The sequence below is a fragment of the Rhizobium sp. P32RR-XVIII genome (genome assembly GCF_012641395.1).
Taxonomy (GTDB): Bacteria; Pseudomonadota; Alphaproteobacteria; order Rhizobiales; family Rhizobiaceae; genus Rhizobium.
On the sequence record NZ_JABAIH010000021.1, the window covers coordinates 1 to 55084 of the forward strand.

At 58.4% G+C, this 55084-nt stretch carries 59 protein-coding genes, 1 tRNA gene and 5 pseudogenes (1 of these 65 cut by a window edge); 15 read left to right on the top strand and 50 right to left on the bottom strand.

Going from position 1 to position 55084, the window contains the following annotated elements:
- From HGP14_RS30520 to HGP14_RS30545, 6 genes and pseudogenes are all read right to left on the bottom strand, one after another.
- Nucleotides 1-1177: pseudogene (locus tag HGP14_RS30520) on the bottom strand (phage tail protein); the annotation flags it as partial.
- A 9-nt stretch (nt 1178-1186) separates the two neighbouring features.
- The gene (locus HGP14_RS30525; protein ID WP_168833591.1) at nt 1187-1576 is read right to left on the bottom strand and encodes a C40 family peptidase; all 390 of its coding nucleotides are present in this window, start codon (nt 1574-1576) and stop codon (nt 1187-1189) included.
- Nucleotides 1577-1844: 268 nt separating this feature from the next.
- Complete coding sequence (locus tag HGP14_RS30530) at nt 1845-2219, bottom strand: hypothetical protein (protein ID WP_168833592.1); 375 nt, start codon at nt 2217-2219, stop codon at nt 1845-1847.
- Between the two features lie 10 nt (nt 2220-2229).
- Complete coding sequence (locus tag HGP14_RS30535) at nt 2230-2733, bottom strand: DUF1833 family protein (RefSeq protein WP_168833593.1); 504 nt, start codon at nt 2731-2733, stop codon at nt 2230-2232.
- Nucleotides 2730-2921, bottom strand: coding sequence for a hypothetical protein (locus tag HGP14_RS30540; RefSeq protein ID WP_168833594.1), 192 nt, complete (start codon nt 2919-2921; stop codon nt 2730-2732). Before HGP14_RS30540 ends, HGP14_RS30535 begins: the two co-directional genes overlap by 4 nt.
- A 158-nt stretch (nt 2922-3079) precedes the next feature.
- Nucleotides 3080-5389 (bottom strand): tape measure protein, encoded by a 2310-nt coding sequence (locus HGP14_RS30545; RefSeq protein WP_168833595.1) that lies wholly within the window; start codon nt 5387-5389, stop codon nt 3080-3082.
- Between the two features lie 53 nt (nt 5390-5442).
- Between HGP14_RS30545 and HGP14_RS30550 the strand changes: the two genes are divergently transcribed.
- Nucleotides 5443-5676 carry a hypothetical protein gene (locus tag HGP14_RS30550; protein ID WP_168833596.1) on the top strand — a complete coding sequence of 78 codons (234 nt, stop codon included), beginning with the start codon at nt 5443-5445 and terminating at the stop codon, nt 5674-5676.
- Nucleotides 5677-5856: 180 nt separating this feature from the next.
- Here the strand turns inward: HGP14_RS30550 and HGP14_RS30555 are convergent, their stop codons facing one another.
- The 17 genes from HGP14_RS30555 to HGP14_RS30635 all read right to left on the bottom strand — a co-directional run bounded on the left by HGP14_RS30555 (nt 5857) and on the right by HGP14_RS30635 (nt 16334).
- Nucleotides 5857-6216: a gene transfer agent family protein gene (locus HGP14_RS30555; protein ID WP_168833597.1), complete on the bottom strand. Its 360-nt coding sequence runs from the start codon at nt 6214-6216 to the stop codon at nt 5857-5859.
- Nucleotides 6213-6662 carry a phage tail tube protein gene (locus HGP14_RS30560; protein ID WP_168833598.1) on the bottom strand — a complete coding sequence of 150 codons (450 nt, stop codon included), beginning with the start codon at nt 6660-6662 and terminating at the stop codon, nt 6213-6215. The genes HGP14_RS30555 and HGP14_RS30560 overlap by 4 nt, the downstream gene beginning before the upstream one ends.
- Nucleotides 6663-6691: 29 nt before the next feature.
- Entirely contained in the window at nt 6692-7156 is a 465-nt protein-coding gene (locus tag HGP14_RS30565) for an HK97-gp10 family putative phage morphogenesis protein (protein ID WP_168833599.1), read from the bottom strand.
- On the bottom strand, nt 7156-7566 hold the full coding sequence (locus HGP14_RS30570) for a DUF3168 domain-containing protein (RefSeq protein WP_168833600.1): 411 nt from the start codon (nt 7564-7566) through the stop codon (nt 7156-7158). The genes HGP14_RS30565 and HGP14_RS30570 overlap by 1 nt, the downstream gene beginning before the upstream one ends.
- A 10-nt stretch (nt 7567-7576) precedes the next feature.
- Nucleotides 7577-7927 carry a head-tail adaptor protein gene (locus tag HGP14_RS30575; RefSeq protein ID WP_168833601.1) on the bottom strand — a complete coding sequence of 117 codons (351 nt, stop codon included), beginning with the start codon at nt 7925-7927 and terminating at the stop codon, nt 7577-7579.
- On the bottom strand, nt 7914-8090 hold the full coding sequence (locus HGP14_RS30580) for a hypothetical protein (RefSeq protein WP_168833602.1): 177 nt from the start codon (nt 8088-8090) through the stop codon (nt 7914-7916). Before HGP14_RS30580 ends, HGP14_RS30575 begins: the two co-directional genes overlap by 14 nt.
- 12 nt (nt 8091-8102) lie before the next feature.
- A complete protein-coding gene (locus HGP14_RS30585) occupies nt 8103-8417 on the bottom strand; it encodes a head-tail connector protein (RefSeq protein WP_168833603.1) in 315 nt (104 codons plus the stop codon).
- A gap of 2 nt (nt 8418-8419) precedes the next feature.
- Nucleotides 8420-9163, bottom strand: coding sequence for a hypothetical protein (locus tag HGP14_RS30590; RefSeq protein ID WP_168833604.1), 744 nt, complete (start codon nt 9161-9163; stop codon nt 8420-8422).
- On the bottom strand, nt 9160-10527 hold the full coding sequence (locus HGP14_RS30595; protein ID WP_168833605.1) for a phage portal protein: 1368 nt from the start codon (nt 10525-10527) through the stop codon (nt 9160-9162). Before HGP14_RS30595 ends, HGP14_RS30590 begins: the two co-directional genes overlap by 4 nt.
- On the bottom strand, nt 10527-10850 hold the full coding sequence (locus HGP14_RS30600) for a hypothetical protein (RefSeq protein ID WP_168833590.1): 324 nt from the start codon (nt 10848-10850) through the stop codon (nt 10527-10529). The genes HGP14_RS30595 and HGP14_RS30600 overlap by 1 nt, the downstream gene beginning before the upstream one ends.
- Nucleotides 10851-10905: 55 nt before the next feature.
- Nucleotides 10906-12864: a phage major capsid protein gene (locus HGP14_RS30605; protein WP_168833606.1), complete on the bottom strand. Its 1959-nt coding sequence runs from the start codon at nt 12862-12864 to the stop codon at nt 10906-10908.
- 10 nt (nt 12865-12874) lie between these two features.
- A complete protein-coding gene (locus HGP14_RS30610; protein ID WP_168833607.1) occupies nt 12875-14593 on the bottom strand; it encodes a terminase large subunit in 1719 nt (572 codons plus the stop codon).
- The gene (locus HGP14_RS30615; protein WP_168833608.1) at nt 14593-15024 is read right to left on the bottom strand and encodes a hypothetical protein; all 432 of its coding nucleotides are present in this window, start codon (nt 15022-15024) and stop codon (nt 14593-14595) included. Before HGP14_RS30615 ends, HGP14_RS30610 begins: the two co-directional genes overlap by 1 nt.
- 142 nt (nt 15025-15166) lie before the next feature.
- Nucleotides 15167-15418 carry a hypothetical protein gene (locus HGP14_RS30620; protein ID WP_168833609.1) on the bottom strand — a complete coding sequence of 84 codons (252 nt, stop codon included), beginning with the start codon at nt 15416-15418 and terminating at the stop codon, nt 15167-15169.
- 26 nt (nt 15419-15444) lie between these two features.
- Complete coding sequence (locus HGP14_RS30625; RefSeq protein WP_168833610.1) at nt 15445-15657, bottom strand: phage portal protein; 213 nt, start codon at nt 15655-15657, stop codon at nt 15445-15447.
- A 4-nt stretch (nt 15658-15661) separates the two neighbouring features.
- Nucleotides 15662-15961, bottom strand: coding sequence for a hypothetical protein (locus HGP14_RS30630; protein ID WP_168833611.1), 300 nt, complete (start codon nt 15959-15961; stop codon nt 15662-15664).
- A 4-nt stretch (nt 15962-15965) separates the two neighbouring features.
- Nucleotides 15966-16334: an HNH endonuclease gene (locus HGP14_RS30635; protein WP_168833612.1), complete on the bottom strand. Its 369-nt coding sequence runs from the start codon at nt 16332-16334 to the stop codon at nt 15966-15968.
- 64 nt (nt 16335-16398) lie between these two features.
- On the opposite strand from HGP14_RS30635, the gene HGP14_RS30640 reads away from it, so the two are divergent.
- Together HGP14_RS30640 and HGP14_RS30645 are read left to right on the top strand one after the other, a co-directional pair.
- Nucleotides 16399-16659, top strand: coding sequence for a hypothetical protein (locus tag HGP14_RS30640; protein WP_168833613.1), 261 nt, complete (start codon nt 16399-16401; stop codon nt 16657-16659).
- Between the two features lie 138 nt (nt 16660-16797).
- Entirely contained in the window at nt 16798-17058 is a 261-nt protein-coding gene (locus HGP14_RS30645; protein ID WP_168833614.1) for a hypothetical protein, read from the top strand.
- 350 nt (nt 17059-17408) lie between these two features.
- On the opposite strand, the gene HGP14_RS30650 is transcribed toward HGP14_RS30645, so the two are convergent.
- From HGP14_RS30650 to HGP14_RS30705, 12 genes are all read right to left on the bottom strand, one after another.
- Nucleotides 17409-18017, bottom strand: coding sequence for a DUF6362 family protein (locus tag HGP14_RS30650; RefSeq protein ID WP_168833615.1), 609 nt, complete (start codon nt 18015-18017; stop codon nt 17409-17411).
- 2 nt (nt 18018-18019) lie between these two features.
- Nucleotides 18020-18448, bottom strand: coding sequence for a hypothetical protein (locus tag HGP14_RS30655; RefSeq protein WP_168833616.1), 429 nt, complete (start codon nt 18446-18448; stop codon nt 18020-18022).
- Entirely contained in the window at nt 18445-18888 is a 444-nt protein-coding gene (locus HGP14_RS30660) for a hypothetical protein (protein WP_168833617.1), read from the bottom strand. The genes HGP14_RS30655 and HGP14_RS30660 overlap by 4 nt, the downstream gene beginning before the upstream one ends.
- Before the next feature lie 61 nt (nt 18889-18949).
- Nucleotides 18950-19735, bottom strand: a complete 786-nt coding sequence (locus HGP14_RS30665) for a DUF3102 domain-containing protein (protein ID WP_168833618.1) — start codon at nt 19733-19735, stop codon at nt 18950-18952.
- Nucleotides 19732-20820 carry a winged helix-turn-helix domain-containing protein gene (locus HGP14_RS30670; protein WP_168833619.1) on the bottom strand — a complete coding sequence of 363 codons (1089 nt, stop codon included), beginning with the start codon at nt 20818-20820 and terminating at the stop codon, nt 19732-19734. The genes HGP14_RS30665 and HGP14_RS30670 overlap by 4 nt, the downstream gene beginning before the upstream one ends.
- Nucleotides 20817-20993 (bottom strand): hypothetical protein, encoded by a 177-nt coding sequence (locus HGP14_RS30675; protein WP_168833620.1) that lies wholly within the window; start codon nt 20991-20993, stop codon nt 20817-20819. The genes HGP14_RS30670 and HGP14_RS30675 overlap by 4 nt, the downstream gene beginning before the upstream one ends.
- Nucleotides 20990-21817, bottom strand: coding sequence for a helix-turn-helix domain-containing protein (locus HGP14_RS30680; RefSeq protein WP_168833621.1), 828 nt, complete (start codon nt 21815-21817; stop codon nt 20990-20992). Before HGP14_RS30680 ends, HGP14_RS30675 begins: the two co-directional genes overlap by 4 nt.
- Nucleotides 21814-23421 carry a DEAD/DEAH box helicase gene (locus HGP14_RS30685; protein WP_168833622.1) on the bottom strand — a complete coding sequence of 536 codons (1608 nt, stop codon included), beginning with the start codon at nt 23419-23421 and terminating at the stop codon, nt 21814-21816. Before HGP14_RS30685 ends, HGP14_RS30680 begins: the two co-directional genes overlap by 4 nt.
- On the bottom strand, nt 23418-23696 hold the full coding sequence (locus HGP14_RS30690) for a hypothetical protein (RefSeq protein ID WP_168833623.1): 279 nt from the start codon (nt 23694-23696) through the stop codon (nt 23418-23420). Before HGP14_RS30690 ends, HGP14_RS30685 begins: the two co-directional genes overlap by 4 nt.
- A complete protein-coding gene (locus HGP14_RS30695; protein WP_168833624.1) occupies nt 23693-23905 on the bottom strand; it encodes a hypothetical protein in 213 nt (70 codons plus the stop codon). Before HGP14_RS30695 ends, HGP14_RS30690 begins: the two co-directional genes overlap by 4 nt.
- On the bottom strand, nt 23902-24381 hold the full coding sequence (locus tag HGP14_RS30700; protein ID WP_168833625.1) for a hypothetical protein: 480 nt from the start codon (nt 24379-24381) through the stop codon (nt 23902-23904). The genes HGP14_RS30695 and HGP14_RS30700 overlap by 4 nt, the downstream gene beginning before the upstream one ends.
- Nucleotides 24378-24590 (bottom strand): hypothetical protein, encoded by a 213-nt coding sequence (locus HGP14_RS30705; protein WP_168833626.1) that lies wholly within the window; start codon nt 24588-24590, stop codon nt 24378-24380. The genes HGP14_RS30700 and HGP14_RS30705 overlap by 4 nt, the downstream gene beginning before the upstream one ends.
- A gap of 114 nt (nt 24591-24704) precedes the next feature.
- Here HGP14_RS30705 and HGP14_RS30710 point away from each other — a divergent pair, with 114 nt between their 5' ends.
- From HGP14_RS30710 to HGP14_RS30720, 3 genes are all read left to right on the top strand, one after another.
- Nucleotides 24705-25283 (top strand): hypothetical protein, encoded by a 579-nt coding sequence (locus tag HGP14_RS30710; protein ID WP_168833627.1) that lies wholly within the window; start codon nt 24705-24707, stop codon nt 25281-25283.
- Complete coding sequence (locus tag HGP14_RS30715; protein ID WP_168833628.1) at nt 25280-26452, top strand: tyrosine-type recombinase/integrase; 1173 nt, start codon at nt 25280-25282, stop codon at nt 26450-26452. The genes HGP14_RS30710 and HGP14_RS30715 overlap by 4 nt, the downstream gene beginning before the upstream one ends.
- Nucleotides 26453-26525: 73 nt before the next feature.
- A tRNA-Ser gene (locus HGP14_RS30720) sits at nt 26526-26615 on the top strand.
- Between the two features lie 522 nt (nt 26616-27137).
- Here HGP14_RS30720 and HGP14_RS36850 read toward each other — a convergent pair.
- From HGP14_RS36850 to HGP14_RS36855, 3 genes and pseudogenes are all read right to left on the bottom strand, one after another.
- A pseudogene (locus tag HGP14_RS36850) lies at nt 27138-28322 on the bottom strand (recombinase family protein); the annotation flags it as partial.
- Nucleotides 28323-28406: 84 nt separating this feature from the next.
- Complete coding sequence (locus HGP14_RS30735; RefSeq protein WP_168833629.1) at nt 28407-29093, bottom strand: recombinase family protein; 687 nt, start codon at nt 29091-29093, stop codon at nt 28407-28409.
- Between the two features lie 1915 nt (nt 29094-31008).
- A complete protein-coding gene (locus HGP14_RS36855) occupies nt 31009-31398 on the bottom strand; it encodes a recombinase family protein (protein WP_409527116.1) in 390 nt (129 codons plus the stop codon).
- Between HGP14_RS36855 and HGP14_RS35900 the strand changes: the two genes are divergently transcribed.
- Complete coding sequence (locus HGP14_RS35900) at nt 31282-31911, top strand: hypothetical protein (RefSeq protein WP_246704687.1); 630 nt, start codon at nt 31282-31284, stop codon at nt 31909-31911. The two genes, HGP14_RS36855 and HGP14_RS35900, sit on opposite strands and share 117 nt — an antisense overlap.
- Nucleotides 31912-31999: 88 nt before the next feature.
- On the opposite strand, the pseudogene HGP14_RS30745 reads toward HGP14_RS35900, so the two are convergent.
- The 4 genes and pseudogenes from HGP14_RS30745 to HGP14_RS30760 form a co-directional block, all read right to left on the bottom strand.
- Nucleotides 32000-32389: pseudogene (locus HGP14_RS30745) on the bottom strand (ATP-binding protein); the annotation flags it as partial.
- A gap of 457 nt (nt 32390-32846) precedes the next feature.
- Complete coding sequence (locus HGP14_RS30750) at nt 32847-36107, bottom strand: error-prone DNA polymerase (RefSeq protein ID WP_168833631.1); 3261 nt, start codon at nt 36105-36107, stop codon at nt 32847-32849.
- Nucleotides 36104-37615, bottom strand: coding sequence for a Y-family DNA polymerase (locus HGP14_RS30755; RefSeq protein WP_168833632.1), 1512 nt, complete (start codon nt 37613-37615; stop codon nt 36104-36106). The genes HGP14_RS30750 and HGP14_RS30755 overlap by 4 nt, the downstream gene beginning before the upstream one ends.
- Entirely contained in the window at nt 37536-38291 is a 756-nt protein-coding gene (locus HGP14_RS30760; RefSeq protein ID WP_168833633.1) for an ImuA family protein, read from the bottom strand. The genes HGP14_RS30755 and HGP14_RS30760 overlap by 80 nt, the downstream gene beginning before the upstream one ends.
- Nucleotides 38292-38749: 458 nt before the next feature.
- On the opposite strand from HGP14_RS30760, the gene dinB reads away from it, so the two are divergent.
- Nucleotides 38750-39850 (top strand): DNA polymerase IV, encoded by a 1101-nt coding sequence (gene dinB, locus HGP14_RS30765; RefSeq protein WP_168833634.1) that lies wholly within the window; start codon nt 38750-38752, stop codon nt 39848-39850.
- 133 nt (nt 39851-39983) lie between these two features.
- Here dinB and HGP14_RS30770 read toward each other — a convergent pair whose 3' ends face one another.
- The 7 genes and pseudogenes from HGP14_RS30770 to HGP14_RS30795 all read right to left on the bottom strand — a co-directional run bounded on the left by HGP14_RS30770 (nt 39984) and on the right by HGP14_RS30795 (nt 45822).
- A complete protein-coding gene (locus tag HGP14_RS30770; RefSeq protein WP_168833635.1) occupies nt 39984-40262 on the bottom strand; it encodes a CopG family ribbon-helix-helix protein in 279 nt (92 codons plus the stop codon).
- Nucleotides 40263-40472: 210 nt separating this feature from the next.
- Nucleotides 40473-41252: a thermonuclease family protein gene (locus HGP14_RS30775; RefSeq protein ID WP_168833636.1), complete on the bottom strand. Its 780-nt coding sequence runs from the start codon at nt 41250-41252 to the stop codon at nt 40473-40475.
- A 223-nt stretch (nt 41253-41475) separates the two neighbouring features.
- Nucleotides 41476-41712, bottom strand: a pseudogene (locus tag HGP14_RS35905) (sulfite exporter TauE/SafE family protein); the annotation flags it as partial.
- A 29-nt stretch (nt 41713-41741) separates the two neighbouring features.
- Nucleotides 41742-41954, bottom strand: a pseudogene (locus tag HGP14_RS35910) (FRG domain-containing protein); the annotation flags it as partial.
- Nucleotides 41955-42214: 260 nt separating this feature from the next.
- Nucleotides 42215-44179 (bottom strand): DUF3732 domain-containing protein, encoded by a 1965-nt coding sequence (locus tag HGP14_RS30785; RefSeq protein ID WP_168833637.1) that lies wholly within the window; start codon nt 44177-44179, stop codon nt 42215-42217.
- The gene (locus HGP14_RS30790) at nt 44180-44662 is read right to left on the bottom strand and encodes a three component ABC system middle component (RefSeq protein ID WP_168833638.1); all 483 of its coding nucleotides are present in this window, start codon (nt 44660-44662) and stop codon (nt 44180-44182) included.
- On the bottom strand, nt 44659-45822 hold the full coding sequence (locus HGP14_RS30795) for an ABC-three component system protein (protein WP_168833639.1): 1164 nt from the start codon (nt 45820-45822) through the stop codon (nt 44659-44661). The genes HGP14_RS30790 and HGP14_RS30795 overlap by 4 nt, the downstream gene beginning before the upstream one ends.
- Nucleotides 45823-46124: 302 nt before the next feature.
- Between HGP14_RS30795 and HGP14_RS35915 the strand changes: the two genes are divergently transcribed.
- Together HGP14_RS35915 and HGP14_RS30805 are read left to right on the top strand one after the other, a co-directional pair.
- The gene (locus HGP14_RS35915; RefSeq protein ID WP_168833640.1) at nt 46125-47042 is read left to right on the top strand and encodes a hypothetical protein; all 918 of its coding nucleotides are present in this window, start codon (nt 46125-46127) and stop codon (nt 47040-47042) included.
- A 64-nt stretch (nt 47043-47106) separates the two neighbouring features.
- Nucleotides 47107-47841 carry a hypothetical protein gene (locus tag HGP14_RS30805; RefSeq protein ID WP_168833641.1) on the top strand — a complete coding sequence of 245 codons (735 nt, stop codon included), beginning with the start codon at nt 47107-47109 and terminating at the stop codon, nt 47839-47841.
- A 41-nt stretch (nt 47842-47882) separates the two neighbouring features.
- On the opposite strand, the gene HGP14_RS36550 is transcribed toward HGP14_RS30805, so the two are convergent.
- Nucleotides 47883-48056, bottom strand: coding sequence for a hypothetical protein (locus HGP14_RS36550; protein WP_168833642.1), 174 nt, complete (start codon nt 48054-48056; stop codon nt 47883-47885).
- A 315-nt stretch (nt 48057-48371) separates the two neighbouring features.
- Here HGP14_RS36550 and hsdR point away from each other — a divergent pair, with 315 nt between their 5' ends.
- From hsdR to HGP14_RS30835, 5 genes are all read left to right on the top strand, one after another.
- Nucleotides 48372-50816 carry an EcoAI/FtnUII family type I restriction enzme subunit R gene (gene hsdR / locus HGP14_RS30815; protein WP_168833643.1) on the top strand — a complete coding sequence of 815 codons (2445 nt, stop codon included), beginning with the start codon at nt 48372-48374 and terminating at the stop codon, nt 50814-50816.
- Between the two features lies 1 nt (nt 50817).
- Nucleotides 50818-51417 carry a hypothetical protein gene (locus HGP14_RS30820; RefSeq protein WP_168833644.1) on the top strand — a complete coding sequence of 200 codons (600 nt, stop codon included), beginning with the start codon at nt 50818-50820 and terminating at the stop codon, nt 51415-51417.
- Nucleotides 51404-52858, top strand: coding sequence for a type I restriction-modification system subunit M (locus HGP14_RS30825; RefSeq protein WP_168833645.1), 1455 nt, complete (start codon nt 51404-51406; stop codon nt 52856-52858). Before HGP14_RS30820 ends, HGP14_RS30825 begins: the two co-directional genes overlap by 14 nt.
- A complete protein-coding gene (locus HGP14_RS30830; RefSeq protein WP_168833646.1) occupies nt 52855-54588 on the top strand; it encodes a restriction endonuclease subunit S in 1734 nt (577 codons plus the stop codon). The genes HGP14_RS30825 and HGP14_RS30830 overlap by 4 nt, the downstream gene beginning before the upstream one ends.
- A 264-nt stretch (nt 54589-54852) precedes the next feature.
- Nucleotides 54853-55084, top strand: partial view of an HAD family hydrolase gene (locus tag HGP14_RS30835; RefSeq protein WP_168833647.1) — the 5' portion only. It continues 605 nt past the right edge of the window; the window shows 232 of its 837 coding nt (coding positions 1-232); it begins with the start codon at nt 54853-54855; its stop codon lies beyond the right edge, outside the window.

Below are 55084 nucleotides of genomic sequence, written 5' to 3' on the forward strand. Positions count from 1 at the left end.
GCTTGTTGAAGCTGACAACCGATGCATTGCGCCGACCCCGAAGAGCTGTCCAGTATGTCGTCTCGGATACGGTATCTCCGCCGTTGTAGTCCGGGGACGCTTTGCGGACACGGATGTCATATTGGCCGCGCGCAACTGCCCTTATGACGGAACGTCGAATGGCTTGAGATGACGACGCCGTGATGCCAATCGCTGGCAGGCTGACCCACGCCCCGGAACCAGCAACAGCATATTCAACCTCCACGACGACCTGATAGTTAACTCGTTTCCCGTCCTTTTTCTGATAGCGGTACACGCCGTTCGGGAAGCTGATATCTACCGAGATCTCATCTACATCATCCGCAGTTGTGCGCTGTGTCCAGCTGCTTAAGCTCCATCCGATTTTGTTTTCGAGAAGGATTTGAACCGATTCCTCGAACACCGGCTTGGTGTAGAGAGTCGGAGCTTCGGTTAGATGGTTCTCGATGATTTCATAGCTGACGTCGGCAAACCGATCGATCGGCGTTTCCCCGATGCGAAGATCCGAGATGGACACGGGGCCATAGCCGACGACGAACAACATGCGCAAATACTGGTCGTCGCCTGAAAGTTCCGTGTATGCCCCCGCCGCATAGGGCGGCGATATTCTGTGGTGGCCAAAGACAACCGGAATCGCCCCATACTGGTTCGCAGAGTTCTTGCCGCCGCCGATGGAATAGAGCGTCTTGGTCTTGTCGATTGCCGGCGCTTCCGGCTTGGCCGGCGGGAACAGCGCGTTGATGGCCAGCGAGCCGACAATGGTAATGCCGGCTGCGATCACGCTGGTTGCGCCCGCAACACCCGCCAAGCCGAGAGCACCAGCAATCGGAACTGCAAAGAACAGCGCAGCGACTGCAACCACGAGGCTCAGGATCGAGCGCAAAGCGCCCTTGCCGGGCACCTTCACGATGGATAGGACGGCGCCGGGTTTGACGCGGACGCGTGACCAGTTCTTCGCCTCGATCGCGTGGCCGTTGATCGTGACGTAGAGCCGGCTTGGCTCTATGCCGCAATACTCCAGAATCTCGGCTACCGACAGCCCTGCCGGGACGCGCGCATGTTCACGCTCCTGTCTAAGAGGTGAGCGGCGCAGGTAAACGTCCACGCCTTCGCCAGGCGCAATGATCTCAACTGGCGCCGTCGCCGAAACTAGCTGCATAGGTCTGCCTTACTGATTGAGACGGTAGAAACCAGAAATTCGGTTTCGCCAGCGCATGTCGCCAATGCGATCGATGACGGATGGATGCGGGCCTTCGCTGTGGAGCATGCGGCCTTGGCCGAGGAAGACGCCGACGTGGCTGTCGTGCCGCCCTGCCCGCATGAGCACGCCGTCGCCTGGCTGCGGCGTGTCCACCTGCTGCCAGTGCCGTTCGCGTTCCTCGTCGATCAGAGGTGCGATAGCGCCGTGTTTGAACTCGCGCGCATCCATCTCTGCGGAATAAGCGGGTACGGGAGTGCCGAGCACATCGCGATAGTAGAGAAACAGGATGCCCCAGCAGTCCGCGCCGGTATATTCGCGCCCATGGGGCACGTATGGAATGCCAACGAATTGCTGCATCAGAACAGTCCCGACCAAAGCCATTGCGCTTGCGGCTGACGCCGGTCTAAGCGGTTCAACATCACATACCTGTGCTTGTGAGAGAGTGAGACTCAGGCCATGGTTGCGGTGCGGGAGGGGCCAACACTCCTCCCGCACCTTCACCCACATGCTCAAGGAGTTGACATGAGCGATGCAGAGCGAATTGAAGCACTCGAACGACGAGTGGAAGAGCTGGAAAAGGTCGTTGCCGTCCTGAAGACGAGCGGCGCGAACACCGCGACTTCCCTCAAGCAAGCGGTTGCGGCGCTGCCGGTGCAGGCGCCTCTGAAGCGGAGGTAGGTGCCGCGACGAGGATGCAAAGTTCCGGCTGCAAATATCTCGTCATCCACTTGAAGGCGGCGGCGGCAACGTAGTCGGAAACGCGCTCGGAGACCTGCAATCCTAGCCGTTCAAGCCCGCATTTGCCGGCGGCGACTTCCAGCGCCGCGGCATCATCGGTGGTGACGCCACATTGTTCTTTGAGCCAGATTTCCAGAGCTTCCGCTATGATTACGTCGGCATCGGGTTCGTGTGCGAAACCGCTCGATATCGCTTTGGCGGCTTCATCCTTGAAGAGGACATTGGCGGCCAACAGAAGGCGGCGTGGATCAGTCTTCGTCATTTTGGGCTCCTTAAAACAGTCCAGGGAATGCGCCGGGCGTAAACTGCCCCGCCGGATACGGCTCGTTGATCAGCGCGTCGGCAACCAAGTCTGCGGTAATCTGCTCCTCGCCGATCGTGACATCCGACAGCTGCAGCGCAGGCATCTCGATTTCCACGTCATCCAGGCTCGAGGCCAGAACTATCTCCAGCTTGATGCTTGCCGGCGTCGTGAACGACCGCAACATGGCAACGAGAGATCTGTCTGTGTTGTCGATCGAAAGCTGGATTCGCGGCGGGCTGTCGCTCTTGTCGTCCGGAAGTGTGAACTCGAACGGCAGGAACAGGTATTCGTTGCCACGGCTCGTCGTCGCGTAGACCAGCGGTGAATCCGAAATCCGCGTCGTGGGATCCGAGGAAAGATAGATCGGCTCGTCCAAGTCCTCATGCGTCACTGTAAGGAGACAAATGACGACTTCATCCGTCTCTTGCGAGTTTATGGCATTGAGGAAGGCCAGCGAGACTGTACGGCTCATGGCAATACCTCAAGCGACAGCGATACAGTCCACTTGCTGGCGCCCAGACGCTTGACGCTATAGGGCGGGACATAGCGGACAAGAATGGTGTCCGTGCCGTATGGATTCCTAAACGTGAACGGCGCCGCGCCGTCGGCAATCGTGTCTCTGACGAAGTCGACAAAGGTCTCCCTCTGCGCACTCGTCATCAAGAGCTCACCGCTGAGCCGCGAAACGCCTGAGGTGGACCGGCGACGTGTTTTCGCCGGCCCTATCGATGTTTGGCTGCGCAGCAGATTGTCGGGAGCCTCTTCTTGAAGAGATGACGACGTGAACCGGCATGGAAGCGTTTCTGGCCAATCTGCAATCATCGGCGCGCCAAGCCTCCCTTAAGCCCGAATGCCCCCTGCATGGCACCTCGCGAGCGAGAGCCAGGCGTGTTTATCTTGTCCGCAACGGCCTCATCGATCATGACATCGAGTTGCGGGCCGGACGAAGTCTGGTGGGTTTGCTGCTTCACCTGAGACGACGTGTTGTTCGTGATGTTCACGACAACTCCGGGGTTGCCAGGTGATGGCTTCTTGCCGAGCGTCGGCAGCCGTGGCGCACCGACTAGGCCGCCGGTTGCATACCCCTGCAGGCGGCGAAGATTGTTGACGCCGATCCGCTTGGTGGTTTCGGCGTCCATGACGTATTCGCCCTTGTGGACGATGCCGGCCGGCTGATACTTGCCGCCTTGGCCGGTATAGCCGCCATCACTGAAGAGCCCCGGCAAAAGCTGGCCGGCAGACGCCGCGGCGAACTGCGAACTACCACCGCCGAACAGGCTGGAAAGGAATCCGCCACCGCCCTTACCGAAGATGCCGTCGAACGCCGTATTAAGGGCCATATCGAGCAATTTGTCGGCAATCCTATCAAGGGCGTTCGTCAGTGCGTCAGCCTCAGACGTACCGTTTCTGAGGTCAGAAATGAATCCCCCTAGCGCATCCTGCGCAAGGCCACGGAAGTCGTCTGCTGCGCGACGTGCATTCTCCTGCTGTTGCGCCAGCTTCTCGGCTTCGGCACTTGCTCCGGCGTAGCCAGTCGCCAGTTGATCGATCGACGCCTTCAAAGCTGGCGTGATCGTCAATCCAGCCTTCTGGGCTGCCGTCAGCAAGTCGCTCTCGGCGCGTGCCTTCTCGATTGCAAAACCGTAGTCATCGATCAGCGGATTGACCGCCGACTGCGCAGCGCTTTCGGTCTGAATGGCAGCCGTGCGCTCCTTGATCTGTTCGATCTCGCGCTGGTAGTCATCCTGGCCACGTCCCCCGCCTCGCCCTTTGCGTCCGCCGCCACCGCCTCCGCCTGGCTTACCAGGAGGCGGGAAGTCGCCAAGCGACACCGGCTTTACGCCCGTCGGCTTGAATGGCCCAAACTGCTCGAAAGGACCGAATTGCTCTGGTGGCTTGGCGGGCTGCGAGCCGGACGTTATGCCATTGAGCGTTGCCGGCACCGTGGCGGGAAGGTTCGCCGCTGATGCGCGGAGGTTGGCAAGCGCCTGCTGCACCTCGTTCAGGCGTGCGATCGCCTCTGTATTATCAAAACCGAGCGATGTATTTAGCGCAATACGATCCTGAAGTGTCTTGACCTCCTTCTCGAGGCTAGCCGTCTCATCCTTGGCCTTCTCAGCATCAAGATTGATGACATTGCCGTCGCCGTCCGTAATCCCAAGAGATTGGTTCAGATCTTTGAAGATCTGCGCATTGCCAAGGTCGCCGAGGAAGCCGTCGAGCTCACTCTTTGCGTCCTGGATCTTCTGAATTAGCCCGGAGACATCGAAGTCGTTGATCGCACTCGCCGCGGTGTTGATGCCGCCGGCAAAGTTCTGGCTGGCCCCGGTGGAATCGTTGAACTCCTTTGCGACATTCGTCAGCGCCGTTTTCAGGTTTGTGGTCGCCTGATCTAGCGTGAATACGGACCCAGCAACCTTATCTTGCAGTGTCGGGGCCCCAGCTTCGAACGCTCGGAAAAACGCCTCCGATGACACCTTGCCGTCGACCACCAACTGCTTAAGCGCAGCGACGGAACCGCCAGCCTCCTTCAGTCCAGCCGCGGCGGCCTGCGCGATAGTTGGGGCGCCTTCGAGGATAGAGTTGAATTCTTCCGCGTGTACTGTACCAGAGCCAAGCGCCTGACCCAGCTGCAAAAGAGCGCCGCTGGCTGATTGTGAATCAGTGCCAGCAACCCGTAGCGCCAAGGCGACGTTGTTCGTGAACCCGAGCAGATCTTCCGTCGATACGCCGAGTTCCCTTTGCGCCTGCGCAGCCTTGCCGTAGAGCGTAGCCAATGTCTCAATTGGCGCGCCATTTGCTAGTGCCGCCTTATTGAGACGTTGATAGACCTTCTCCAGATCATCTCCGGAGAGGCCGGCTACTTTTAGGGCGTTGGTGATGCGGGTCGCCGAATCGGAAAGTTCAGCTAAGCCCTTGACGGCTGCCGATGTCAGGAAGGCGGCACCAATCTGGACGCCTGCACGAGCGAACGATGCAGCGATGGCTTTGCTGCTGCCCTCGGCGCGTTTTTGAATGGCGCCGAGGCGCTGGTTTGTCACTCCCTGCGCTCTGCTGAGAGCATTTTCGTATTTCTTGATATCGGCAGAAAGCTGGACGACGAGACGCTCAAGGTCAGTTGCGGCCATGGGCACCTCCTGTTATCGTGCAACCTATGGATGGATTTTTAAAGATTATCGGAATGGCGATCTTCGTGATCGCATTGGGTGCCGTCGTCATACTGGCTGCATCGACTCGGGGCGCCGGCATGGCAGCTATCGTCTATGCTTTGCCGGTGATGGTCGGCGGAGCTGCTATCTATGCCCTTGGGGCGATCCTCACGAACCTCATTGCGATCCGCGAGGCGTCCGATCGTCAGGCTGCCGCGTTGACCGAACTGGTAGCGCAACGGCGAACAGCTACCCTTTCGACTTGAGCCACTCGAAAAGTTCGTCTGCTTCCTTGTCGCTCATCTTCCCGTCATCGCGCTCATGAGCCTCGCATGCGGCAAAGAATTGCCACATCGACATCGCGTTTACTTGCTGTGGCGTGAACCCCATCAGCGATCCAGTGCCGTAAATCGCGCCAAATCTAAGCTTGCCGTTCGGCAGATCGTCTATTTGACTTCCGCTTGATTTGGCGCTTCTGCCTCCCCCAGCTTCTCATCCTCCGCGCCGATTAGACCCGCAGACAGAATAGCTACGGCGTACGGATGGCTCTCCACCGGCGGGCGCGCCTCGACATAGGTGCGGACCAGCCTGAGGGCCTTCACCGGCTCCATACCGCCGCCGATGAGGCCTAGGCGAATGACGTTCGAGATATCCTCGATGCGCCACTGATGCATGTGCAGGCGGTTGAGGACGACATACGGGCCGGCGTCCGTCTTCTCCTGCAGCTCGGCCAATTCGCCCCACCCGAGGCGGAAGACGTAATCGCCATCCGCCCAGGAGAGTTCAATCTTGGCGTCACGGCTCATGGCGTGGCCGGCGTAGTGACGCGGACGAGCTCTCCGTCGGACTGCATTTCGATGTTCGCCGTGACGCGGCCGCCCTGCTCAGCTCCAGCGGTGAAAGTGGCGACCTGCATCAACCCGGTCCAAGTGATCGTCTTGGCAGGGAACTCGATCTCGATCTTCACGGGAACGCTTTCCACGTTTTCCCACGCATCGAGCCAAGTATCGACAGATTCAGCGGCAAGGACACCTTCGCCCGAAACAGAGGCCGAAAGCGAGCTGGCATCGCGACCGACCCATGCGACTGCATCAGGATCCAGGCAGTCCGGCAGGTTAACGTCGGTGAGGTCCTTGGTGAGCGTCAAGCTCTTCGAGGTAAAGCCGCAAGGCGCGGAATAGACGATCGGCGTCGCATCGTCACCGAGGAGAACTCGGAACTTGCCGAAGCGGGCAGTGGATGGAGGTGCCATGGAGTGTCTCCTTCAGATGGCGTTTGCAGTTAGCTTCCAGCAGCGACTTCCTTCGCCGCCTTGTTGATTGCTCGTGTGACGCGCCCTTTGACGCGCTTCCGGTTGGCCCGAAAACTGACGTAGAAGAACGGCCGGGCAGGCTGTTCTTTGATCTTCGCGCCGGCGAACTTGCCGCCAGCGACGTGTTCTTTTGTCCCGAATTCGACCCACCGGGCGTAGAAGGCTTCGCTGTTGCCGGCGTAGATCGTGATCGTCAGGTCGCCGCCGGTCGTTTCAACCTTGCCGATGGTCATGGCGCCCTTTGGCGCGCGGCCGTATGTCCAACCGATGCTGTCTCTCAGTGCGCCGGTGTCAGATGGAACCAGAGATTTCGCCAATGCGACGATCTCGTCAGCGCCTGCCTCCATCGCATCGCGGATGCGCTGCTTGACCTTGGCCGGCAGTCGATCAAGCTTCGCCTGCAGTTTCTTGAGGCCTTCGATCCGGGAAGCCATCAGGCGGGCTCTTCGAGCAGCGCCACGACCTGGACAATGCCATGCTGAGTCGTTGGTTCCGGATCATCGATGACGCGCCATAGCCGAACCTCGATTGTCGCGAGCGCCATCTCGTCGAGAGGGAATTCCTGCTCGTGCAAAGACTGCCGAACCTCGGCAATGATGTCGTCAACTGCCCACCGGCTCGGTTTGCGAGACCAGATGTCGATCTGTGCGGTGATCTCCTGCCCGTAGATGCATTCAGCGTCGTCAGATGAGCCGTAGAACGGGCCGCGGCTCACGTACGTGTTCTGGGCTCCCCACGGCTGCTCTGGCGCCTTGTCGTGGATGCCGTCGACCATTGCGACCAGCGCAGCATTTGCCTTGAGCGCGCCATAGATGGCGGCCCACAGTTCTTTCCCGGCACTCATGGCTTTTCCTTTAAGGCGCGACGCCCGTCTGGGCTTCGAGATAGACCCAGTAGCGATCGGAGACGGCATCAACGATTTTCACCGCGTACACGTCGCCGGTGCGAACATCCCTCATTCGCCAGTCCGCTTGGATCTGCTTTGTCTCTGCGGTCGAACGAAGGTAGACGCCCAATAGGTTCCGGCCTTCCAGCCGCGCGGCGACGACTGCCTCAGAGCCGCCACGGGGGCGAAATGCTGCCCATGCCTTGAACCGCTCTGCGAACCCGCCCTCGGTATTCCCGAGGCCATCGTCGATAATCGCTCGCTCATCGAAGGCAACGCGGTGCTGCAGCTCGCCGGCAGTCGGCTTAATCGGCGCCATCGGCGGGCTTCCCTGCTGACGGGATCTCGACTGCCTTGCCTGCCGCAACGGCCTGGTCGGCGCACTCGCGCTTGACGGTCAATTCCATGCCGGCCTTGTAGCCGACGGTCGATTGCGAGGTCGGCTTGTAGTCGAAGTCATGCGTAAAGCGGACGCGCGCCATAGGTGGTCTCCTTCAGGCGATTGCTGGATCGCGGAGGCGGTAGAGCAGCGCCACCACGGGACTTTTGGGATCACCGGAGCCAAGCCCGGGCAGAAGGCCGCCGGTGTTCGCCTCGTCGAGCAGGCTCTGGACGAGAAGCAGGACAGCCGCGTTGACGCGTGCCGGTACCGTGGTTTCGTCCCAGCCCGCGTCTGGCTTCTTCAGGTAGTCGAGGACCGCATCCTCGGCCTGGCTGATCTTGAGCTCGATGTCGGGGATCCGCTCATCGCCATCGACGAGGGAGAGACGCAGCGCGAGATTGACTTGATCGACGGTCACGAGCGCCATGGTCACTTCCCCTTAGCCGGAACGCCGACGGTGAGCGGCCGGAACTGCTTGGCTTCCTTTACCTCGCCGTCCTTGCCGTCACGGCCTTTCTTGGCGCAGAGCGTCCAGTCCTTCGAGCCGTCACCGGGCTTTTCGGACGTGTTCTTGTCGCAGTGCCAGAGCGATCCCGCCCAGGTGACCGTGTCGCCTTGCTCGTAAGGCTGGCCGTCCTTGAAGACGCCGCGATACAGCATGACGGGGAAACCGAGCTCGACCTTGTAGGAAAGGTCGCCGCGATCGAAGGACAGCAGGACTGTCCGGCCATCATCCATGACAGAGGCGTCGAAGTCTTCGAGGTGGAAGCCATCGCGCCCTGGCTTTCCCGGATCGCCGTCCTTGCCGACGACAGGCCCGAGGTTCTTCGTCTCGCCGTTGGTGAGGGTGATGACTAGTTCACCGGCTCGATCGATCAAAGCACCGGCCAGACCGACGCCGTCCTGCCCATCTTTCGCCCTGGCGAGGTCACCAGCGCGTTTCGCGACCTCAGAGGCGACAAGAGCCGCAACGCCATCTGTCGACGTTCCTAGAGCCTTAATTTCGGCTTCGATCAGTTGACGGACTTCGGCCATGTCAGCATCCTTGCCGTCCCGAGGTTGCGGCAGGGTGTCGACGCGCTTCTCAAGCGCAGCCAGGCGGCTCGAAATCGGATCGAGTTGTGCCTTTACGATCCCGGCGAGTTCAAGGCCGAACGCCTTTGCGTCAATCATGCCGCGATACCTTTCTGAAATGATAGAGCCGCCTCGGCGAAAAAGGCGCGCTGTTCGGCTGCCGCGCGATCGGCGGCGTCATTTGCGGCATCGTCAGGTTTCGGGCCCGGTGTCGCAGCGGTACCGAACGGATCGGCCTGAGCATCACGCTTGGCGAGAGCTTCAAGCGAGAAATCCTGCTGCTGGCGATAGACGCTGTCACCGCCGGGCTTGGGCGGAAGGTTGACACGCATTCGAGCCTCATTCGGCGTGAACGTGTTCTTGCCCTTATCCAGCACTTCCATCTGCGTGATGCTATCCATCCGCAACAGATTTTCGGTGTCTAGCTCAGTCCCGATATTCTCGCCCATGCCCAGGCCATCGTCGAGGCAGAGCTCCATCGCCTCGATCAGCACCTGCAGACACTGAGAATAGTATTCGACGTTCAAAGCCTGGATGTTGTTGAAGGCCGGCATCTGGCCGATGCCGATTTTATAAAGCGGGACATGATAGGTCGAGCAAATGACCTGCGCCGTCCATTGAAGCTGCTCAATGAGCTGGCTGTCGGTCGACTTGGCTCTCATCGCCTCATATTTGAGGCCATCTCCGAGGACGGCCACTTTGCCTGAATTCTCACCCGCGAAATTCGTATCCCAGTAGTCTTTGATCCGCTTGGCCGTCTCATCCTCGATCGCACCAGGCGCGGTGAGAACGCCACCGGGACGCGCGCCGTTCTTGAAGAAGGAGGCGCTGTCGTTCTGGATGGCGAGGCCCTGCATGGCAGCGAGACCACCGGCGAAGATCGGAGAAAGACCGACAAGCGGATGATAGGAGCAGTTGAACCGGTCGTGGATGATCTCCCGCGCCGGAACGACAACACCCTCCTTGAGGCCGGCCAGAGCATCGGTATTCAGCTGGTAGAAGACGTCGCCGCTTTCGGAAACCAGCGGCGTGACCAGGCGAGGATCCAAGACATAAAGCTTGACAACGACGCCACGATTGTCGCGCTGCTTCAAAACGTAAGTGTTGCCGGTCTGCAGCTTCGATAGAACCCACGATTCCACGAACTGCATGCGGTTCTGAAAATGGTTCGGCTTGCGGAGCACCGGCGAATAGGCCGAGTTGCTGACTTCCGTCCAGATGCCGGAATCGTCCTTCTGCACCAGCTTAATGCGCAGCTTTGCGATATCGGAGGCAATGAGCGTGCGGCAGGCGAAATCGGCGTGGTTAGAGAGGACACTGTCGAACTTGACCTCGACGTTCTGCTGCCAAGCGCCGGCAAAGCGCTCGAACACGGTGTACCAGCCGCGGCCACCGTCATCGACAGACGACAAAGCCTTCTTGGCCGTCTTCACGCGGGAGATGTTGAACCCGAAAAGGCGCATCAGTTCGCGTCCCTTGCCTCTGCGATCTTCGCCCGGAGCGTTTCGGCATCCCAGCCGTGAAACGGCCGCTTGCCTAAAACGTCGTGATATTCCTTGCGGAGATCAGCCAATGCGTCGCCTGGTGCGCTGTCTCGGCCCACTCGCTCGTGAGCGCCGGCATGTGGATCATGTGCCGTGCCTTGGGCCTCGTAGCCAGTTGGTGCGGCCTTCGCCTTCCTGACCGCGATCAGCACGCGGGCATTGGCATTCGATGCGGTGAACTTGTCACCCGGCAAAAGGCGGCGTGTTCCATAGGTCATGCGGCGGGTAGCGATCAGGTCCATCGAAGCCTCCATCAAAAAGACGAAGGGTGGGGCCAAAGCCCCACCCTGTTTCGCATTACGGGGTAACTACAGGAGTGCCGTAGTCGGCATCGCCGATGTAGGCCACCGCAGAAGCACGGCGCTTCGCAAAGTTCAGCGGACGTACGACCTTGATGGCAACGGAGTCCGTCTGGAACATCGATACGACGCTGGCATTCGCTACCGGCGTGTCGCTGGCGCCATCCGGTGCGCTGTCCATCTGGATCGCAGCCTCGGTGGAGAGGGAAACCTCAACGCCGCGATCGCCGATCTTGTAGATGTCGGACGGCTTGAGCAGGATGAAGTCTCCCGCACCGACGTTTCCGCCAGCAACCAGCGTATCGCCCAGGAGCGAGCCGCCGTTCGCCGAAAGGCCCGGGAATGCGAAGTTGCCCATCACATTCTGCATGAGCCCCAGAGACTTCGCGAGCGACTGCGTGGTGACGAACTGAAGACCATCAGCGTTGTTCGCCGCGATGAAGCCAGCATAGAGCGCCTTCACGTCCGCGATGACGCCTTCGATATCCGTACCGGCACTGGTACCGGCCGTGAGGCCGTTGAGGATACCGGCAGGAGACACGCCAGCAACGGCAGCGCCGGCGCCAAGGAAGGTCTGGTCGACACGCTGCGCCGATGCCTCCACCAGAGCATCGCGAACCAGCTTTTCAGCCGATGGCGAAGAGTCTCGAAGCAGTTCCTTCGAAACCACGGCCAGAGCGGCAACCTTGAGCGGGGTCAGGTTCACGTCGAAAAAGTCAGCCTTGCTGACCGGGATCGACTTCGACTGACCAACCCAGTAACCGGATGCGGCGCCGTCCTGACCAGCGATGTTGACGTTTGCCGGCACTTCGCGCAGCGGCAGCTTGTCGAACACGGTACGGCTGTAAAGGTAATCGATAAAGTCTCCGGTGAAGCGGTCAATGTGAACGAGCTCAGCTCCCCATTCGCCGGATTCGGTACCGCCGCCGGCAACAGCCGCCTTGATGGTTTCGACGAGCTGCGGATTGGAAACGCCCCAGCGCTTGTGCGCAATGCCCACGGCCGACACATCGGAGATGCGCGCCAGGGTCTTGGCGATCACCATGCGGGTGAAGCTCTGGCCCTCAAAGGCCTCGTCCTTGTCGCTCTTGATCACGACAGGAGCGCCCATGCGCACAGCAGCGCCGGCATCAGCGGTCTTGATCTGGTTGGCGACCACCGGCTTCGCGCCGAGAGCCTGCGCCTTTTCCAGAGAGCGGAGACGCTTCAGGTCGCCGTCGATCTGGCCGACTTCCTGTTCGAGCGTATCGAACTCTTCCTGCTCGGCCTGGTCGGTCGAACGGCCTTCGTCAATCGACTTCTGCATGACTTCCGACATGCGAGTTGCCTTTGCCTGGCGAGAGGCTTCCAGCGCCGCGATCTGTTCAGCAATGGTTTTCATAGCTGTGTCTTTCCTTGGATTGAGATTTACGGGTTTCGTGGATTTTCCCGAGGCGCCGGGACGAGCAGGCCGATCTGCTGCCTTCGGCTCTTTGCCAGTCGCGGCAAGCAGAGGGCGATCGATCGACTTGATGGTTGAGATCACCGCGTCGGCATTGGCCGGCACAGAGACGAGAGAGAGTTCGAGGACTTCGGAAGCGGTGAACCGTATACCGCCGTCGTCCATCCACGCGTATTCGAGTGCGCGGAACCCGATCGAGACTGCCCGAACGAGGCCAGCCTTGATCTCGCCCCATGCGGTTTCGACGCGATCGCGCAGCGGGCCAGCCTCTTCGATGATCGGCAGCTTGGCTTCGAAGGTAATGCCGTTCTTCGTGGGTTTGTCGAAGGTGACGGTACCGACAGGCTTGTCGTGATCGTGTTGATGCAACAGTGGCATCGGGTTCTTGAACTGGACGCCCAAGGGTTCCACGATGTCACCGACGCGGTCCGGGTTGGGTGTCGTGGCGACGCCGCGGATAATGCGCTGCTCCTCCTCGACGGCTTTCACCGTCAGGACCGAATACATCCTGTTCATGTGTGGTTCCTTATCGGCCGCCGACGACCAGCATCTGGAATTGCGGCTTGCGCTTTGGTTCGGGGTTGCGGCTCATCACCGTCACGGCATTGAAGAGAGCCATGACCGGATCAATCTTGGCATCGCCGGCATTCTGCTTCGTCGCTCTGATCGCCGTTGCCGTTGGCTCGATCTTCAGGTTCGAGACGCACCAGTCCATCAGGCCGCTGCCGGAGTGTCGGAGCGTACCGTTCGCGAGCTTCCGCTCTGCCGTCTTGATCGCGTTCATCAGCTGGTAGCCTTGCGGCACGCCGATGAGCAGGCCCTCTTCCTGGGTGATGCCGATTTCGTCCAGAGCCTCGACCATTTCGCCGAGGCCGGCCGGGTCAACCGCGACACAGGCGAGCAATCCGGCGTCTTTGATCTGAGCGATGACGCCGATGATTTCCGAGATATCCTCAAGCTCATCATCGACGATTGTCAGCTCCTCTGCATCGGCCAGATCCTGTAGCTTCGTCGCGATTGTCTTGCGCCGCTGCAACACGCCCTTGTGACACCATGCATGGACCCAGCAAAGCCACGCCCGCGTCTTCTTGTGCCGGCCGACCACACATAGCCCGAACAAGTCATCGAGGCCGCCACCGTCCAAACCGGGCACGATGACGTCGCAGCTGGCAAGGAGATATTCGAGCGTGATCTTCTCATCTGCTCGACCACCCCAGAGATCAGCGCCCGGCCATCTGTTGGCGCGGAGGTTCATGCCGATCTCGACGTTCAGATGCTTGGCAAGGAAGGTCTGGATCGTGTCCCCTTCCTCGTCCTGACCACTGATGACGGCGGCCAGCTTGCGTTCCAGCCACTCCTTGCGGACAGATCGGCCCATGTTCGGGTTCGTCACGTAGAAGTTTTCAGGCCGCTGGTAGGCCTTGCTTTTGATCATCTCCTCCGGGAACTCGTAGAGAACCGGCAGGAAGCGAGGATCATCTATCTCCCCATCCCGAACCCGGCGGGCGTAGTCGAGCTTCTCCTTGAACACACCAGCCGGCGGAGTATCCGACTGGGTCGTGATGTAGATCACGAAGCCCTCAGGCCGCGAGATCAGGCCGCCAGTGGCTTCCTGCAGCATGGCGCCCGCGTTCGCCTTCTTGCCGAAGAGCCAAAGCTCCTCGACCAGCACAAATGCCGCCTTCTTGCCGGCTGACGTCGTGGAATCTGCCGAGACCACTTTCAGGACCGCCATCGTCAGGCGATGCGTGATCTGCTTCAGATTGTCCTGCACATGCAGAAGGTCGACCAACTCAGGATCGGCCCTCACCATGTCAGCGGCAGGCTTGAACGAGTTGTCCGCTACCTCTCGCGTCGGCGCCAGGATCAGCAGTTCGGCCGAATGACGCCAGTTACGGAGCAGCGCCGTCAGCATGATTCCCGCGACGATCGTGCTCTTTCCATTTTTTTTTGAGATAAGAAGAAAGAACTCCTCGATCAGCCGAGTAGCGTTGCCGGCGTCGTAGGCCCCGAACACGGCGCGCACGAAGTCCAGGACGAAGTCTTCACTGACCTCTCCGAATGTGGGGTGCCTGATCTCCCCCGTTTCCGGATCCTCGATCTGCGCCAGGTCCACGACCTGCAGCGACTTGAACACTTCGAGCGCGGCTTCTGCCTCGTCGGGAAATAACGGGGCGAACGGGATAAGCGATTGGCGCTGGACGATACGATCGCGCCAATCGGTGCAAGCCGTCGACCACTGCATCAGCGGTTGTCTACGACCAGCTTCGGAGGCGTCGGAGGAGCAAACTTGCCGCCTACAGCCTTAGCCGCGGCCTTCTGCTCTTCCTTCTTGCCGCGCCTCGGCTCGCTGGCCTTGGTCTCGCGCGCCTTGACGGCATCAGCCGCACCGGAGGCCCTGCCCATCTCCTCGAGCTTCTTCTGAGCGGCCACATTGCCGTCTCTTGCAGACTTGAACAGAAGGCCGATCACCTCCTTGCGGCGCTGCGCATGACCGTCGGCCAATTCATCCGGGAAATGCTTGCGCAGCGTATCAGGATCGATGCCAAGCGACCGGGCGATGGTGTTGTCGCTCTCGCCTACGAATTTCATCTCCTCGACCGTCTTGCGGTCCTCAAGAGATGGACGATATGACGGCCGCCCTCCCTTTGAAGAGCGCTTCGGTTTTTCGGTCATTTCAGCCTTCCTGCCGAAAATTTCGATCTGTGAGAAAAAAATATGTAGATGAGGGGGACGCGGGTCCGGGCCGGAGACGCCTTTTAGGTCTGACCCTCCCCCCCCCTCTGATGGGGATAGGCCCTGCTTGCCACACAGCGCTTCACTCAGACGCTTCGCCGGTCTCGGCGGTCTCTCGCCACTCGCGATCCTCACTGAGCCTCAGAGGTGACGTCTCCATCCGGTATGCGAGACCGATGATAGAGAGGGAGAGGATCGCCCTCTGTCCTGCCTCCTGCTTGATCTCGGCACCGATGACACCAGGGATGGGTTTGCCATCGAGGAACACTCGCATCTTGCCGCACTCGTAGTGGCGGATGACGAGGCGAGCGTTACTGGGTCTGGGTACTGCCATGGTGCACCTGATTGCCGGTGTTCCAATCAGCGGGGGGGCGTGACCGCACCGAGCTTCATGCCTGCGTCTAAGATGATGACGCGGCGCTTGCCGAAGATCTCCGCCATCTGCTCGTTGAGGCGATCGAACTGCTCGTTCGAGATGCGCGTGTCCAACTGCAGCACCAGCATATCGCCGGGCTCAAGGTGGAGCTTGGTCATGTCACCGAGGAAGCGTATCTCGCTCTTGCTGTCATCCATTAGATTACCCTCTTTCCCACTCACGCCAAACGGTCACGCCATGGTGGCGGAGGATGTAGCCTTCCGGATACTGGCTGAGCACGATCTTGCCACCTTCGGCCGTGTCGCCTTCGTACCGCGTCCATGTACTGGCTTCTGATGGTGCAGCTTCGATGTCCGCGTCGATCTCAACAGGGCTCACCAATCCAGCCAAAGACAAGATGCGAGCCGTGAGCCACATGCGGAAGCCGAAGGCCATTGGCCACCTGATGGTGATCCGCAATTCCTCAAGCACCTTCCGTCCATCGATCATAGCCTCCGCCATTGGCCTACCCTTCCACCTGTGCCCTGCGCTCCTCTGACTGGATCATCCCGTCGTGGATGCGCTTGGTCACGGTCTCGATGTTGTTGATGTCCCAGAAAAGCTCTGGCCTCCCAAGATGCGGGATTTTGTGGTTCGCCACTGGGGAGTTCGGGTCGTTGCCGGTGCCTGAGCAGAGTTCACCGCTGCGCTGGCAGGTGTAGAGGTCGCGCTCGAAGGCCTGCCGCCTCAGCCTTTCCCATCGTGGGGTGTTGTACCAGGCGCGCCAGGGCTGGGTTTGACGTCTGTGCTGGTCTCGTGCCTTCTCGCCTGGTATCCGGCCGACCAGAGGCTTGATGGTAGCGACCAGGGGACGCAGCGTCTTGAGCTTAGGCATCGGGCATGCTCTGATGTCTTCCGTTTTTCAGGAGTGGCGTGGGTTAAGGTGTGGAATGGCAAGGATGATACCGAGAGAGTTTGCCGGAATCTCCGGCAGCCCGTACGAACTCGTTCAAGTAACACTGCTAGGCGATGGCACCTTAAAAGGCAGGATCCATGGACTGCCAGTTACCGGGCATGTGGTTGACCCGCACGCCAGCGTCGACGAAGTAGCCGATGAACTCCAACTGACGAACGTTCAGGAGCGCCAGCAATACGTCGGTTGGCTGGACATCCTGGAGCGGCTTCGCTCCAAAGCTGCCGGCATGAAGCAGGGTGGCTAACCCCGGAGCGGCGGCGCGGGCTCTTCACCTCACGAGTGTGGCCATGGTCTTGTCGCCGGTGGACGTTTGTCGTTATTGGGCGGAACATTGGTAAGTGCGCAGTAGTTCGGGCTCGCGCGTCTTCTCAAAGGGGCACCCATGAAGCTCTACGTCATTGCATCCGCCGCAGCGATTGCGCTCTCGTCCTGCTCCGCCGGTTCAGCCGAAATCGAGCCGATCCCAGGCAGCATCACCTATGGTGGCCACGTCGCGCGCCTAACCAGATCACCTCCTGGTAGCACCGTGCCGCACGAGTTTGACAACCAGTTCGGAAACTTCGTGCAGGAAGTCTATATCGTCCAGCCGGATCGAACCCTGAAGCTGGTGAGGCGTAAAGTGGGCCAGAAGCCAGACCGGTGATATCCAGCCCTACCGGCCGTCCATCGTCGCGGTTGGTGGACAAAGAAAAACCCGCCACCGGGTGGTGACGGGCTGTGGTGGTCGGGAGCTGGGAACCGCAATCACCCAAAATTAGTAGTTGAACAGACGAAGTGCCGATTCGTTCACCGGTTGTCCGGGATTGTTGCTACTTATATTAGCAATGCGATTCCGAGCGCCTCGAATTTGACGCCCTAGCTGCAGGCCGGCGAGTGAGGATGCGTCGGGAGATCAACCCGAGCAGAGCCTCAGAGATCATCCCTGCGGGATTTTTGCCGCGCCCGGATTACCGGTGTTCGAATTCTCCCGTAGGAGAAGGGTCGATTGCGGCTTCACCGTTCGGCTCGCTCCAGGAGCTGCCGGCGGCGTTCGTTTCGCCAGTGGGCGTGGGCGAGAGCATCAGCCCTTACCTGCTCTTTCTGGCCGGTCACTTCGTCGTCGCGCCAGTCCGTCGCGCAATTCTTCGAAGCTACCGTTATTGACGTGTCTTCTAGGGCGATTTGCGTCACGTCGTCAAAGGCCACTGTCAACCGGACTCGGCGTTTTTGGTTCAGCGCGTCCGCGATCCGTTGACAATCAGACTGTACACGCCGTTCGAAAGTTCTTCGAGACATGTCGATTTTCCGCAGATAGCGTTCGAGGTAGATGCCTTTGCGCGTCTTGATGAAGGCATATTCGTAAACCCGCTTGCGCTGCTCTTCGCTGAGATAGGTGTTCACCCAGTCCCAGACCTCGTACATGCGGCTGATGGCGCCGGCCGATGGGATACGGGGCGCTTTGGCCTCCTGATAGCCGTAGGCCTCCATCATGTCGCGAACCACGTCAGACATCGCGCCGGAGGCCAAACGCGGCCCCAGGTCGCCAGGTGAGGCGCGCAGGGTATAAGCGGCCTCGATGATCTGGGCTCGCACTTGCTCGTATGTCCATTCCGCAAATGCCATCGTCATGCTGCTTCATCTCCTCGGTATGGCCAGAGGCCGAATTGCTGCCGGAGTGCCACGAGGATTTCGTCGCTCATGGGCATTCCGTATTTCATGGACCGGGCGCCGCGGCGAAGGGCGCCGAAGTCGATGGCGTTGAAGTCCGACACCAGCGACGGCCGCTTGACCAGATCGGGATTGGCGATGAGCAGACGCGAGATAGCCTTCAGGACATCGGCATAGAGCTCGCCGGCGTTTTGCGCGGATCCGGTGACGAGCATGAGGACCAGGCGGAGGTGATCTTCGCCATGACGGGCCCCGATCTCTCGAAGCGTCGGCTTGCAATAGCACTCTCGAGACTTTCGGCTCGTGGGGCTATGAAGCTGCCAGTCGCGGAGAATGACCCCGCACTCGCGCGCGATCCGGTGGATGTTGACGGGCGATCGGCTCAACGCTCACCCCGCGCTGCTTTTTCTGCGAGGTACGCAGCCGGGTCGATACGCTTGACCTCGGATGCGGCGCCGAAGGTCCCGAGCTTATGGTCTCGAAACTTCCGGGTCGCCTGCGGATCGAACTTCGCAGACGCGATGTCACGGACCCAACCTACCGCCTTGTGGGCGTCCCGCTTCATCTGTTTTTGCTGCCGAGCGTCGATCTTCTGCTCGCGCCTGAGCTGCTTCTTTGACTTGCCCTTCTCGGGCTTACCCCAAAGCACCTGCCGATCGCTCTTGGGGCGTGGCGGCGGACGGTTGGCGCTGTCGCTGTCGAGACGTTCGAGGGCCTTCCATGCCGCCGCGTTGGTTTCGAACGGTCCCTCGACTAGCTTGCCGTGTTGGTCGGTGATCTCGTGCTGGCCGGCATCGTTCCGGGTGATGTTGAGGATCCTGGTCAACGGCGAAACTCCTTGCGAAGCCGGCGGAGCTTGATGGCAAGTTTGATGAGGTCGAGGATGATCATTGCAGCCACCCCGCAGCTTTCGCGACATCATCAACACGCCCAGCTAGCGCAGTGAATCTGTCGTCATTGGACACCTTGAACAGCGCGTCGATATCGCCTGTGGTTTCGAGGTGATCCAACACAATCCCGGAAGCCTTTCTGACGATCAGGTACGCCTCCTCGCTAGGTTCTCGATAGCAATGAAGCAGCGCGGCTTTCAGCTTGATGTACGCCTCGGCAAGGTTCCCACTCGCTAAAGCTGCGTCTACGTCAGACCAGACTGCCGCGACAACCTCAGCCATTGGATGCCCCTCGGCCACGCTAGCAGTCTCGCGCGATGGTGCGGCTTCCTTGGTTTCGTCGCTGAAAATAGAACACATGTCCCCGATGAGACCCAATGTCTTGCGGAGACGCACCGTTCTTTCGACGTGAAGGGCAATGAGCGCAGTGGGATCGTCCGTCGCCGGGTTAATGTTGGCGATCGATGAAAGCATCTCCACAGCGGCATTCCGCTTGGAAATAAACGCTAACGCTCCTTTGATCCCGCCCAAATCGGACACCGTGTCCGATTTCAATCCGGACCGTGAGATCTGCATTAGCCGGCGCGCTTGCCTTTCACCAACGCCCGCTCTTTCCAGAAAAGGCAGCCACTCGCCGTGCTTGCACGCATCCTTCGCCTGGCAGAGCAGTGATCCAGCTTCTAGCGCCTTATCAATCGTCGTCATTTCAGCGAGAGCAGACGCTTCTGAAGCGAGCTTTACGCATTCAGCCAGGTCGGCCAGCGTGTTGGATAGTTCTGTCATGCTGCAGTTCCTTCGGTTGGAAACAATTCGGTCTGGGACAGACGGGCCCGCCAGTTGCTGACCGTCTGGGGGCTAACACCGGCACGGCGGGAAATCTCACGGTCGGAGAGTTCCGGATTGGAGCGGAGAAGGGCCTGCACGTCCGCTGCCTTGGCGGCATTGGTGCGGCGTCCATTTTGAGCACCCAGGCCACGGTGAGATGGGATGGCCGGATCGGTGATGTCGGCAGTGTTGAGCCAACCCGATTTTATCGGGTTGGCCGCCATGGCGCGCAGGATCTGGATGTCCGCGAACAGGCGCGACCATTCCGGATCCTCGAAGCTCCGCTCGTCGATCCACTGCTTTTCCCACTCGTAGGACTTGTAATGGAAGCGCGCGTCGAGATCGTCCCACGACGCGACCGGCTGAGTTTTCATAACGTCGCGCAGGAGCTCGATACGCAGCTCGACCTCAAGATCGAAGTAGTACTCATGGTGATCGAAAAAGTGTGCTCGATCATCGTTCAACTTGTCCCAGGCCTTCAATTCCTCGAACGCCTCACAGATCGTAGGGGGAAATGGGTATGCACCTTTGATCGCATCAATTGCCGCAGGGTCGACGTCCGGCAGCTGGAAGAAATTGCTATCGACCCCGGCGAACACGTCGGCATATTCCCGTCTGGTGCCGCAAATGTCTGTGTACCTTTTCCGTTTGGCGACGAATGGCTTTCCTGCCTGCTTCAGAAGAAGCTCTAACGGCGTGGGATCGAAAAACGCCTTTACGGATCCGAACTGCTTCAGGATTTCGTCCCGCCGCGCCTGGTACCGCCTTTCGCGCTCATTTTGCTCGCGTGCCCGCTTGGCCTTGTATCCCGGCTCCTTCTCTTCCATCCAATCGTCGAAGCCCTCAAAGATATTTGTCGACTTCGGTTTCGCTGCAGCGTCCATCTTGGACACCGCCTCATTCAGGCTCATCCCGGCCTTCGCAGCCATCGCCTCCGCCATTCGCTTGGCATTGTCTCGCTCGCCGTCGTTCACGCCGTTGGTGACATGGGCATAGACCTTGCGGAACTTCTCGACGTCCAATGTGATCGCGCGGGCGTTCATGCAGCGCCCCGCTTTCTGTCCGAGCGGAATGATGGCCGAATTACCTGGGCCGGTTTTTCATAGACGGGGTCCACCGCAGGCATGAGCCGAACGATAATCGGCGTGAGATCGATGATGATGGCGCTAGGACGGCTGTCCGCCCATGCGAAGAGATCGAGTTGCTCCTGCATCATGCCGCCAACCTCCGAAGCGCGTCCGGGGTCATGCGGTGCTCTCGCAGGAGCTTCAGAGCCTCTCGCCGTTTATTGGGGTCGGGTATGTTGGCTTTGATCCATGGGCCGAACAAAGCCTCATCGGTAGGGATAGTCTCTCGCGCATGTGCGTGCGTATACGTACCCCCTCTACCGTCAGAGAATGCCGTTGATTGAGTGTTCCCATTACGGTGTTCATTTATATGTTTACCCGACACTGTTGTCGGTTCGCGACCCGACACTGTTGTCGGTTCATGACCCGACACATCTGTCGGTTCGAATTGTGGCCGACCCGACACATCTGTCGGTTCGAACTTTTCGCGGATCTTGCGTTTCCGCTCTGCCCGAGCCCGTTCACGAGCCTCTGCCTTCGCGGTGGCCTCCTCATCCAGGAACTTCACCTTGTGCTGGGGAGCTGTCCACAGGTAGAATTTCGACATCGTCCGGCTCACGCGGATCGAACGGCACCAACCAGCAGCTTCGATCTTCGGCATCTCGCGTTCGACCGTCCTAACGCTGCAGCCAATCTCGTCGGCTATCCGCTGGTAAGACGGATTGCACTGACCGGTATCGAAGTTGGTGCACTCGATCGCGTATCGAGCAATCCGCTTCGTGTACTTTCCGGACATCCGAGAGTCCTTGTCTCGGTCAATCCAGCTGATCAACTGCCTTCGGGTGGCGAAGTATTCATCGAGATACTTCTTGCGACGTTCGGCTCGCTCATCCGTGCTGAGGTCCGCGGTCTTCGCCTCAAAGTCACGCGGCAGAAGGACGATCGCCGGAGGGTGCTTGATGGGATGCGTCATGCCGCCTCCCTTTCTTCAACGTCGTCTTCGTAGGACGCGCCGGCAATGCGCCAAAAGTTGCCGTCTCGCTCAATGTCGATGGACGCCGGCCGGATGAGTTCATCCCGGCGGGCATAGGCATCTTTGAGCGTCTGCGGGGCTGGAGCATCCCCCAACAGCATCGACCAAAGATCGCGCCACCAGCGCGTATTAAGGTGCTTGTGCCAGACACGTATGATGGCATCGCCGCCAAGGCCGATCGACACCATGCACGACACGCTGTCGGTGTTTGGCTTGCGGTAGGCGTGCAGAGCGATGCTTTCGACCGAGAGACCGCGGAGGCCTCTCGCCTCGGTTAACGCCTTCACTGCCGCTTGCTCCGGCCCCCATTGGATTGAGCCGAACTCAAGTTCTTCGGACGTGACCACCCGACGAGCTTTGAGTACCTCGCCGCAGCTGAAGCATGCCGCCGATTGCAGATGATTGTATGTCTCGCAGCTCGGGCACGGACGCCACGGCGCAATGCCGCCCAAGGGCTGGCCGCTTTTGTCGAAATGCGGATCATGGACCGGCCCGAAGGTTTTCACATTTCCAGCGAAGTCGAGGACAAGGCAATCAACCTTGTCATCTGCAGGACGCGTCCCGCGGCCGATCGACTGGGTGTGAATGATCGGCGACATGGTCGGACGGCAAGAAGCGATCAAATCAATGTCGGGCACGTCGAAGCCTGTCAGTGCGGCCTGGACCGTCACCGCCACCCGCGTCACGCCGTCTTTGAACGATCTGACAGAAAACTCTCGTTCCGAGGTGCTCATGGCGCCGACGATCAGCGAGGCGCGCACACCACGCTTGCGCAGAGCCTTGACGTAAGCCTGAGCGTGATCGACCGTAACGGCGAAGATCAGGCCTTTCTTACGCCCTCGCAGAGCGTCAAGGAAAATCGCTACCTGGGGTTCGACTTGATCGAGGTTCGCCCGAACAAGCTGGCTCTGGTTATAATCCCCTGCGCTTTTCGTCACGCCGCGTGTCGTCATCTTCGCGGCAGGAGCAACATACCGGACGGATGCGAGGAACCCGCGCTTGACGAGGTCCATGACGCCGATCTCATAAGGCTGGCAGGTAAACCACGCCTTTCTGCCATAGATCGCGCCATCGGCCGTCCGGAAGGTGGTAGCACTAAGGCCAACACGAGAAGTGTCCTTGCCACGCGGCAGTCCGGAAAACAGCCTTGCGAACCATGACCCCTTATGCAGGGGCATCTGATGCGCTTCGTCGACAATCACATGATCCGGATCGAAGTCGATAACGCCGGTCAAGCTTTGTGGGGTTCCGACGAGTATCCGAGCATTGGCTTCCCGGCGCCCGAGCGCGGCGCAGACAACGCCGACGTCGATGTCTGGGATCAGGCGCCGTATCGCCTTTTCGTTCTGCTCCGCCAGTTCTCGGGACGGGACCGTCACGACGATCCGCTCATCGCCGCGAACCGACAGACGCTCGACGATGCCGGCGACAACGACGCTCTTGCCAGCCCCGGTCGGGAGGCTGGCAACCGGGTGATGTCCATCTTGGACGGCTGAGACGACTGCCTTGACAGCCTCCTCTTGGTAATCGCGGAGGGCTGTCATGCGTCCACCCTCCCCGCTCTCAACGCCGCCAGCTTCTTTTCGAGGGCTTCAATCTCGTCAGCGATACCGAGCTCAGATGAGCGCTCCTGCTTCATCTGCATCCGCTCAAGGAGGTCAATGATCGGGTCCAAGCGCTTCTTTACACTGCCGAGCAGCCATGACATTTCGCCCGCCGAACGGTCGCCTATCTCACCGTCTGAGAGGATCTGCGAAAACAAGCTGATGGTCTGGGTGGCGTCGTAGACCGCGTCGATATGTTCGTTCGTGACCTTCACTTCAGCTCCTCCCGGACCTCATAGAGCCTGTCGCGCACGACCAGGAGCTTGTTGTTGATCTCGTCTGCAACGGTTTGGATCGCATCCTTCTGATCACCGTCGGTGATGTAGCCAGATGCCATGAATACCGCTTCGTTAAGACTGCGAACCGTCGCGAGAAGGTCGACGATGTCGCCGAGCTTGCTGTTTGTGATGGAAGCCGCGCTCATGCCAGCTCCTCCCGCGCTACCTCGATCATATGCAGAGCCTCGGAAAGCTTGCTGCCGAGAGCGTCGGATACAGCCTGAATGGCGCACTTCTCAGGATCGACGGAGATGTAGCCGCAGGCCATATGGATTGCCTCGTTGAGGTCTTTGGCCGTTGCCAGAACATCGCTTGCGCGAAGAAGCTGGATGCTCACTGGCACTTTGGCCGCAGCCGTGGTATTGCTGTGCTCGTTCATTTTCATATCCTTCTCGGGGATGATGGAACCGTGGCCCGGAGCGATTGCAGTCGCTGCCGGGTCGTTCAATTTAAGATCTGCGTCCAGAAGCTCTGCTCGCACCTTCGTAGCGAACCGATCGGCGTCCTTCTTCCGGCAGAATGTTCTCAGTCGGCGCTTGCCGGCCAAGTCTTTGAAATCGACCACCCAGGAGAGTTTCGTCTCGCCACTGGGGCCGATCCATTTGCGTTTGCGGACGCTCACGCCGCCCGTCCGATCGTCGTCTTGAGCCCAAGCTTTTCGGCCAGCGGCACGACGGGGACAACCACGCGGCCCCCTACCCTGATCGTCTGGAAATCACCTCGCTTCGCAGCTTCGTACGCCGCGTTGCGCCCGATGCCGAAAAACAGCGATCCTGCTTCAACCACCGAGATTGTCGGTTTCGAAAGGGCTTCCTCTAATGTCACCGTCATTACCTCCTTTGTATGAACATACGCAACTTACGTAGGAATGGATAACACACTTTAACCTTCTTGCAACGACTTTCTGCGTAGGTTACGTAAGATAGGAAAATTAGGGAAAAATAGATGGCCAAAGAGACAAAAGACGACGAACAGAAGACCGAGCGCTTCAACATGTTCATGTCGCCGTCCGAGATGAAGGCAATCGATGATTGGGCTTGGCAAAATAAGATCCGGTCAAAGTCGGAGGCTGTCCGGCGGCTCTGTCAAATCGGCCTTTTGGTGGGAGGCGAACTGGAACAGTTAGCTGACACGACTGTGGAGCTCTCCAGCGCAATGCACCGGCTCGACAGGGAGGCCTTCGAGTTGTGGGCGAAGGTACTCAGTCCTGTTTGGAAGGGGGAAACTCTCGATCGAAAAGCAGTAGCAGACGTTCTCAAAGCGCTGGTTTTGGAGGTGTCGGAAGTAGATGGCGGGGTCGACGACGTTTCTTCGATACTGGTGGGACTGGTTCAGGGCGTAGCCGGCCTAGCGCGCGCAGGCAGTATCGTTGAGGGACAAGACGTGGCGAACAAAGCCATCAAGGAAACTAATGAGAACCTTGCTAAAATGAGAGCGCTGCGAGCGGAGAGCGAAGAGAACCGGCGGCAGTTGGCCGAGATTGACTTCAGCGATTCTTGGAAACAGAAGGGTGATGGCAAATGAAAGGCCATATCCGTGAACGCTCACCCGGCAAGTGGGCCATCGTCCTCGACGTGGGCGAGATTGATCCGAAGACAGGCAAGAAGAAGCGAAAGTGGCATTCGTTCACCGGCACCAAGCGGCAGGCGCAATCCGAATGCGCTAGGCTGATCGCCGAGATTAAAAGCGGCGGCTATGTCGAGCCGACGAAGCAAACGGTAGCGGAGTTCCTTACGGAATGGCTGTCATTCATCAAGCCTACCGTCACGCCAAAGACGCATGAACGATACACCGAGATCTGCGAAAAGAACCTCGGGCCATTGATCGGTGACGTGGTGTTGGCCAAGTTGAAGACGGACAAGATCGACGCTGCCTTTGCAAAGGCGCTTACCGAGGGCCACAGGCGGGCATCGGGAGGCCTGTCACCTCGAACGGTGCATCACATGCGTCGTGTCCTTATCAAAGCCCTGAGCCAAGCTGTGACCTGGGACAGGCTGGTGAAGAACCCCGCAGCCGCCACGACGCCGCCGAAGGTCGAGCGAACGAAGATGTTGGCCTATGATGCGGACCAAACCGCGGAGCTGATTGAAGCATTTCGAACGAGCCGCATGTTCATTCCAATGATGCTGGCCGTCATGTGCGGATTAAGACGAGGGGAAATTTTGGCGCTGCGCTGGCGGAACGTCGAGCTTGGTCACAACAGGCGTCTGCTATCCATCCGAGAAAGCGCCGAGCAAACCAAGGACGGCGTTCGATACAAGGAGCCCAAAGCCGGCAAGTCACGCACGGTCGCCCTGTCCTCCATGATGCTGACCGAACTGAAGGCCCACAGAGCGCGACAGGCAGAGGAGCAGCTGAAGATCGGGATCCGGCCAGGTGACGATTCCTTTGTCGTGGCTCAAGCGGACGGTCGACCGCTCAAGCCGGTATCGCTCACCCACGAGTGGACGAGGTTGCTTGCCAAAACCTCCCTGCCCCGGATCCGCTTCCATGACCTGCGGCACACCCATGCATCACAGATGCTCGCAGCTGGCGTCCATCCGAAGGTAGCGAGTGAGCGCCTGGGGCATTCGACGATCGGGATCACCCTCGATCTTTATAGCCATGTGATGCCTGGAATGCAGGCAGACGCCGCCGAACAGGTTGACGCCGCGTTGCAAGCAGCTATAAGCGCAAGTCGAAAACCGAAATAGTTGCAAAGTGCGTAGCAAACAGCCTTTTCGGTTTCTGATATTAAAGGCGAAACCACTTTAATATCAATCAGATGGAAGAGTGTCCGAGTGGTTTAAGGAACCGGTCTTGAAAACCGGCGTGCGGGAAACCGTACCGTGGGTTCGAATCCCACCTCTTCCGCCATCTGCGTACATATCTGCGAACCCCTGAGCCGCCCGATGGATCGCTAGGGATCGTTTCCATTATTGCTCTATGTAGGTCTTCGTCACGGCCGCAGATTACTAGAAATCGCTCTCCGACCACGACGCGCTCGATAATCGTACCAATGTAGATTTTTGCGAGTGCGGCATTGTCTCCGTAGATCACCTCCTCCATTGTCGACCTGAAGTACGCAACGCGCGAAGGCGTGATTTCACTGTATTCAGCGTCTAAGGAGAGAGCTTCCGATAAGAGCGTTCGTGTGGTATTCAAGTCGTTAGATACGCGTATTAGTTCAGATTGAAATACGGGTTGGGTGTTGATTAGCGGCGCTGTTTTTGCTGCTTCCAACAGGCCTCGTAGTGCGGATTCGGCGGTGCCAACTTTCTCGCGGAGTTCCTGCACCTGTCCCTCTGCATCCTTGCGGCGTAGAACCTGCCGCTGCTGCAGTCTCGTCAACACCTCCGAAAGTCTTCCATTTTGAAGGACGGAGTTTCGAATCACTTCACGAACAACCGTGTCCAACTGCTTCTCGGGAATTCGAGGAGCACTGCATTTTTGCTGCCCCCTGTTGTCGCTGCTGCATACGTAATAACGGTAAACGACCTGCAGTTTTCCCGTACCCGTGCCAAGAGTCATAGACGCGCCGCACTTGCACTTTGCTATCCCGGACAGCAGGAGGGGACTGTTCATCAGCCTGGCTGCGCCCATCTTTGGGTCACGGGCTTCAAGGGTCTGTTGAACGGCGTCAAATTCTTCCCGGGTAATTATCGGCGGCGCGGGAAGAGGAAGCGGTTCTTGCGTCGCACTAAACTCCTCCTTCTGCGGATTCACACCCCAATAGTACACGCCATAGTAGACCGAGTTAGTGAGCATGCGATGGATACCTTGAATGCTCCAACGCGCGCCGCTTCTGGTCCTGAAGCCACGATCATTTAGCCATTTGGCGATTGCTTTGACTCCCATTGGGGCTGACCTGCCATCGCCGCAGCGTACAAATGAGAAAGCCATCTCGACCAACTGGCTTTCGGTCCCGTCTAGGGCCAGGACCTTTCTACGCGGGTTGTCGCTCGCGGGCATCAGTTTGTAACCGTATGGCGGTGTACTTCCCGGCCAATATCCTTCTCTCACAAGTTTGCGACGGGCGCGTACAGAGTCAACGCCTGAACGCTTAGAATGATACTCATCGAAAATGGTAGTCATTCTTTTTGCCATCCAGCCGCCGATATCGTTTGCGAAGGTCTGCGACACCGCCAACAATTCGATATCGGCTTGGTGCAGAAGCCGTTCACAGCTATCGTAATCAAACGAAGAGCGCGCAAACCGTGATGTGTTGTGCACCAGAATTTTATCAAACGGCTTCATTTCAGCTTGGGCCTCGTACATCATCCGCTGGAACTCAGGACGAGCGGTTGATTTCGCAGAAACGCCGGGCTCGATGTATAGAGCAACTACTATCCAGCCCTTGTCCGCGCAAAATGCTTCGAGCTGCGCTTGTTGGTCTGGGATGGACAAATTGCTTTCTACGCTCTTTTCACTCGAAACGCGGAGATATAGCGCGGCTCTCTCCGCTTGTGGCACCGGCGGAGCGATTTCCGTTGTTTGCTGTGCCTGCCGTCTGCGCCGCTCTGCGGTTGTTTCTTTTTGTTTTTTTGGGAAAAGGAATTGTCTTTCGCTCGACTGTCTGACCATGGAAAACACTCCTGAGGTGATGACTGGTCCTCATTCAAACTAAGGCGACGGCAAGTGGGAATTTGCTCGAACAATCGGTAACTGTCATGGACGATGCTTCAAAGCCTCTTGAACGGCGTCGAATTCCTCTCGCGTAACTATTGGAGGCGCATGCAGGGTAAGTCGGTCTCCCACCGCGCCATTCTTTCGCTCCGTCGCTCTCCGGCCCCAGTAGAACAAGCCGTGGTAAATTGAGCCCGTAAGAATGCGCAGAATTTGTTTGGCACCCCATGGGGATTGATTTCTGGTTCGAAGACCATGCTCATTCAGCCATTTGGCAATCTCTTTGATGCCCAATGGGGCCGACTTGCCGTCGCCGATCCGCGCTAACGAAAAAATCCTTTCTACCAATCGGCTCTCGTCCTCTGCGATGGTCAAAACGCTGCGACGCGGGTTGTCGCTCGCCGGACTCAACTTGTATCCGTATGGGGGTCGTCCGCCTGGCCAGTACCCATCCAAAACCTTTCTCCGACGAGCTCGCATCGAGTCGGTGCCGATGTGGTTCGAGCGCCATTCGTCGAACACGCTTGCAACTTGCGCGGCGAACCCCGAGTGGACCTCCACCACCCAACCTTTTTCCTGGCAGAATCTCGTTAATTGCTCTTGTTGGTCTGAGACAGTGGTACAGCTACCTACGCCTCGATCACTGGAAACTCGAAGATAGAACGCCCGTGTTTCTAGGCCCGTTTGCGTTTGACTGATGTTTCCTTTGTCTTTTGATTCTTCGGACATCACAAATCCTCCTGTGAAGTTAAGGCAGAGCTCTGATTTCGAATCCACTCGCCGGTGATGGCGGAACGGCCGTGTTTTGGGAGAAAGCGACCCGGTTGAGGCACCTCCAGCCAATGTAGCCAAATCATCCATCCCTATTTGGTGGGTCATTATTCTTGAGAATTACCTCGAGCACCTCGATCTCCTCTCGCCAAATTACTGCCACTGGCGGGAGAAGATTTACGATAGTTCTGTGTTGCCTTCTGGCTGGGCGGGCGCTTGGAGAAAATTCCGAGGGGGCCCGCGCCTTCGAGATTGGTGTTGGCAGCGTAGACGTTCGGATTTGCGACCTTCTCCCTCCAAAGCTACCCTTCCAATTGCGTTTTCGCCGAGAAACATCCTTCACGTTCGCCACCGTTTTTTTGAGCCGGCCAAGTAAATCCTTAGCTAAGAATTGCTTGCTGGACGCCGAGGTCAGGCTTCGTTGGTCTCCCTTGCTTACGGAGGACATGGAACCACATTACATTAGGATGAGTCAATAACCATATGATTTTACTCACATATGAGGTCTTCCTTTTATTTAAAAATGCGGCGGAAAGTCAGTCTCTTACCTCGGCTACCGATGTCCAGAATTAGACATTCAAAACGCAATGCCTCACTCAAAAACCATCGGAGTGTCACCGAGTGACCTGTCGCCGCGCAGTTCTGTTTCTCTTTGATTGTGTTTACAAATTTGTGGGGTCATTCCGACGGGGTCCGGATATAGAGGCACGCTATTCTCCTAGCCCGCGGCTCCGACCTTCACTTAGAACGTCGTTGATCAATTGAGTTGTTTTTACGATAAAAAGCGCAGAAAAATTGCACGATTTTTCGAGCATCTTGTACGCGCTTTGCTCTCTTATGATGCATGATTCCTGCACCTTCGTCGCGACGCGAGCCCATGTCCGTAATCATTCAATGCTACATTTGGGTGCTCAAGGATCATTTGTCGGCATCGATTTTACAACAATCGTTGCCTTCCTGGGCCAATTAGGGCTCTACCCCGGTAAGATGAAAAGTAAAACTAATGTTTCAGTCCACGTCTGGACGGTGGGTCCACCGGACCCGTTCTTATCAAGGCCCCACATTCGTTCCGGAAAACCTCCGGTGGGGGTTAGGCGGTGAACGAGGGCGCGCAAGGGTCTTGGCCGGCGGATAACAGCATCGCATCCGGCGGATAGGGTTCCAGCGCATTTCTGTCATACCCGTCGTCTAAAAATACTCTGCAGCGCCTGAGCCGACCGCGAGCTCAGACTGCATCCCGCACTCTACTGATCACGGCGTATTGCGGATGGCTCAGCCGACAAGGTGTCGAGTCTGGCCGCTCTCCTCAATCGGTCTTGGATGGCCTGATTGCCAAACCCAAGCGGTTCCACCGTGCGAGCCGGTACTTGACCGCGGCGGCTGTTATGCCCCGCCGAGACCCCGACCATAAGTCAGGGCGGCCCGAGGTGGAACTCCGCCGCCCAAACGCCTATCTTCCTAGAAACATCACTCACCGCGGGACAGCGTCGCCATTTTATTCCGGGCCTCCAAATGCCGAGCACATTCGAACATATGCCGACCGACGATAGCTGGTGCGGCCACAATCTCCTCGCCGGTCGGTACTCGACGCCGGATGCGCACGTTACCACCGACTTGGGTTTGGTCGGCTCGTACTCGGGAAATCGTTAAAGCATTGAAGCGTTGGCCCCAGCGCCACAGGAATCCATTTGAATTCAGGTATTGAGCGATGGAGGCCGGCGTGAAGGCCGCAGTTAGTGTGCGTTCTGACACTAAAATCGATAAATCAGGCGGACAATGTCCGCTTCTTCCGGGTGAAGGACAAGTTTTGGCGGAAGCGGACCCTCGCCTTCGAGTCGATAGCCGCAAGGCGGACGGAATCGATGCCACGGAATTATCGGCTCTCCTCGGATTTCCTTCCTTTTTGTCGAGCCTCATAGTCTTCGAAAATTTTGGTCGCAGGTACCGCCGGCCAGGCGAGGTCGCCATCGTCATCACCCACGCTTACCATGCTTACATTCCATACCGCTAATTTCTCGAGCCAGGAATCCAACAGCACGATGCCTCGAGCAATGCGAGATCGGTTTGACACCACTATGAAATCGAATGGGTGATGGTCACTCCTGGCTTGGTCCATCATCTGTTGAAAGGCAGGACGAGCGTCGGTATGACCACCGAATCCGTGGTCGGTGAAGACCTGTATGAGGCTCCACCCTCTCAGTCTGCAAAACTTCTCAATCTGGTTCCGCTGATCCAATATTCTAGGATCATCGTCTCCGCTCACGGCAATGCAAGCGATACGAATATAGGCGACGGCATTGACCTGATTGCTGATTGTCATGTCTTCCTCTCTCGTATAGACGCCACCAAAGCACGCGACCTGAAAACGGAACCATTTCACAACTTTGCGACGCTATCGAGGCCCTGGCGAGAGACGCGAAACGCAGCGGGGAAACTTGGCGGCTACTCTACCCCGGTTTCCTTTTGCCTTAACCTTATCCTTCCGACGTACGACGATCCTGCTCTCTGCCTGTGCCAAAACAACGGGAGTTGGGTTCCTAAAATAAAAGGCGAGCATTTCCTTTTCTCTGGTGCAGCAGACGTAAAACAGTTTGCTTGTCCACTCTTTGATGCTCTCCGTCCCGCCTCCCTCACGCCTAATGACTCTGGCCACCGGATTTTGGCATTCTACGAGAACGCTGCTCCTCAATGCTTTGAAGAAGACGTTGGCGCGTTGATCCTCATGAAATTTTTTCCGATGAATTTCGTGGTCAACAGCGTAGACAGCTCTTCCTGAGTTCGATGCCCTTGATTGAATAAGTTAACTGCCTGTTGATTTGCACTGAGAAGTGACCCGGCATTTGCGCCGAGAATTAACCCGCCTCTTAGGTATGTTTCGGGTCGGTGGTGGTGGTCAAGTTCCTACTTTTCTCCTTTGCTTTTTTGGGTTCATGCGCTGAGCTGTTCTTGAACCGGAAGCTGTCGTTTCCGGTTTCGAGGATGTGGCAGTGATGGGTAAGCCGATCGAGCAAAGCGGTAGTCATCTTGGCGTCGCCGAAGACGCTGGCCCATTCGCTGAAGCTCAGGTTGGTGGTGATGATGACGCTGGTCCGCTCGTAGAGTTTGCTCAGCAGATGGAAGAGCAGTGCACCGCCTGATGCACTGAATGGCAGGTATCCGAGTTCGTCGAGGATGACGAGATCGGAATGGACGAGCCGATTGGCGATCTGACCGGAACGACCTTGGACCTTCTCCTGTTCGAGGGCGTTGACCAGGCCGTATCTTATCGATCCCACCAGCGGGGCACATCGTCCAGCGATGGTCAAGGCCCGGCCGGCCGCGTCTCTTCAACGCGTCTGACAGCGCTTGGATGTAAAGGATATCCACATCAGCGCTTTCTGCGTCACTGATCATCCATCTCGAACAAAAGGGCATCCTGTCGGAACAGGATCAGCGAGAAATCTACGAGCTCGCAGCGGACTTGCTGAATAACCGCTCAGCCGAAGATGGCGGCATTGCAGACCTTGCACGCGAAGCCATCGAACAGCAGCTTCGGCGGAATAATCCGTGGTCCCAAGCCCACGTAAATTCGTACGCTACCGGACCGGAACATGGCGCAGGTTTGTTATCTTATTGCTACAGGCGAACTTGCCCCGTTCCGACGGGGCTTTTTTCGTACAGGGAGGGCATCGATTGCTATGCCGCCCAAGGCTTAATCGCTGGTCGTAAGAGCTAGTGAAAGTTCCTGCTCTTCAACTTCAGCGTATCGATGTGAAGGTCGGGAACGAAGATGTCACGAGGCCTCGCCGCCGCCCGGTCTCGCGAGTCCGCGGCTCCCGGTGAACCGTGAGCGAATTCATCCCCGCGCCCGGTCGGCAACCGGAACTCGATGTCGCGCTCCGCGAGACCAGATAGGTCCTCTGAGAGGTCGAACAACTGTTGTGCAACAAGATGGACGACGTCCCCTTCCCGCTGAATGCGGCCATTGATCGCTATCATCGACGCCCCGAGGACGACCCGACGCCGGCGTTCGAACAGGCTTGGCCAGACGACCAGATTGGCAGGCCCTGTCTCGTCCTCGATGGTGATAAACATCACGCCCTTCGCCGAACCGGGCTTCTGCCTGACAAGCACGAGGCCTGCCGTCATCAGCCACCGGCCGTCGCGAGCGCTCATGGCCTCGGCACAACTGACGATGCGGCGTTCGGTCAAATCTTTCCGAAGGAAAGCGATCGGATGTTCGCGCAAGGTCAGCCCGACATGGCTGTAGTCGGAGACAACGTTGTGGCCCTCGGTCATCTGACGGAGTGCGACGTCGGGCTCCTGCTGCTCGGCAATCGCCCGTGCTTCGCGTTCTGAAGCGGCGGCGAACAATGGAAGGGGTTCGTCGCGCAGAGCCTTGATGGCCCAGATCGCATCCCGGCGCTGGAGCTTCAGCGACGGCAGGAAGGCATCGGCCTCTGCGAGCTGCACCAGCGCCTCGGTCGGGACGTTCGACCGCCGCCAGACGTCGTCGACTGTTTCAAAGGATGCGTTCATCCTGGCGGCGACGATCCGTGCGGCGTCTGCAACAGCCAGTCCCTTCACCAATCGCATCCCGAGACGGACCGCATGGCGGTCGGTGGTCCCGACATGCTCGAGCGTGCAATCCCAGCGCGACTGGTTGATACAGACCGGCCGCACTTCGATGCCATGGGCACGAGCATCCCCAACGATCTGGGCAGGTGCGTAGAAGCCCATCGGCTGCGAGTTCAGCAGAGCGGCGCAGAAGACGTCGGGGAAATGGCACTTCACATAGTTAGAGGCATAGGCGATCAGCGCGAAGGAGGCGGCATGGCTCTCCGGGAAGCCGTATGAACCGAAGCCTTCGAGCTGGCTGAATGTCTTCTCCGCGAACTCAGCCGAGTACCCGTTCTTGATCATCCCCGACACCAGCTTGTCCTTGAAGCGGCTGACACCGCCCGTGAACTTGAACGTGGCCATCGATTTGCGGAGCTGATCTGCTTCGCCACCGGTAAAGCCGGCGCAGACCATCGCAACCTTCATGGCCGATTCCTGGAAGAGCGGCACCCCCAGCGTCTTGCCGAGAACCGCCTCCAGTTCGGGCGTCGGGTACTCGACAGGTTCCTTGCCCTCGCGCCGTCGGAGGTACGGATGGACCATGTCGCCCTGGATCGGTCCTGGTCGGACGATCGCAACCTGAATGACGAGATCGTAGAAGGTCCGAGGCTTCATGCGCGGAAGCATCGCCATCTGAGCGCGGGACTCGATCTGGAAGGTGCCGAGCGTATCCGCCTTACGGATCATCGCATATGTCGCGTTGTCCTCGTTTGGTATCGATGCCAGATCGAGATCGTGATTCTTGTGCTCCCGGATGAGGTTGAAAGCTTTGGATATGCAAGTCAGCATGCCAAGCGCCAGAACGTCGACCTTCATGAACTTCAAAGCCTCAATGTCATCCTTATCCCACTCGATCACCTGACGATCGGCCATGGACGCCGGTTCGATCGGCACAAGATTATCAAGACGGTCATGGGTCAGCACGAAGCCGCCCGGATGCTGTCCGAGATGTCGGGGCGCGCCCATCAGTTGCTGCGCAAGCTTGAGCGTTAGCGCGAGCCGCCGGTCTTCAGGATTGAGGCCCTGTTCGCGCAGGCTCCGATCGCTGGCCAGGTCCTCCGACCAGGACCACATGCCTGAGGACAGCGACTTGATGATATCCTCGGGCAGCCCGAGCGCCTTGCCGACATCTCGGATTGCGCCCTTGGCGCGATATCGGGTGACAGTCGAACAGAGAGCCGCCTTATCGTGGCCGTAGGTCTTGTAAATCCACTGGATCACCTCCTCACGCCGCTCGTGTTCGAAGTCGACGTCGATATCGGGCGGCTCGTCGCGCTCCTGGCTCACGAAACGCTCGAACAGGAGATCGTTGGTCTCGGGATCGATCGAGGTGATCCCGAGAATGTAGCAAACCGCCGAGTTGGCCGCCGATCCCCTCCCTTGGCAAAGGATGCCCTTCGAGCGTGCGAAACGAACGATGCTGAAGACCGTCAGGAAATACGGCGCGTACTTCATCATGCGGATCAGGTCCAGCTCGTGCTTTATGGCCTTGAGAACCTTCTGGGGCAGACCTTCCGGATAGCGGATCGGGATGCATTCGCGAACGTAGTGCTCGAGCGATTGCTGTGCGTCCATTCCAGCCACGATCGCTTCCTCGGGATATTGGTAGGTCAGCTCTTCCAGCGAAAACCTGCAGCGCTCGACAATTTCCATGGTTCGCGCCAGCGCCTCGCCGTAGCGTGGGAACAGCCGTTCCATCTCCTCGGGCGGCTTGAGGTATCTGTCGGCATGCCGTTCGCGCTCGAAGCCGACATCGTCGATCGTCGTGTTGTTGCGGATGCAGGTGACGACATCCTGCAACTGCCGGCGGCCGGGCTCGTGGAAAAGCACATCATTGGTGACCACGGTCTTCACGCGGTGACGCGCGGCCATGTTCGAAATCTCGTGAAGCCTCATCTGGTCGTTCGGCCGGCGTCGCAGGCAAAGAGAGACATAGGCCCCATTGCCAAATATCTCCGCCATCTTGCGAACCTGGACAGCACAAGTTTCGTCCGGCAGATCGGGCACGAGGATAGCCAGGAGCCCTTCTGAATAGAGCACAACGTCGTCGAGGGTTAGGATGCAGTTGCCTTTACCGCCCCGGCTCTTGCCAAGCGTGAGCAGCCTTGTCAGCCGCGAGTACGCCGCGCGGTCGGTCGGATAGACGAGGATCGACATGCCGTCCTGCAGATCGAGCCGGCAGCCGACGACGAGTCGCAAGCCTGTTGCGCGAGACGCCTCGAGCGCGCGGACGATCCCGGCAAGACTGTTACGGTCGACAACGCCGACCGCGTCGATGGCGAGTTCCTTTGCGGTGACGAACAGCTCGTCGGCGCTGCTTGCGCCACGCAGGAAACTGAAGTGGGTCGTGACCTGAAGTTCGGCATATCTCATGCGAATATCCCGTGCATGAACCACTGGCGCGAACCGGTCTCCGGATCGACGCCGTCGCCCGCCCGGAATATCCAGAACCGCTCGCCGCCTTCGTCTTCGACAACGAAGTAGTCGCGCACTGCCTCGAGTTCGCTGTCGCGCTTCCACCATTCGCCAAACACCCGCTCCGGGCCGTCCGCACGTTTCACGCGGCGTCGCTTGCCGCGCCATGTAATGCTCGCTGGCGGATGGTCGGGGAGAAGTGCAACCGCCTCGATCCGGTCCGGACGATCAAGCAGGCGGACGGGTCGTGGCCATTGGTAATTCCAGGTCTCCGCGACCTTAGGAGCAGCGGCCGCGATGCGCCGGACGCTCCGCTCGGGAATATCGGACGCCACGGGTGCCATCCGGTAGACGCGTTGTCCGCGGTTGCCGAAGATGTCGATCAGGGGCGTGATGTCGTCATTCTGTTCTTCGATGAGGGACGAAGACCTCTGCTCCTCTTCGAGCGGCTGCGTGACGATCGCGATTAGCGACAGCTTCTCGATGCCAAATCCGGGCTCGATCTTCTCGGTGCGGTCGCGGAAGAGCCTGGTCAGCCACGCGACGTCGCGGGCGGGCTTTGCGGTTCCTGCACGGATTGCCTGGCGGGTGCCGTCAACCTTCTCGACAATCAGATCGGTGCGGCGAACGCCAAGGCCGCTGCGCCGCAGTTCGGCAACGAGCTGGACGACGAGCCGGCCCACATACTTGTTGATGGTCTCCGCCGCACCGATCGGCTCGGCGAAGGACCTGGAGACCTGAACAAGTTCGGGACTTCGGATCGGTTCGATCGGCTCCGCCATCCGGCCGAACATCTGGTCGAGACGTCGGCCGATCTCGGGACCGAACCGCAGGGCAAGCGGCGCGCGCGGTGTTGCAGACAGCTCGCCGATCGTGCGGAAGCCAAGCACGCGCAGGTCGCCTACGATTTTTTCCGGGAGCCGAAGTCGCGCGACAGGAAGCTGCTCGACGGCGCGAACGGTCTCGTTCGGCGGGACGATAACCGTTTCCCGCTGGATGGCGCGGGCACAAGCATGGGCCGCACCCCAGGTGTCGGCAACTGCAACACGCGCCGTCAGACCCTTGGCATGAAAGCGGTTGAAAATCCCCGTAACCATCGGCAACTCGCCGCCCTGAAGGTGGTCCGCGCCTTCCGTGTCCATGACAATTCCGTCAGGCGCGTCGACTGCAACGATCGGGGAATACTGGCTGAGTGCCCACAACGTGATCCGCTCCAGGGCGGCAGCGTCGGCCGCCGCATCCGCATCGACCATCATAAGCCCTCTGAACAGCGCTTGTGCCTTGGCGGCCTGCATTCCGACGTGAACGCCTGCCTTCCTCGCCGCGGCGTCCGCAGCCGAAACCCAGCGCTTCGAACCACTCCGTGCGATCACGACAAGGGGCTGCTCAGCGGGAATGGACGGATCGCAACGACGTATCCGATCCGTCGCCAGCTCCGGTAGATAAATGGATACGACCCTCGTCATCGCAGGCTCCTACTAGAAACTCAGCACACTCGCCCGCCTTCACCCTCATCAACTCGAGAAACCACCGCGCCCGCCCGACGCCCGGAACCGGAAGCTCCTCCGATGGCATGACGCTCACCCGCCAGCGGGTCGTCGACGCCGTCGGCTGGCCGAAGTCGGAGGCCTCGGCCTGTCGTCGCCAGCGTCGAACGACGAGACCCATCGTCCCAGTCTTCTCTGCCGCAAGCTGCAGCCTACGGGAGGCCGTCATCGGAAGTCGGACAAGTTCGGCGACGACCGCCCCAAGCCCGCCGAACAAAAGGGCCTCCTCCATGGAAGCGAGGACGTCTTCCTCCCTGTCGGCCTCGACGAATACGACCCGATCCGGGTCAAGGCCAGCCTGGGCCAGCGCCGGGAAGAAGAGGTCCGGCCTCGTCAGGCACCATATGACCTTGCCCTTGGTGCGCGCCGCTATTCCGGCGGCAAACAAGGCGGCTGCGGCTCCGTCGACGGTGCCCGATCCACCGCCGGCGAACTCGTGCACGGCTCCGAAAGACAGTCCGCGTCCAGGCAGGTGCTCATCGATCTCGCGAACACCGAACGGCAAAACCTGATTGCGACGAACCAAGCCACCTTCGAGGTGCGCGATACGCTCCCGAAGGTCGGTGATAACCGGGTTTGCGCTTAACTGCGCCATCTGTGGCCTTCGTCAATTCCAGGGTTCCATCTCGTCCAAAAGCGAGTATGTTCTACATCTGTTCCTTTCCGGAATTCGAGTCAACGGGTGCCTTTCGGGTGGATTTTGAATCAACAGTCCGTCCACAGCAGCGCGGGGCGACGATCCATGAGGGAATTCAACGCACTAGAAAAGACCGGCCCACAGCGCGTACGATACCTTACGGATGAGAAAAAATTCCTGCGATGAACCAACACTGCGAGACTACCGGGGAGCCATCATCAGCATCGAATGCGATGTCTGTGAGAGGTCGACCGATCTCGACCGGAAGGCGCTCGTCAGACAGTATGGGGTCAGCCTGTCCTTCCGGCAGCTTCGTCGGCGGCTGACCGTTGGCTGTTCTCGGATGAACGGTGCGGATGGCATCGACCGTTGTCGGGCCCGGTTTCCCTGCCTAGTGTCGGCTAGGGAAAAGTTCGATGAGTGACCCCGCCACAAATCTGTCAGCCATCCGCCCGCGCAAGATCATCCATATCGACATGGATGCCTTCTACGCCTCCGTCGAACAGCGCGATAACCCGGAGCTTCGCGGTCGGTCGGTCGCAGTCGGCAGCTCCGAGGCGCGTGGCGTGGTCGCGGCTGCCAGTTACGAGGCCCGGAAATTCGGCGTCCATTCGGCCATGCCTTCAGTGACCGCCAAGCGCAAATGCCCCGAGCTGATCTTCGTGAAGCCGCGGTTCGACGTGTACAAAGCGGTGTCGGCACAGATCAGGGAAATCTTCGCCGAGTACACGCCTATGATCGAACCGCTGTCTCTGGACGAGGCTTATCTCGACGTCACTGAGAACCTGAAGGGGATGGAGATCGCGACCGAGATCGCACTGGAAATCCGGGCCAGGATCAAGGCGGCAACCCACCTCAACGCATCTGCGGGAATCTCCTACAACAAGTTCCTGGCCAAGATGGCGAGCGACCTCAACAAGCCGAACGGCCAGGCGGTCATCACGCCGAGGAACGGACCCGCATTCGTCGCCTCGCTTCCTATCAAGAAGTTCCACGGCGTCGGTCCGGCGACAGCCGAGAAGATGCAACGTCTCGGGATCGAGACTGGAGCCGATCTACGAGAAAAGGAACTCGAGTTCCTGGTGCGGCACTTCGGGAAATCCGGGCCGTACTTCTACGGCATTGCGCGGGGCATCGACGAGCGTCAGGTAAAGCCAAATAGGGTGCGAAAATCCATCGGAGCGGAAGACACGTTCGCTGAGGACATCCACACATACGAACCTGCATTGGACGGTTTGACACCGCTGATCGCCAAGGTCTGGCGCTATTGCGAGGCAAACAGCATCGCGGGCAAGACCGTGACGCTCAAGGTCAAGTACGCCGACTTTACCCAGATCACCCGCGCGAGGACGATTGGCCATGGTTTCCAATCACCAGTGGAAATCGAGGAGTCCATTTGTGTGCTGCTGGGAGCTATCTTTCCTACCGGCAAAGGAATACGGCTCCTTGGAGTGACACTCTCCTCGCTAGAGCCTTTGGCCGACACAAGCGTTGAACAACTAACCTTGCGTCTGTGACGAGCACCGCGTCTTGAGGATTAGTTTCGCCTATTGCACCACTACCACGCGGTACGAGCCGTACCCAACGCGAACGAATTCATCGATTGCTAAATCCAGCGTTGTGCGCTTTTAGAAAGGCGAACAGGAGGCATCAACCGGCCCGCATGCCGCGTCGGTATTCGGCGGCATCGACGATTGTCCTAGCCTTCTCAAGTACGTCCTCCAGATCGACGCTTCCTCCGCGATCCAGTTCGTTGAGGCCCTGAGCATCTTGGAGGATTTCAGCCCCTTCACCTGCCAGGTATTGACTGAGCGCCTTCTGCATCACCCAGGTACGATCACGTTCAAGGAACGTGGCGATCCGATCGAACTCCGCAATCAACTGTGTCGGCAGCCTTAGGGAAACCTGAGCTGTTTCGTTATGCAACATGATCGGCTCCGTAATTCAGTGAATTACAGCGTAACCCAATCTCAATGAAAGGTCGATTGCTACCGCCCTTTATCATAGAAGCGAAATCACCTAAATGCATGATTCATCGCAATTTATTCCAATTAGACCGATCATCAACATGTAGTTGTTCCGGAGCTAAAGGGCTAAGCCATTATTTTAGTATTGATTTAAAATCGCCTAGCGCCCAGCTCATCCACACCACGGTCGCGGCGTCGGTGGGCACTTCGTTCCACCGCACACGAACGGCACTGCCAAACCCTCGCCAACCATGATGCTGCTTACATCCCGTCCACCAGCATAAAGAACGGCACAGGAGCGACGGTAATTGCATCGGTCCGTTCCTTCAGCCCCCGGCTCGCACGCGCAGTGAACCCTCGTAAGCTCGACCGGTCCGGATGCCACCAATTCCTTGAGGCGGGCCGTTGCACGGTCTCCAAGCGCCTTCTCAACCGCACAGCGTGGACTGAAGACTTCGGGCGCGTTGTATCCGACGAGCCGGGTGCCGTTGATCTCGCCTTCCACATGGATTGTATCGCCATCGGTCACCGAAAACTTCGATGACGCAAAATCGTCCTTGGAGGATTGCGGCAGTGCACTTACCGCGTCGAACTTGCTGCCAGCGATAAACTGGACGCAAGCAATCACGACCACGACACTTGCTAAGACCAAGAACCGTTTTTCCCTCCACCTCAGGCGATACGGACGCCGCCTGAGGAAGTTCGGCCGGAAGTAAATTGGTGAACTTCGACGAGGCGGTGGCAACTCCCGAGTCTGAAACGGCACCACATTGGAGCGATCCCCGAGAACCTCGAAGACCTTTTTCCACTGCTTGTCGGTGAGACTGAACCTATCGCCGCTGCGATCGATACGAGCAAGGATATCGGCAAGGTACTTTCGTTGCCATTGATTCAGGTCCTTGCGGCGTAATGCGGACTCAATATCCCTTCTGAGATTGTTGGCAGTTTCCATTAAGCACCCGATGCCGTTTGCTCGACGTTAGCCGGTAAAAAGCTAACGGATGCTTTCAACGGCGCGCAGTCCCGAGGCCTGTCTGGCAAGGTGTTTTGATACCTTGAATGTTCGGTCGGGATATCCGACGTTCGACGACGAAAACAGGGAGACGACTGCCGCATGTGTAATCTCTTGTCTGATTGCGATTGGCTATTCAACCCTGTTTCTCAGGGCGGCCGCTTCAGGCGTGCCGCCAAACTTTCACGGCGGAGATCAAAAGGATGGCGGCCAGCGCAGGCAGAAGAATGCCGTTCGGCACAACACCCAGCAGTATTCCGCCGATGAAGGTTCCAACGATTGATCCGGCTGCCATGATGATAAGGAACGCCTTGTTGCTACCCAAGACTGAGAAGCTCTGATCTCGGCTGTATCGGGTGAAGCCCACCAGCATCGTAGGCAGACTGATAGCGAGGGAGACCCTAACTTGCCGTCCGTGTCGTGATGCGGCTCTTCATTGCAGGCGAAGTAGAGGGCGACAAGCGGGTTCAGGGAGACGTCTAGCAGGCGTGTCGGTAAGCCGTAGTGCTGGGCGCGCACCAGCTTGTCGAACATCGCTTTGTCGTTGCTAAACTCTGTTGGCGCTTCAAGCATCAGCTCGCTGAAGATGTGACTCTGCGCATCGAAGCGTTCGCCCTGCATGATTGACGGCTTCAGTAGCCACTGAGCGTCTGACTCTCAACGATAGCATCGAACGCCGCTCGCCATATGAGGAAGCTTGAAGACGAGCCGCAAATAACCAGTCAAGTTTTCGGCTGTCAGCGATTTCTTTGGCGTCGTACGTTTCCGAGAGGCGACGGGCGTATTTATCGCCGGCTTGGTCTGCTCGGAAGCAGTGATCTTCTTCCGTAGGTTTGAGGCCATCTGCGCTTCCGTTCCTTGGCAATACTTCTCAAATCATGATGAGTTTGACCATCACGAGATCACGGACTGTCGCTTGCCAGCCAACTACGTGGAACCAATGCTTCTTCTCCCCGCCATTCCGCAGTGAGCGTAATGCCCACGAGCCCACCCCACACGTCAGGACCAGCGTGATCGAGGACGATGGCTTGTAGTTGGCCTTCCGCGGCAACAACTTCGTCCGCTATGGCGGTGAACACTGCTCTGACGGCGGCGATGTCCTGGTCGCGGGAGCGGCCGGGCCTTTGCTTGTCGTCGTCGAAGCCTGTCGGAAAATAGACCTGGCTCGGCTGATCATAGACGAGAAAGCAAGGCACTGGATGATTAGGGAGCTTCCTGAAGAAATGCTGGAGCGCGAGTGTGACTGCCACATGGTACGCCAACCAGTTCGCCCCGCTTCCAATCTCCCAAAGATAATCCTTACGGTCGGGATGCACGACGCGGATGGTGAGGTCGTCGACCAGGACTTCGATAGGGATATATGGCCATTCGCCATCCAGCTTGGGCAATATGGTCGCGGCAATCCTGGCGACGTGCAGGAGGGCGTTGTCGGTTCGCATGCGAACGTGAGCGTCGGAGTAAATCGCCTTTTGCTCGTTTATTTGGTTATTTAGCCGGGCGATCTCCTCGGCCTGCTCCGAGCCGTCATCCGCCCTTTGAAAGGTCTCGAGTGCTTGCTCGAGGCGGCCTAGAAAGCGCTCCATTTGGTCCTGCCGGTAGGTCTCCTGCCTTACATCGTCTGACCGTCGTTCGAGAATTGCCGCCTCCTGGCGCAGCGCGGCGAGAGTCTTGGTGGCGTCCTCGACCTCGGCACGAATTCGAAGTCTTTCCTTATCGAAAGTGTCGGACAGATTCGGTTGGCTGCGCAGTTGAATCTCTATCCCGGCCAAGGCCTGCACGAGTTCGTCCAGCTTCTCCCTTCCATCGGCGATCCGCACGATCGGATCGTCTGTGTCCCGGGCCTTCGCCTTCAGCCATTCCGAGATGTTGAGGCGGTCTTGTTGAATCCTGATTGCGCTTCCGAAGCGCTGACTGCTTTCGACAAGGCGCTGGACTTCGGCAAGACGTTGTCTCTGGACGGCGAGTTTAGTAGCGGCCTCGGCCTCCTGGTTCTGCAGTTCTGCGAGTCTGTTCAGGCTGGGATCGATCGACCCGATCGTGGCGAAGGAAGCGCGTGTGTTGGCCTGCGTAGCACGTCGCAAGAGGTCTATAGTCAGGTTCGTGTCGCCTAATGGAACCTGGGTATCCTCTGGCAATAGGCCTAGTTCGATCGCCTGTCGAAGCCAGGCGTTGGTTTCCGACTGCCAGGCGCGGACCGCGTTCTGGACAGCCCGCAATCCGGCCTCGGCCTGACGCAGCAACCGTGTGAGCCGATCAATTTCCCACCGCGCCATCAGCATCTCGGGAGTGAGCGCCCCGAGTACATATGGGAAAATGGCTTTCAATTTTTCCCGATGGTCCGTGGAGTCCGCATTGTAGTAGAGCGCCAAGGGGTTAGCGACGATGTACTGTGGCTGAAAGTTGAACGCTACCAGATCGCGAAAACTGACGCGCGACTGATATCCGGCCTCGAGATCGGGATTGATGCGCAGTTGGGACAAGCCCGCGAGTTGGTCCAACTTGCGTTTGACCGCGTCAGCACTGTGCGTCTTGTCGATGATGGCGTCCGGTATTTCGATGTCGTCACCTTCTAGGAGGACCATGTCGCCGGTCTGCTTGGCGTCACCGGGTTCGCGACGTGCGAGCAGCTTTTTCCCTTCCAATGTCTCGATCACGATCCCGAACCATGCGCAAATATCGCGGATCGTTCCGACCGGGATGCTGCATTTGCTCGACGCGAGGCAATAGTCGATAATCGGGATCACCGCCGATTTGCCGGTCTTCGACGCGCCCGTGATGACGTTGACCATGCCGGGCTCGAACTCCAGCACGCGCGGCGGCAGGTCTCTCTTCGGCCAGAGTATTAGCTTGAGAATCTGGAAGTGCATCTAGGGCTCCACCCACAAAAGCGAAAACGGCTGCTCGGGCGGCAACCTGGCGAACCACCGCCCGAGCTTATCCGCGCCGCTGACGTGGTACTTCAGGCGCTCCGGGTTTTTCGGGGGACGTGCTTCGTTGCTCCGGACGTGCCCCGTTTTGTATTCCACATGCAGCAGCGTCGAGGATACTCCCGTGGCGATCGACGCGAGCGTGAGGTCCCTCATCTTCACAGCCCGCCCGTGGATGGCGATTAGAAGCTCGCGCTCTTCACCGAGCTTCCTCGCGACCTGCGCCAGCCCGGAACTCGAATACGTCGAGGTGATGTGTTTGAGCGTGGCGGCGTGGTACACTAGGGGCAGAACGAGGAAGAAGGCGGGAAGCTGCGCGGTTCTCGCGACGGCCTCCTGTTGGTAGGCCTTGCCGAAGGTCCACAAGAGCAGCGCTCCGAAGGCGGGATTCTGCACTAATGCTATTGAGGATGGCGTGCTCATGATACTGCCGCAGGGAACATTATTTTGTGATCGGGATGCCAGCCGAGCCGGCATTCGTCCGCGAGCCAGTTGAATTCGCCGGAAATGAAGTAGGAGGGAAGTTCGCGCCCTTCGAGCGGTGTCTGAAGTTCGATGCAACGCCGATACAACTGTCGACCCCTCGCGAGAGGATCGAGATGTGAGTGAACGTCGGCGATCTCATCCTCTGTCAGACCATGATGCCTGAGAAGAGAAACATCCAGTTCCTCTAGGCTGCTTTCGACGATCTCGCCGTCATCGGCCCAGTTGACCTTGTCCGAGAGCGCTCGCAGGAAGTCACTCACCGCCGTTCTGACGATCGACTCCGTAGCTTTTACCGCCGACAGCTGCCTGACAAACGTAGGCGACGTACCAACGACGGCAGATATCTGTTGGTCCTGCGGCACGTCCATTGTTGGGTTCAGAAGACCGGAAAACTCGTATTTTCTGATGAAGGCTCGCCAGTTCCGTCTGAAGGCGCTCGCCGAGACGATGGCGGGCTGTTTCGCCCTAATGAGCTTGTCCGAATCATCCTTCGCCATCCCGATGGCCGCCGCGCAAAACTGGTCCAGCGTCTCATCGGGGATGAGGGCTGTGAATTTGGCGCGGATGGGATCGACGGGGTCGGCGTCGGATACCAATTCGAAAAATTCGATGATCTTCGCGCAGATGTCGTCACCGGCCGCTAGAAATCTCGTGACGAACGGTTCGATACCGACGCCGACCTCGCCCTGGAACTTCGGCGTCTTGAATTTCTCCAACAATGCGCCGATGTCTTTCGGGTCTTTGGCGGCGCTCATCTGCTCGACGAGCTTGCCAGCCTTCAGGGGCGAGACGTAATACCTGAAGCATCTGACTTTGCCCAGGTTACTGCGCGGTTGCTCCGCCCAGTTGGCCATGGTCTTCCAAAGTTCCACGGATCGGTCGGACGCGGGGTTGCCCTTCAACGCGCTTTTGGATTGCTCCAGCACGAGCGAGCCGTCTGGCTCATGGATCGTCACGTCGTCGTAGAGTTCGACGGACACCATCGAACCCTTAGTTGCGGTGAGCAGATGGTAGCATAGTCGGATCGGCTGCATGCCGTATCCTAGATACTGGCCCGGTGCAGCGCTCTTCAACTTCGCAAAAACGGCTGTGGACATCGCTCCTCTTCGACAATCTGCAGTTACGGAACCGCGAAATTCACGCTAACCAAAATAAGGTTGCAGGCAATAGCGCGAATCCGAAAACAACAACGTTTTGATGTAGATCATCTCTCATTCCTCAGGAAAGTAAGGGGAGAGTCCTTGAGGTCCGCGGAGCGGCGGCGAATAGAGACTTCAATTTGTATTTGCCACAGAGGACAAAGGGGCCCGAGGTCTTGCATCAGCATGATGGCGGGAACACAAGCCGATCTTGCCAGACGTCAGTCTGGATGCCCGGATGAAGCTGCGATGGTGGACAGATGTACAACATGCTCATGAGCGGTAACGACGAAGCGTTCGACCAATCACCCTGGTCGCTCGAGAAGTCCAGATTCGGGGAATATTCCGAGGAGAATATCGTCGCCCCGTTCGCGTCTCTCGACCGGCAGGCAATCGATCGCCTGAAATCTCTTCCCACGCTTTTCTGGTACGAGCGCTCAAACAAAAAGGGAGCGAGGGTGGGCTGGATCGACGCCATCTCCGTCGCTGGAGGAGCCTTGCGGGTAAGTTTTTCCTTCGATCCCTTCATCCCCGAGATTCCATTCGATGTCATGGTGGAATTGGCTGAGGCAGTCGACATTCGCCTGTCCGCGAAGTTTTCGGAGGGCAACCGAACCCACTGGGCCGTAAAGGATGCAGATTTGATCCACGTGCTCGCGGATCGGAAGCTCATGAACCCGAGGAACGTCAGTCCCTACGCCCCCTATGCGGGCGGAGCTCATACAACCCAACGACCGGCCATCATTGTCCGGCCGCAATATTTCGAAATCCCCCCATCTCCGGTCGATCGGACGCTTGTATCCGTGATGATGCCGTTCGGGTCCCCTTTCACACCTGTCTACGCCGCGATCGGCGACGCGGCGGCCGCAGCTGGCATGTGGGTGCAGCGGGCGGACGACATCTGGAACCACTCCGTCCTAATGCAGGATATATTTGGACTCATCTATCGCTCTCAGGTGGTCGTCTGCGACTTCAGCGAAAAGAATCCCAACGTTTTCTATGAGGCCGGGATCGCACACATGCTTGGTAGACACGTCGTGCCGATAACGCAGTCTCATGATGACGTTCCGTTTGATTTGAAACCCCATAGGTACATCCACTACCTCAATAATGGTGAGGGTCTCGCCAAGATGGGTACCGAACTCCAAGCGCGGCTCCAGACGCTTTCAAAAGCTTGAGTTTCGAACGATCTCCCGATCCCATCTGCCAGCGCACCCTTTTGACGTTCACGCGGACCGCAATATGTACCTTGATCCTTCCATCAGATTGGCGATCCTTCCGTTGAAGGCTCGTGTCGCCAAACTTTTCGATAAAGAAAGTTGGCTTGAAGTCGCAACACTGACCGACAGCTACGACCTCGTCACCGGTCACAGTCGGCTGCTGAGAAGCCTCGAGTGGGGGGACGGTGATTATGACGGGCATGTGCTTGAGGTTCTAACGAGCATAGTCGAGAAAAATCCGTCCAATCTCGACACCGTATCCCAATACGCGGACCAGTTGGATGGCGGAGGCATTCCGCTTTCGAGTGCGCCTGCGGATGGCCCCAGATACTATATTCAGCCCAGTGTTTTCAAAATTCCCACCACCGAGCCCGACCCCGATCTGGTCGCTGTGATGATGCCGTTTGCAGCGCAATTCGGTGCTGTCTACGAGGCAATAAAGCGCGCCGCTCTTGGGGCAGGCCTGAAATGCATGCGTGTCGATGATATGTGGGTCAACTCTGTGCTTGTCCAAGACATATTCGACCTCATCGTTCGCTCACGGATCGTGGTTTGCGATTTCTCGGGCAAGAACCCGAACGTCTTCTACGAGGCAGGGATTGCGCACACTCTTGGAAAGCACGTCGTTCCGATCACCCAGAGTGGTGACGACATTCCAGCCGATCTCCGTCACCACAGATATCTGACCTACCTCAACAACGGAGAGGGCCTTGCGCAGTTAGAGGCGAACCTTGGCATCAGGCTACGCGGACTTTGAGCGGTTCGGTCGAAATGGCGATTGAAATCTCTGAGCGGAACTTACGCGGCTATGCCATTGGCTTCGGGATAGGGATAGGGATCGCGATGGGCTGGGAAACTGTCGGCAAAATCGGCACTCAGGCCCGTCTTGACTACCCAGCTATCGGCCATGTCGTGAACCCTATGAAGTCTCGGGACTGCCAGCCCGAAGCCGCCAAGGGTATTTGAAGGCATGTCACCGCCGAGGAAGCGGCCCGAAGAAAGGGAGTACGAAGAGGCCGTCGGGTTTCAGAATAACTGAGCAGAGGGGCTCGGTGAGGCCCTCAGATTACGAGTCAATCCGGGCGCTACGGCTTGGGCCTAGCTTGAATGGAACACCCGGCAACTATCCTCTAGGTTATGCCGTCAGACGGCCATCAGCAGAGCTCCCAGTACAACTCCACCTCGTTTCGGCCACCTGCTGGCGAAACTTCGATTAACTTGTGGTTGCAAGATGGAGCGCAACGATATTCATATAGTGCGATGATCGGCGAGGAATCACACAAATCCATGGACAAGCGCTCTCTGACTGAACGGGACATCTGCACCAAGTTCATCCTGCCGGCCGTCAGGCAGGCCGGTTGGGATACGATGTTGCAGGTTCGTGAAGAGGTGTTCTTCACGAAAGGGCGCATTACCGTCCGTGGCAGGTTGGTTGCCAGAGGTTCGGCGAAGAAGGCCGACTTTGTTCTCTATTACAAGCCGAACATTCCGATCGCTCTTATTGAGGCCAAGGATAACAATCACTCCGTTGGTGACGGACTTCAGCAGGGATTGGACTATGCAGAAACGCTGAACATCCCTTTTGTGTTTTCGTCGAACGGCGACGGTTTCGTCTTTCACGATCGAACAGGCCTGAGCCCGACGAAGGAACAAAATCTCCGTCTAGAGCAGTTTCCGTCACCCGACGATCTCTGGCGGCTCTATTGTCAGTCGAAGGGTTTTGATCGTTCGGCGCAGGAGCTGGTCCTGCAAGACTACTATGATGACGGCAGCGGCAAGGCTCCACGCTACTATCAGGTAAACGCCGTCAACGCCGCGATAGAGGCGATCGCCAAGGGACAGGATCGGGTTCTGCTCGTAATGGCGACTGGCACAGGGAAGACGTACACCGCATTTCAGATCATCTGGCGTCTTTGGAAAGCCGGACGGAAAAAGCGCATCCTTTTCCTGGCCGACCGGAACGTCCTGATTGACCAGACCATGGTCAATGATTTTCGTCCATTCGGCGGCGCGATGGCCAAGCTTTCGACCAGGTCGAAGACGATCGAACGCGCAGACGGAGCCGATGTTGACCTGGCGCTTGCGTTGGACCGGAAGCGCCGTATCGACACCTCGTTTGAAATCTACCTCGGTCTTTATCAAGCTATTACCGGACCCGAAGAGCGCCAGAAGCTGTTCCGCGAGTTCTCGCCTGACTTCTTTGATCTCATCGTGATTGACGAGTGCCACCGCGGCAGTGCAGCGGATGACTCCGCGTGGCGGGAAATCCTCGAGTACTTCTCAGCTGCCAGCCAGATCGGCCTCACCGCGACGCCAAAGGAAACGGAGTACGTCTCGAACATCGCGTACTTCGGCGAATCGGTATTCACCTATTCCCTGAAGCAGGGCATCAGCGACGGCTTTCTCGCTCCCTACAAGGTCATCAAGATTCACATCGATCGGGACGTTGAGGGCTATCGGCCCGAGAAGGGGCAGCTGGATCGCGATGGCGAGGAAGTCGAGGATCGCATTTACAATGCCAAGGATTTCGACCGGAACCTCGTTCTCGATGACCGTACCAAACTGGTCGCCTCCAAAGTCACAGCGTTCCTGAAGGAGAGCGGTGATCGGTACCAAAAGACGATCGTTTTCTGTGTCGATGAAGAACATGCCGCCCGCATGCGCCAGGCGCTGATCAACGAAAACAAGGACCTCTGCGATCAGAATGCGCGCTACGTGATGCGCATCACCGGCAGCGACGCGATCGGTCAGGCGCAAATCGGCAACTTCATCGATCCCGAGTCGAGATATCCGGTCATCGTCACGACGTCCCGCCTACTTTCCACCGGGGTGGACGCGCAAACCTGCCGGCTCATCGTGCTGGATCGTCCTGTCGGGTCGATGACCGAGTTCAAGCAGATTGTGGGGCGCGGCACCCGCGTCCACGAGGATACGCAGAAGTTCTATTTCACCCTTATGGATTTTCGTGGCGCGACCAATCATTTCGCCGATCCTGATTTCGACGGTAAGCCGGAGCAGATTTACGAACCGGGTAAGAATGATCCGATTGCGCCGCCGGACACGGATACCCCCGGTTTCGAAGATGGGACGCAGGAAGACTATAAGGACGATTCTCCTGCCACGATTGGCGAGGGCGTCGCTTTCCCGTCGGGTGGTGGAGAGCCGCAGAAGAAGGTTTATGTCGATGGCGTGAGCGCCCGGGTTGTGGCTGAGCGCGTCGAATATCTCGACGCCAATGGCAAGCTCGTGACCGAGAGCCTCCGAGATTTCACCAAGGCAGCTCTCCTCAAGCATTTCGCAAGCCTCGATGATTTCCTGCGCCGATGGAAGGGCGAAGAGCGCAAGGAAGCCATCGTCAAGGAGCTGGCCGGGGAAGGCTTGCCGCTCGAGATGATTGCCCGGGAGCTTGGCATTGACCTCGATCCCTTCGATCTCGTCTGCCATATCGCCTTTGACCGGAAACCGCTAACGAGACGCGAGCGGGCGGAAAACGTCAAGAAGCGCGACGTCTTCTCCCGCTATGAAGGCAAGGCCCGGACAGTTCTGGACGCGTTGCTCGGGAAATACGCGGACGAGGGCTTCTTTAGCCTTGACGATACCAACGTCCTGCGGATACCGCCCGTGAACACGCTCGGCACGCCGGTCGAGCTGATCCGCGCCTTCGGTGGCAAGGACGGCTTCGAGCAAGCCATTCGCGACGTCCAACTCGAACTCTATTCCGACGTGTCCTGATATGCCGGTCATGGAGATTCAGGGGCGTTTATCGTTCGTTCGGATCAGCCTTGCGCCCTCCGAGGTGCCACAACTCCTGGAGCGGCATCGAAGCGAGTATCCGGGGGCGGATGTGGTCGAACAGTGCGCGAGGCGACTGATTGCCGCGAATTTTCCGCCCGCTGATGCTACGGCATTCATAGAGGGGGTCTGTGTATGGGGCGGTGGCAATCGAAACCTCAGCCGAATTCGGGACGCCGGCGACGCCACAATTGCGCAAGCCCTTAAATCCGCGACCGATGCAATAGAATCGGGTCATGGAACGCAGGCTATCGACGAACTGCGAGAGTTGCCGCACCTTGGGCTTTCATTCGCCTCGAAAGTCGCCCGTTTCCTCGCACCCGACAAGTGCGTGATCCTCGACAGCGTAATCAGGAGCCGAATCGGCTATGTCGCGAGCAGTGAGGGTTACGCCGAGTTCCTGCAGGATTGCTCTCAACTTTTGGATATGTTGCGGACGTCAGAAAGCCTCGAGGACGCGCTTCGCGACAGTTTGCGTATATCTGACGTCGAGGCCGCGGTGTTCATGAAAGCTAGAGATCAAAAGAATGTCAGTCCGTAATACCGTCAAATCCATCCAGGACATCATGCGCCAGGATGCGGGCGTCGATGGCGACGCCCAGCGCATCAGCCAGCTCTGCTGGATGTTCTTTCTCAAGATCATGGACGACCAGGATCAGGAGCTGGAACTGACCCGCGACGACTACGTCTCGCCGATCCCGGAGAAATTCCAGTGGCGCAGTTGGGCGTCCGATCCCGAAGGGATCACCGGCGACGCACTGCTAGGCTTCGTCAATGGCGAACTTTTTCCGGCGCTCAAGGCGTTGCAGGTCTCATCGCAGCCGGGCGATCGCCGACGCGTCGTGCGCGACCTGTTCGAAGACGCCTACAACTATATGAAATCCGGCCAGTTGATCCGCCAAGTAGTGAACAAGATCAACGACGTCGATTTCAACAGCCTGACCGAGCGCCAGCACTTTGGCGAAATCTACGAACAACTCCTCAACGACCTGCAGTCGGCGGGCAATGCCGGCGAGTACTACACGCCGCGGGCGCTGACTTCCTTCATGGTTGACCGCATCGATCCGACGCCGGGCGAGACCCTGTTCGATCCCGCCTGCGGCACCGGCGGCTTCCTCACCTGCGCCATCCGCCACATGGAAAAGAACCATGTGCGTACGCCCGAACAACGGGAGAAGATGCAGGCCGGTTTGCGGGCGGTGGAAAAGAAGCCGCTGCCGCACATGCTCTGCGTCACCAACATGCTACTGCACGGTATCGAGGACCCCAGCTTCGTGCGCCACGACAACACGCTTGCCCGCCCGCTCATCTCCTGGGGCAAGGATGAACGGGTCGATATCATCCTCACTAACCCGCCCTTTGGCGGACGGGAGGAAGATGGCATCGAAAACAACTTTCCGACCTTTCGTACCAAGGAAACGGCAGACCTGTTCCTGGCGTTGATCGTGCGCCTTCTGAAGCCAGGTGGTCGCGCGGCCGTGGTTCTGCCGGATGGCTCGCTGTTCGGCGAAGGCATCAAGACGCGGCTAAAGGAACATCTTCTGGAGGAATGCAATCTCCATACCATCGTCCGCCTGCCGAACTCCGTCTTTAAGCCTTATGCCTCGATCGGCACGAACCTCCTGTTCTTCGAAAAGGGCACGTCGACGAAGGACATCTGGTATTGGGAGCACCGCGTGCCAGAAGGCCAGAAAGCCTACTCGATGACGAAGCCCATCCGACCGGAACATCTGCAGGATTGCGTTGATTGGTGGGGTGGCAAGGAGCGCAAGGGGAGACAAGAAGGCCCGCAAGCCTGGCGCGTCAGCCTCGAAGAGGTAAAGGCACGCGGCTACAATCTTGATTTCAAGAACCCGCATTCCGTGGCGGATGATCACGGCGACCCGGAAACGCTGCTCGCCGAGCTCGTGGCCGCCGAAGCGGATGTGGCCCGGCTGAGCGATCAATTGAAGGCGATCCTGGCAGAGGCGCTGGCCCGATGAACGCCGAGCGCCTGTTGCAATACTACAAGACAATTGCGGATGCACCGGATGCGATTGCCCGGCTGCGCCGGTTTGTTCTGGACCTGGCCGTGCGGGGCAAGCTGGTGCCGCAGGATTCGGCGGATGAGCCTGCGTCGGAACTGCTGAGGCGGATTGCGGAAGAGAAGGCGCGGCTGGTAGAGTTCGGCAGCCGTAGAGCCGATAAGCCCGTTAAGCAATCCTTCAAGAAGGCCAACCGTTATCGCTTGCCGGCTCTTTGGCAGTGGGTGGACCTCCAAGCACTCTGCTTGTCGATAACCGATGGCGATCACCTTCCCCCACCTAAGGCAGACGAGGGCGTGCCCTTTTTGGTCATCGGAGATGTCCGAAGCAAAAAGATAAATTACGGGTGTGATCGATACGTTGGGCGTGCGTACTACGAGAAGTTAGACGTCATCCGCCGCCCTCGGAAAGGTGATATTCTCTACACGCTTGTTGGTTCCTTCGGAATTCCTGTACCTGTGGAAGAAGATCGCGAATTTTGTGTTCAGCGGCACATAGGGATACTGCGTCCCTATGGTAGTTTGTCGGGTCAATTCCTTACGTACACTCTGGAAAGTGATTTGGTGCTCGGCCAAGCAGGCGCGTTCGCTACAGGCATCGCTCAAAAGACAGTACCGCTTGCCGGACTTCGCGCCATCCAAATCCCCCTCCCACCCCTTGCCGAACAACACCGTATCGTCACTAAGGTCGATGAGCTGATGGCGCTCTGCGATCAGCTGGAAGGGGCGCGCGCGACGCGGGAGACGACGCGGGACCGGCTGGCGGCGGCAAGCCTCGCCCGCCTCAACAGCCCCGATTCCGCGACGTTCCAAGACGACGCCCGTTTCGCCCTAGAAGCCATGCCGGCCCTGACGGCGCGACCGGACCAGGTCAAACAGCTGCGCCAAACCATATTCAACCTCGCCGTCCGCGGCAAGCTCGTGCCGCAGAACCCCACGGATCGGCCGGCGGCTGAGTTGCTGGAGGGGATTGCTGATGAGAAGGCACAGCTTGTGAAGATTGGCGGTCTCAAGAAAGACAAAGAATACTGGGACGGGCTATCGAATGAACCGCCATACGTTCTCCCGCACAACTGGAATTGGGCACGTCTTCAAGATGTCTTTGAGATATCGCGCGGCGGCAGTCCTCGCCCAGCCGGCGATCCGAAATTTTTTGGAGGCTCGACACCTTGGATCACCGTTCAAGAAATCACGAAGGACATTCAGAAGTATCTCATTAAGACATCGGTAGGTCTTACTGACGAAGGTGTCAGGCGCAGTAGAACCATAGAGCCCGGTGACTTGCTCCTGACTAACAGTGGTGCCACACTCGGGGTGCCCAAAATCAGCAAAATCAGAGGCTGCATAAACGACGGCGTGGCAGTCCTAAGGCAGTTTCACACTGTCTCAATGAATGATTTTTGTCACCTGTATCTGCATTCTCAAACGTTAGCCTTCCGATCGGTCAACCAAGGTATGGGACAGCCAAACCTCAACACGCCCATCATTGCGGGTTGGTTTATTCCAATCCCGCCTCTCGCCGAACAACACCGCATCGTCGCCAAGGTCGATGAACTCATGGCGCTTTGCGACCAGCTGGAGGCGAGCCTGACGACCGCCGACGAGACCCGCCGCAGGCTGCTCGATGCGCTGCTGGCCGAGGCTCTCGCGCCGGTAAAGGCCGAGAATCTGCAGGAGGCGGCAGAATGAGCAACTTCCGCAATAGCCCCGGTCCCTCCGTCTGCGCTCCTTCTACGGCTCCATCCCCGAGGAAGAGGGCTATCTAGGCTGGAGCGAGGAGTCCGCGCGCGATCGGACGGTTGAATTGATAGAGGACGGCGATCTCTTCTTGATCTGTGGCGCGGCTTTAGCCGAAACCAGCAAGGCAGAACGCAATCGCGTCCTCGGTTTCGTACAGGTCGAGCGGCGCGCCATCCGCGATGCCGAGCCGACAAGTCAAACAAAGGGGAACGCATGAGTGAAGTTCTGCGCACAGCTATTATTTATGATTTCGACGGCACATTGGCTAAGGGAAATCTTCAGGAGACCAGCTTCATTCCCAAGGTCGGAATGACGACAAAGGACTTCTGGGGCGAGGTCAAGGCTAGGACGCGTCAGCACGACGCAGATGAAATTCTCGTATACATGCACCTGATGCTGCAAAAGTCGCGCGAGATGAATGCCCCAATCACTGTGGAAGACCTAC

Bases quoted from the DNA above. Each gene is read 5' to 3' on its own strand.
- HGP14_RS30635 (WP_168833612.1), bottom strand. From the start codon at position 16,334: ATGCCTAAGCTCAAGACGCTGCGTCCCCTGGTCGCTACCATCAAGCCT.
- HGP14_RS30600 (WP_168833590.1), bottom strand. From the start codon at position 10,850: ATGGACCTGATCGCTACCCGCCGCATGACCTATGGAACACGCCGCCTT.
- HGP14_RS35900 (WP_246704687.1), top strand. From the start codon at position 31,282: ATGACCACCGAATCCGTGGTCGGTGAAGACCTGTATGAGGCTCCACCC.
- HGP14_RS30755 (WP_168833632.1), bottom strand. From the start codon at position 37,615: ATGACGAGGGTCGTATCCATTTATCTACCGGAGCTGGCGACGGATCGG.
- HGP14_RS30785 (WP_168833637.1), bottom strand. From the start codon at position 44,179: ATGCACTTCCAGATTCTCAAGCTAATACTCTGGCCGAAGAGAGACCTG.
- HGP14_RS30530 (WP_168833592.1), bottom strand. From the start codon at position 2,219: ATGACGAAGACTGATCCACGCCGCCTTCTGTTGGCCGCCAATGTCCTC.
- HGP14_RS30680 (WP_168833621.1), bottom strand. From the start codon at position 21,817: ATGACGCATCCCATCAAGCACCCTCCGGCGATCGTCCTTCTGCCGCGT.
- HGP14_RS30580 (WP_168833602.1), bottom strand. From the start codon at position 8,090: ATGGCGCGCGTCCGCTTTACGCATGACTTCGACTACAAGCCGACCTCG.
- HGP14_RS35915 (WP_168833640.1), top strand. From the start codon at position 46,125: ATGTACAACATGCTCATGAGCGGTAACGACGAAGCGTTCGACCAATCA.
- HGP14_RS30665 (WP_168833618.1), bottom strand. From the start codon at position 19,735: ATGACAGAACTATCCAACACGCTGGCCGACCTGGCTGAATGCGTAAAG.
- HGP14_RS30585 (WP_168833603.1), bottom strand. From the start codon at position 8,417: ATGGCGCTCGTGACCGTCGATCAAGTCAATCTCGCGCTGCGTCTCTCC.
- dinB (WP_168833634.1), top strand. From the start codon at position 38,750: ATGAGTGACCCCGCCACAAATCTGTCAGCCATCCGCCCGCGCAAGATC.
- HGP14_RS30685 (WP_168833622.1), bottom strand. From the start codon at position 23,421: ATGACAGCCCTCCGCGATTACCAAGAGGAGGCTGTCAAGGCAGTCGTC.
- HGP14_RS30595 (WP_168833605.1), bottom strand. From the start codon at position 10,527: ATGCGCCTTTTCGGGTTCAACATCTCCCGCGTGAAGACGGCCAAGAAG.
- HGP14_RS30825 (WP_168833645.1), top strand. From the start codon at position 51,404: ATGTCAGTCCGTAATACCGTCAAATCCATCCAGGACATCATGCGCCAG.
- HGP14_RS30805 (WP_168833641.1), top strand. From the start codon at position 47,107: ATGTACCTTGATCCTTCCATCAGATTGGCGATCCTTCCGTTGAAGGCT.
- HGP14_RS30760 (WP_168833633.1), bottom strand. From the start codon at position 38,291: ATGGCGCAGTTAAGCGCAAACCCGGTTATCACCGACCTTCGGGAGCGT.
- HGP14_RS30525 (WP_168833591.1), bottom strand. From the start codon at position 1,576: ATGCAGCAATTCGTTGGCATTCCATACGTGCCCCATGGGCGCGAATAT.
- HGP14_RS30795 (WP_168833639.1), bottom strand. From the start codon at position 45,822: ATGTCCACAGCCGTTTTTGCGAAGTTGAAGAGCGCTGCACCGGGCCAG.
- HGP14_RS30565 (WP_168833599.1), bottom strand. From the start codon at position 7,156: ATGGCTTCCCGGATCGAAGGCCTCAAGAAACTGCAGGCGAAGCTTGAT.
- HGP14_RS30590 (WP_168833604.1), bottom strand. From the start codon at position 9,163: ATGATTGACGCAAAGGCGTTCGGCCTTGAACTCGCCGGGATCGTAAAG.
- HGP14_RS30710 (WP_168833627.1), top strand. From the start codon at position 24,705: ATGGCCAAAGAGACAAAAGACGACGAACAGAAGACCGAGCGCTTCAAC.
- HGP14_RS30675 (WP_168833620.1), bottom strand. From the start codon at position 20,993: ATGATGCAGGAGCAACTCGATCTCTTCGCATGGGCGGACAGCCGTCCT.
- HGP14_RS30830 (WP_168833646.1), top strand. From the start codon at position 52,855: ATGAACGCCGAGCGCCTGTTGCAATACTACAAGACAATTGCGGATGCA.
- HGP14_RS30545 (WP_168833595.1), bottom strand. From the start codon at position 5,389: ATGGCCGCAACTGACCTTGAGCGTCTCGTCGTCCAGCTTTCTGCCGAT.
- HGP14_RS30630 (WP_168833611.1), bottom strand. From the start codon at position 15,961: ATGGCGGAGGCTATGATCGATGGACGGAAGGTGCTTGAGGAATTGCGG.
- hsdR (WP_168833643.1), top strand. From the start codon at position 48,372: ATGGACAAGCGCTCTCTGACTGAACGGGACATCTGCACCAAGTTCATC.
- HGP14_RS30695 (WP_168833624.1), bottom strand. From the start codon at position 23,905: ATGAGCGCGGCTTCCATCACAAACAGCAAGCTCGGCGACATCGTCGAC.
- HGP14_RS30550 (WP_168833596.1), top strand. From the start codon at position 5,443: ATGGCGATCTTCGTGATCGCATTGGGTGCCGTCGTCATACTGGCTGCA.
- HGP14_RS30605 (WP_168833606.1), bottom strand. From the start codon at position 12,864: ATGAACAGGATGTATTCGGTCCTGACGGTGAAAGCCGTCGAGGAGGAG.
- HGP14_RS30715 (WP_168833628.1), top strand. From the start codon at position 25,280: ATGAAAGGCCATATCCGTGAACGCTCACCCGGCAAGTGGGCCATCGTC.
- HGP14_RS30535 (WP_168833593.1), bottom strand. From the start codon at position 2,733: ATGAGCCGTACAGTCTCGCTGGCCTTCCTCAATGCCATAAACTCGCAA.
- HGP14_RS30620 (WP_168833609.1), bottom strand. From the start codon at position 15,418: ATGGCAGTACCCAGACCCAGTAACGCTCGCCTCGTCATCCGCCACTAC.
- HGP14_RS30610 (WP_168833607.1), bottom strand. From the start codon at position 14,593: ATGCAGTGGTCGACGGCTTGCACCGATTGGCGCGATCGTATCGTCCAG.
- HGP14_RS30735 (WP_168833629.1), bottom strand. From the start codon at position 29,093: ATGTCCGAAGAATCAAAAGACAAAGGAAACATCAGTCAAACGCAAACG.
- HGP14_RS30570 (WP_168833600.1), bottom strand. From the start codon at position 7,566: ATGAGTGCCGGGAAAGAACTGTGGGCCGCCATCTATGGCGCGCTCAAG.
- HGP14_RS30670 (WP_168833619.1), bottom strand. From the start codon at position 20,820: ATGAACGCCCGCGCGATCACATTGGACGTCGAGAAGTTCCGCAAGGTC.
- HGP14_RS30820 (WP_168833644.1), top strand. From the start codon at position 50,818: ATGCCGGTCATGGAGATTCAGGGGCGTTTATCGTTCGTTCGGATCAGC.
- HGP14_RS30555 (WP_168833597.1), bottom strand. From the start codon at position 6,216: ATGAGCCGTGACGCCAAGATTGAACTCTCCTGGGCGGATGGCGATTAC.
- HGP14_RS30790 (WP_168833638.1), bottom strand. From the start codon at position 44,662: ATGAGCACGCCATCCTCAATAGCATTAGTGCAGAATCCCGCCTTCGGA.
- HGP14_RS30575 (WP_168833601.1), bottom strand. From the start codon at position 7,927: ATGGCGCCGATTAAGCCGACTGCCGGCGAGCTGCAGCACCGCGTTGCC.
- HGP14_RS30540 (WP_168833594.1), bottom strand. From the start codon at position 2,921: ATGACGAGTGCGCAGAGGGAGACCTTTGTCGACTTCGTCAGAGACACG.
- HGP14_RS30640 (WP_168833613.1), top strand. From the start codon at position 16,399: ATGATACCGAGAGAGTTTGCCGGAATCTCCGGCAGCCCGTACGAACTC.
- HGP14_RS30650 (WP_168833615.1), bottom strand. From the start codon at position 18,017: ATGGCATTTGCGGAATGGACATACGAGCAAGTGCGAGCCCAGATCATC.
- HGP14_RS30615 (WP_168833608.1), bottom strand. From the start codon at position 15,024: ATGACCGAAAAACCGAAGCGCTCTTCAAAGGGAGGGCGGCCGTCATAT.
- HGP14_RS30775 (WP_168833636.1), bottom strand. From the start codon at position 41,252: ATGGAAACTGCCAACAATCTCAGAAGGGATATTGAGTCCGCATTACGC.
- HGP14_RS30645 (WP_168833614.1), top strand. From the start codon at position 16,798: ATGAAGCTCTACGTCATTGCATCCGCCGCAGCGATTGCGCTCTCGTCC.
- HGP14_RS30625 (WP_168833610.1), bottom strand. From the start codon at position 15,657: ATGGATGACAGCAAGAGCGAGATACGCTTCCTCGGTGACATGACCAAG.
- HGP14_RS30560 (WP_168833598.1), bottom strand. From the start codon at position 6,662: ATGGCACCTCCATCCACTGCCCGCTTCGGCAAGTTCCGAGTTCTCCTC.
- HGP14_RS30705 (WP_168833626.1), bottom strand. From the start codon at position 24,590: ATGACGGTGACATTAGAGGAAGCCCTTTCGAAACCGACAATCTCGGTG.
- HGP14_RS30770 (WP_168833635.1), bottom strand. From the start codon at position 40,262: ATGTTGCATAACGAAACAGCTCAGGTTTCCCTAAGGCTGCCGACACAG.
- HGP14_RS36550 (WP_168833642.1), bottom strand. From the start codon at position 48,056: ATGCCTTCAAATACCCTTGGCGGCTTCGGGCTGGCAGTCCCGAGACTT.
- HGP14_RS30750 (WP_168833631.1), bottom strand. From the start codon at position 36,107: ATGAGATATGCCGAACTTCAGGTCACGACCCACTTCAGTTTCCTGCGT.